The sequence below is a fragment of the Methylovorus menthalis genome, assembly GCF_020523625.1.
In the GTDB taxonomy this organism is placed as follows: Bacteria; Pseudomonadota; Gammaproteobacteria; order Burkholderiales; family Methylophilaceae; genus Methylovorus; species Methylovorus menthalis.
Map to the genome: position 1 here is coordinate 1410849 of NZ_JAJAQH010000006.1, position 57671 is coordinate 1468519.

Consider the following 57671-nt stretch of genomic DNA (forward strand, 5'->3'; position numbering starts at 1 on the left):
TCCAGCAGCAGGCGACTGCGATTTTCCAGGCTGCCACCGTATTGGTCTGTACGCTTGTTGCTGCCATCCCGCAGGAACTGATCCAGCAGATACCCATTGGCGGCATGCACCTCTACGCCGTCAAACCCTGCTTCCAGCGCATGCTTGGTGGCGGCGGCGTAATCCGCCACGATGCCTGGCAACTCAGCCAGCTCCAGCGCACGTGGCGTGACGAAATCCTGCAGCCCCTGATAGGTAAAAGCCTGCCCGGCAGGCTTGATCGCAGATGGCGCCACAGGCAACGCATTGTCAGGCAGCAGGGAAGGATGCGAAATACGGCCTACATGCCAGAGTTGCAAAACAATTTTGCCGCCCTGGGCATGCACCGCCTGCACTACCTTTTTCCAGCCCTCTACCTGTGCCGGGGTATGAATACCGGGTGTTGCCGGATAACCATGGGCCATGGCGGAAATAGGCGTGGCTTCGGTGATGATCAATCCAGCACTGGCACGCTGTTGGTAATAGAGCGCATTGAGATCGGTCGGCACATTGCCGGTGCCCGCGCGGTTACGGGTCAGTGGCGCCATGACCATGCGGTTTTTAAGTTGAATGGAACCCAGGCTTACCGGGCTGAATAGATCTGTCATCGAGAGATTCCTTTACGTTTTAAATACAAATGGCGTGCAAGCACGCCAAGGTTAGGAACAGGAATTAGCTTACTTTTGCTTCACGCCTTCAATCAGCAGATTGACTTCAATATCGTCACCTACCGGAGCGCCGACCTTCTGGCCCCAGGTGTAGCCGTAATCGGAAGCCTTGATTACCGCGTTAGCTTCGATCCCGGTGCGTTGGCCGCCCCATGGATCATTGCCATAGCCCAATACCACGAATGGGAAGGAAATCTCCTTGGTCACGCCATGCAGGGTGAATTTACCGGTGATCACGCCCTGGGTTTTGCTCTTGGCTTCGACCTTGGTGCTGACAAACTGAATCTCGCTAAAAGCGCCAGCATCCAGATACTCAGGCTTCTGGATGTGCTCATCGCGCTTGGCCAGGCCAGTGCTGATGCTTAATACATTGATGCGGGCATCGACGCTGGAGTTAGCCAGATTATCCGGGTCCAGCTTGATCACGCCCTTGATGTCATTGAAGCTGCCTGCAGTCTTGGAAACCACGTGGCGAATCTTGAAGTTGGCAAAGCTGTGGGCGGTATCGATGTTGTAAGTATCAACCGCGGCAGATGCAACACCAGCAAAGCTTACGAGCGCCAGAGAGGCGATGATGTGTTTCATTGAAATCCCCATTAAGAAAAATAACAGCTAAAAATTAAGAAGCCTGCAAACGCTTGGCTAGCTCGGCTACGCGTTCACCCAGATGTTCGGCAGTCAGCAGATCACTTGGCATTGGCGCCACATCGGCACCCTGGTCGCTATTGGCTTGTGCCATTGCGCCCAGAAAGCTGCCCAGTCGATTCAAATCGTTTACCGAGCCCTGACTATGATTATTGCCGGGCAACAGACCCAGACTGACCCAGAGCATGCCATGCTGAGCGGCAAAGACAGACAGCTGAATCAGACTATCCAGCTTGTCGCCGCTTTGGCTGGCGGAGGTCGTAAAGCCGGCCGCAAGCTTGTCTTGCCAGCCGCGCTCATACCAGATCTTGGAGCTCGCTTCCATGAACTCCTTGAACTTGGCCGACACCGAGCCCATGTAAGTCGGACTGCCGAAGATAATGGCATCGGCCCCTGCCAAAAGTTCCCATTGCTGCTGAGCCTCTTCGCTGGTCAGCAAGTGCACTTGCGTGCCGGCGGATTTGCCAGCACCGCGCGCGACTGCCTGCGCTTGGGCGGCGGTGTGGCCGTAGCCACTGTGATACACGATTGCGATGTTTGCCATAGTGTGTGCTCCTGATGCGTTAAGTGAGATACAACATGCGTATACAGATAAAAAACCTTAGATCGACTGCGTTGCGGGAATGTGATGGGGTGGCAGGTCAAACAGCAGCACTTCCGCCTCCGTGACCGCCAGTAACTCCAGCGTGGTTTCGCCATCCATCCTGATCGCGTCCCCCTGCAGCAGATCATGGGCATTCGCCTGAAGGCTGCCCTTGGCTACTTGCAGGTAATAGCTGCGTCCGGTATCCAGCGGCATGTGCAAGGGTACACCCTGCTCAAGCACACTGGCGTAGAGGTCAACACTCTGATTAATCGTTAAGGAGCTGTCGCGGCCATCGCGTGAAGCAATCAGGCACCAGCGATTATGCTTGGCAGCTAACGGAAAATGCTTCTCTTCATACCCGGGAGCCAAGCCATCGCGCTCCGGCATCAGCCAGATTTGCAGCAGGTGCGCCTGCGCGGAATCGGAGGCATTGAACTCACTATGGGAAATGCCGCTGCCTGCGGTCATCCGCTGCACGTCGCCAGGATGAATGGTTGATCCGCTACCCAGGCTGTCTTCATGCCGTAAGTCGCCCTGCAACATATAGGTGATGATTTCCATATCACGGTGGCTGTGCATGCCAAACCCGCGGCCAGGCTCAATCACGTCTTCATTGATGACGCGCAGTACCGAATAGCCCATATAGGCGGGATCGTAATAACTCGAAAACGAGAAGGAGTGGTAACTATCCAGCCAGCCCAGGTTGGCATGCCCACGTTCACGGGATTTTCTTAGCTTGATCATGAATGCTTTATTCAATTATATTGAATGACCTGGAGCATATTAAACCTAAGGCGAAGACGACATTAGCAAATAATTTTGCATATCTCATTCAAAAAATATGAACACCTCTCTCACCATGGATGCGCTGGAAGTGCTCGATGCCATTGCGCGCAAGGGCAGCTTTGCAGCAGCCGCAGAATCGCTGTTTCGCGTGCCATCCGCCATCACTTACACGGTACGCAAGCTGGAAAGCGATCTCGGCATTGCCATTTTTGACCGCAAAGGCCATCGAGCCGAGCTGACAGAAGCAGGCGCCGAGCTGCTGCGTGAAGGTCGACGTTTATTGCAAGCGGCGCAGGAGATCGAGTCACGCGTCAAGCGCGTGGCCACTGGCGTAGAAACCGAACTCGGCATTGCCTTGAGCGATCTATTTACTGTCGCACCGGTATACAAGGTGCTGGAAAGCTTTTATGCGCAAGGCTTCGGCACGCGCATCCGCCTGATGCGCGAGGTGTATGGCGGCAGCTGGGATGCGCTGGTCACCGGCCGGGCTGATATCTCCATAGGCGCCCCGGGAGATGGTCCGCCGGGAGGCGGTTACATCACACATACCATGGGTACGGTGGAGTTTGATTATGCAGTAGCTCCCCATCACCCACTGGCCGCGCTGCCCGAACCTCTGCAAAACCAGGATATTCAGCAGTACCGCTCCATCTCAGCCGCCGATAGCTCGCGTGACCTCGCGCCCAGAACTTCCGGCATTCTGCAGGGACAGGACGTGCTCACGGTGTCGGATATGGCCTCCAAACTCCTGGCGCAGCAACGCGGCCTGGGAGTGGGTTACCTGCCCCGCTCCATGGCAGCAAAACACGTCGCCAATGGCACACTGGTCATCAAGCAGGTGGCCGAGCCCAAGCCAGAAGTCCCGTGTTTTCTCGCTTGGCGCAGCAATGGCGGCAAAGCGCAAGCCTGGTTGATTCGCGAATTTTCCAAACTAGCACTGGATGAACTGCTGATCTAGTGCCAAAATCCATGGTGTATCCATAGTGCAAGGTGCACAACACCAAGGGCATGGCCGGGGGAAGGCCATTTCACTAACCTAACATTCATCAAGAGTTGCCATCATGATCAGAGAAAAACCAGAACAATTCGACAAAGTGCATATTCCACGCGAGCTCTATGCCGTTAACCGCTACGCCGTCAAAGCCATGGTCTGGCTCAACGGCTTTGCCCACATCATTATCGGGCTGGCACTGGCCGTGGCCGTGCTGATGTTTACCTGGCTGTTTTATGTGGATGTGCGCGATGCAGCAACTGCACACAATCTGGTACATGGCTTTTTGCATGCCCTCGGTACCCTCATGCTGCTGTGGTCCATCTCAGCACTGATTACAGCAGAGATTCGCTATCTGCGTGGCAGCCAACTCGAAGTGGAAGCTTTTATCGAAGTTGCCATGATCGTAGTGCTGCGCAAGCTGATCGTCATGCCGGTGGAAGATGGTTCGCTGATCCCTTCCGATGTCGCGCTGTGGGTAGGCGCAGGCCTGATGCTGGGCATCATGTATGTGCTGGTGCGCTGGTCCAACAAATTCGGCAAAAGCAACTAAACCTCATGTCCAGCATGCACCCTGTCGCCGCCCAGATCATCCATGCGACATCCAGCATCATTCTGGGCAAGGAACAGCAAATCAAGCTGGCGCTGGCCTGCATTCTGGCGCGGGGGCACCTGCTGATCGAAGATTTGCCCGGCATGGGCAAGACCACCCTTTCGCATACCCTGGCGCAGGTACTGGGGCTGCAATTCAACCGCGTGCAATTCACCAGCGACCTGTTGCCAGGCGATGTGCTGGGCATTTCGGTGTATGACCGCAATATCGGCGCCTTCACGTTTCATCCCGGCCCGGTCTTTACGCATGTGTTGCTGGCCGACGAGATCAACCGGGCCACGCCCAAGACCCAGAGCGCCCTGCTGGAAGTCATGGAAGAAGGCCAGGTCACCCTGGAAGGCGAAACGCGCCCGTTGCCAACCCCATTTTTCGTGATTGCCACGCAGAATCCCACCCATCATATCGGTACGTTTCCCCTGCCGGAATCGCAGCTGGACCGCTTCCTGATGCGCATCCGGCTGGGGTATCCCGACCCACAATCCGAGCGCTCGTTGCTGCAAAACAATGGTGGCCGCGCCCATGTCGGCGAAGTCGAAGCCTGCATCAGCGCGGTCGAGTTGATGGCCTTGCAGGCCGAAGTGGACCACGTACACCTTTCAGATGCCCTGCTGGATTACCTGCAAGCCCTGCTGCAATACAGCCGGCAAGCGGTGGATTACAGCGCCGGGTTATCGCCCCGCGCCGGGCTCGCCTTGCGTCAATGCGCACAAGCCTGGGCGCTCATGCACAACCGTGACTTTGTGATTCCCGAAGACATCCAGGCGGTACTGCCCGGTGTCGCGGGTCACCGTCTGCAATGGGCAGTCGGCATGGAATCGCATGCGGATAGCGGGCTGCATTTACTGAACGCGGTCGCCATCCCCTAGCGCGCGGCCAGCCCAACGCCTGTGAGCCGCCCTGCCGCCTTTATAAAATCCTCCCTGAACTGGAAACGCTGGCTACGCACTGCACGCGCCGATGCCCGCCGAGGTCCCGTTCTCACCACCCGCCACATTTACATCCTGCCCACTCGCGCTGGCACGCTTTACGGCACTATCATCATCGCCATGCTGCTGGGCAGCATCAATTACAGCCTGAGCCTGGGCTTTGTGCTGACCTTTCTGCTGGCTGCGCTGGGCATCGTCTGCATGCTGCATACCTGGCGCAATCTCGCCTGGCTGGAAATCAGCCACTGCCAGGCAAGCCCGGTCTTTGCCGGAGAAAATGCCGCGCTGGAAATCCGGCTTCAGGAGTCTTCCGGCCGCATGCGCCACGCCATTTATGCCTACTGCGAAGCTAGCTTGCAGCCGCAGAGCACCGATATCCCGCCTAGGCAATCCGGCACCATCACGCTTGCTTACCCCACCACGCGTCGCGGCTGGAGCGAACCCGGGCGCCTGACTCTATTCACCGTATTTCCGCTAGGCCTGTTGCAGGCATGGTCGTATGCCGATACGGATTGTCGGGTGCTGGTTTACCCACGCCCGGCAGCGTCTGGCAGCAGTAGCGCCTCCAGCACAGATCAGGCAGGCAAAGGCAGCCGGGATAGCCTGCTGGGCGATCAGGATTTTGCCGGGCTGCGTCACTATCGGCCGGGCGACTCACCACGCCGCATCGACTGGAAAGCCTCCTCGCGTGAGCAAGGCATGTATAGCAAGCATTTTCAGGGCGAGCCGGTTTCCAGCGTCTGGCTGGATTGGCATGAAACCAAAGGGGCCGATGGCGAAGAGCGCATCTGCCAGCTGGTGCGCTGGATACTGGAAGCCCATCAGGGCGGAGGCCGCTATGGCCTGCGCCTGCCGCACCTCACACTGGCGGCGGATCGCGGCGAAGCGCATTACCACCGTTGCCTGCAAGCCCTGGCGCTGATGGAGCTGCCCGCATGAGCGTGACACGCCACGCCCTGCGCAACTTCACGCCGCAGCGCCGTGATGTGATCTGGCTGCTCCTTTCCCTGCTGGCGGTATGGGGTTTGCATATCGCCCACTTGCCGCTGTGGATCAATGGCCTGATGGCCCTCATTTTCGGCTGGCGCTGGCTGATTGAGTCACGGGGCTGGTCGCTGCCGCGCATGCCCGTATTGCTGCCGCTGACACTGCTGGGCATTGCGGGCATCGTCGCCAGCTTCGATGGGCTGTTTGGACGGGATGCCAGCGTAGCCCTGCTCACGCTCATGCTGGGGTTGAAGCTGCTGGAATCCCGTACCAGCCGCGACTTCATGCTGGTGATCTTCATAGCCTATTTCCTCACCGTCAACGCCTTCCTGTTTGGTCAGTCCATGCTGGTCGCGGCCGGCATGCTTATTCCGGTAACCGGCCTGACGGCGGCCCTGATCGGCCTGCAAAAACCCCAGGCCGACGCGAATCATGGCATGCAGTTACGCCTGGCGCTCACCCTGCTGGGGCAAGCCATTCCACTGATGCTGGTGCTGTTTGTGCTGTTCCCCCGCCTGCCGGGGCCGTTATGGGGCGTCCCCAAAGATAGCTACAAGAGCATGACGGGGCTTTCTGACCGCATGCGCCTCGGCGATATCAGCGAGCTCAGCCTGTCTGGCGCCACGGCTTTTCGTGTCAGCTTTGCCGGAGCGCCGCCCAAGGCCAGCCAGCTATACTGGCGTGGGCCTGTATTTGGCTTTTTCGATGGGCGGGAGTGGCTTGCCGATGCACGCGCTGCTTACCTGCCAAGGGAATCGCTCTCGGTACGCGGCGAGGCTGTTCGCTACAATCTCACGCTGGAGCCGCATAACCAGCCATGGATGCTGGTGCTGGATATGCCATCGCAATTGCCGGAAGGCGCCTTGGCGAGCCCGGACCTGCAGATACTGGCGCGTGAACCGGTACGCACCCGCATACGCTATGAAGGCGTATCGCATACGGACTACACCCTGGCCAGCCAGTTATCCCCCGTGGCCGAACGTTATCTGCTGCAATTGCCCCAGCAGGGCAACCCCAAGGCGCGCGCCCTGGCCGAGCAATGGCGCGCGCAACTAACAGACCACCAGGCCATTGTAGATGCCGCGCTCCGCATGTTTCGCCAACAAAACTTCTATTACACCCTCACCCCGCCTCCACTGGGCACAAATAGCATTGATGACTTTTTGTTCAACTCGCGACGCGGATTCTGTGAGCACTATGCCGGGAGCTTTGCCTTTCTGATGCGGGCCGCAGGAATTCCAGCGCGGGTGGTCACGGGTTATCAGGGCGGTGAGTTGAACCCGGTGGGCCAGTACCTGATCGTGCGTCAATCCGATGCCCATGCCTGGACCGAAGTCTGGCTACCCAATCGTGGCTGGGTGCGTGTGGACCCCACAGCAGCCGTTTCGCCATCGCGCATCGAAGCTGGCATCGCCAGCGCCATTAGTGAAACCGCCAGCCTGCCGTTGCTGGCACGGCGCGATTACCCGTTGCTGCGCAAGCTTTACCTCAACTGGGACGCCGTCAACAACAGCTGGAACCAGTGGGTGCTGGGTTACAATCAGCAAAAGCAGGCCGAATTGCTGTCCCGATTTTTTGGCGCATCTTTTCCATTATCACTACTCACGGCACTGTTTATCGCGGTCACGGCACTGGTACTAGGTGTCATCAGTTGGATACTGCTGCGGGATAAAACAGCGCGTGACCCGCTGCAACGGATTTATGCCAGGTTTCTGCGGAAAATGGCACGTGCAGGTTTGCAGCAAGCGCCACAGGAAGGCGCGCAGGATTTCAGCCATCGCGCTCAAGACCAGTTGCCTATGCAGGCAGCGAAGATCGCGGCGATTACGTCGCTTTATCTGCAACTGCGTTATGGTCGACCATCTGCTGCCAGTTTGCATGCGCTCAAGCGCGAAATTAAAAAACTAGGCATTAAAAAACTATAAGCCACTCCATTACCAAGCCCACTTACTCATGACGCAGCCAACCCCCATCACACCCGACGCCGAACAGCTCGCCATTGACGAGGCCTTCATGCAACAGGCTCTGCTACTGGCGCAAGCCGCCGCTGATGCTGGCGAAGTCCCCGTCGGCGCGCTCGTCGTGCTGGATGACAAGATCATCGGCCGTGGCATGAATGCCCCCATAGGACGCCACGACCCTACCGCACACGCAGAAATCCAGGCCATGCGCGAGGCCGCCGCGGCGATTGGCAACTATCGGCTGGTAGGCTGCACCCTCTACGTCACGCTGGAACCCTGCGCCATGTGCAGCGGCGCCATACAGCATGCCCGCATCGCCCGGCTGGTGTATGGCGCCCGCGACCCCAAGACCGGCAGCTGCGGCAGCGTGATTGACCTGATGGCAGAAGCCAGGCTCAACCACCATACCGAGGTGGCAGGTGGCATTCTGGCCGAAGAGTGCGGCAGCATGCTGAGTCGCTTTTTCTCGGCCCGCCGTGCAAGCAAAAAAGCGCTATCGAAAAATTCCAATATCCCTGAATAGCCCTATCGGCGGATATCCGCCAATCCCACTTTTCACGCGCAACAGACATAAAAAAACCGGCCATTTCGGCCGGTTTGATCCGCTTGCCAGCGATCAAGGCAAATCGTTAGTCACGGTCACCCAGCACTGCCATCAGAATCTGCAGCAGGTTGACGAACAAGTTGTAGATATCCAGGTAGATAGCCAATGTCGCCATCACGTAGTTGGTTTCGCCACCATTCACAATGCGGCTCACGTCATACAGGATAAAGCCTGAGAACAGCAGCACAGCCACGCCAGACAAGGCCAGCGAGAAGGCTGGAATCTGGAAGAACATATTGGCCAAGGAAGCAATGATGAGTAGCACAATGCCGACCATCAGGAACTTGCCCATGAAGCTGAAATCCTTCTTGGTGGTGGTCGCAATACCAGCCAGTGTCAGGAAGATAATGCCAGTGCCGCCTGCAGCGAGGCCAATCAGCTGACCACCATTACGCAGTTGGAGCGCGACTTGCAGGATAGGGCCAAGCATCACGCCCATGAACAGGGTCAGGGCGAGCAGCAGAATCACACCCAGGCCGCTATTGCGGTTGGCCTGAATGCCATAAAACAGGCCGAACATGCCAGCTAGTGTAGCCAGGGCAAACATGATGGGGTGCTGGGCAGCCCAGCTGAAGTTCATGCTCATGCCGATGAATGCACCGATCACGGTGGGGATCATGCTGAGTCCGAGTAGCGCGTAAGTATTGCGCAGTACCTTGTTGCTATCGGCAACCAGCACTTCGGAATTACGTGCGATCTCATAATTGCTTTGCATCATTTGCGTTCCTCATCAAAAAAACCTGTAATTCAATCAATTGCATCAATCAATTGTTAAGACTAAACAAACATCGGTAAAGTTTCAACCTTGGCATGACATTTCGTATAGCCGATTACGAGGCCTCGGCGAACAAATCATCTTCATGGATGCCGATCTGGCTGATGGTATGTACCGCCTCAATATACTCATGGCTCTCGCGCAGGGCCGTCATGTCCGCCGGATGCAGTTTGCCATGCATGCGGGCGAGCCGCGCCAGGCTAGGGGCTGAAATATTCCACTCAAGATGTTCAAGCAGTTCATCGGCAAGGTCGGGACGATTACACAGCAAGGCCATATCGCAGCCGGCGTTCAGTGCTGCCAGCGCACGCTGGGTAACATTGCCCGCCACTACGGCGCCTTCCATCGAGAGATCATCACTGAAAATCACGCCATTGAACGCCAGGCGCTGACGCAGCACTTTCTGCAACCAGCGCTCCGAAAAGCCAGCCGGCTTGTCATCCACCTTGGGATAGATCACATGCGCAGGCATGATGGCGGGCAAGCCATCATCGATCATCTGGCGGAAAGGCTGCATGTCGGTAGAGGCAATCTCGTCAAAGCTGCGCTCATCCACGGGAATCGCGACGTGCGAATCCGCGGCAATAAAACCATGGCCGGGAAAATGCTTGCCCACTGCCGCCATGCCACCGCGCCTCAAGCCTTGTATAAGCGCATAGGCCAGCTCGGCAATGGCTTGGGGTTGCATGTGAAAGGCACGGTCACCGATCACCTGGCTGACGCCATAATCCATATCCAGCACCGGCGTAAAGCTGAAATCGATACCGTGTGCACGCAGCTCCACGGCGATCAGCCAGCCCGCTTCTTCGGCCAGCTGTTTGGCTTTTTTCGGTTGTTTATCCCAGATCTTTCCGAATTCGCGCATGGGCGGAATGCGGGTAAACCCATCGCGGAAACGCTGCACGCGGCCACCCTCATGGTCCACACCTATCAGCAAGGGCGGCTGGCGCACGGCATGAATACTGGCGGTCAGCGCTTTCAGTTGGGCGGGCGACTGGTAGTTGCGCGCAAACAGGATCACCCCGCCCACCAGCGGGTGTTGTAAACGGCGGATATCGTCGGCATCCAGTTCGGTGCCAACCACATCCAGCATAATCGGGCCTAAGGTCATGGTTTGGTTTTCAAGAGCTTGATGTTAAGTATCGGTTTTCAGGGCAAACGGATTGAAATCGGTATGGCGGTCGTAGTAATCCTCATTTTCGACACGCTTGAGCCAGGCAACCACTTTATACGTTACCGGGGTGAATACTACCTCCACGCCGACCTTGGCCACAAATTGCGCCAGCATCACCAGCGGCAGCTTGTCATCGGGGATCACCCCGCTACCGTAAAACGCCAGGGGATAAAACAGCGCCGAATCCACGCCTTCACCGAAGATGGTAGAACCGATGGTGCGCATCCACAGCCAGCGCCCGGCGGTCATGACTTTCATTTTCGCCATGATGTAGGAATTCACAAACTCGCCTGCAGCAAAGGCCACCAGCGAAGCCAGCGATACGCGCCAGGCCGAGCCAAATGCAACTTCATAGGCTTCCTGGTTATGCCAGAACGGCGCGGCCGGCAAGGCGACGATCATCCACGCCATGAACGAGGCAAAGGCCAGGCCACCAAACCCGGCCCAGATAACTTTGCGTGAACGGGAATAGCCGTACACCTCGGTCAGGATATCGCCAAAAATGAAGGAGATAGGGAAAAACAGCAGGCCCGCACCGAAGGTCAGCGTGCCCAGCACCGGCACGTCGATCTGCGAAATCTTGGCCGGACCTATCAGGTTGGAGCAGACCAGCACAGTGACAAAAGCAGCCATCATGAGGTCGTAATAGCGGTAACTACGCGGTGTCTGCACGGGGGAATATGTTTTGGAAAGCGATGCCAGAATAGTAGCAGCTTTTTCCGCTTATGCCCGCTTCACATCCCAATGGTCGCGCAGGCGATCGCCCAGCAGATTGATCGCCAGCACCAGCGACATCAGGCTGATACCGGTAGCCAGCACGTAATGCGGCGCCACCAGCAGATAGCGCACGCCATCGCGCAACATGCTGCCCCACGATGCCTGCGGTGCCTGCACGCCCAGCCCGAGGAAGGACAGGCTGGCCTCCGCAATCACCAGCCCCGCCATGCTGTAGGTCGCCTCCACCACCAGCGGTGCCGCCAGCAAGGGCAGCATGTGGTGCCGCATCAGCCGCCACGGGCTGGCGCCAAGGGCTTCGGACGCCTGCACATGCTGGCGTTGCCGCAGCGAGAGCGCCTGCGCTCGGGTCAGGCGCGCATAGCCCACCCACGAGGTCATGCACAAGGCCAGCAGCAGGTTATTCAGGCCCGGGCCCAGCACAGCGGCAAACGCAATCGCCAGCAGCATGCCCGGAAAGGCCAGGAAGATATCGGTGATGCGCATCAGCAGGCGGTCCAGCCAGCCGCCATAAAAGCCGGCCAGCAAGCCGAGCATGGTGCCTATCGACAAGGTGATTAGCGTAACCGCCCCTACCACCAGCAGTGACACCCCTGCCCCACTGAGCAAACGCGCCAGTATATTGCGGCCAAGATCATCGTAGCCCAGCCAGGCATGGCGATCCGCAGAAGCCAGGATGTGTTCGAGCTGGATATGGTCGGGGCTTAGATCGACCACCGCGGCCAGCACCACGGCGGCCAGCCAGAACAGTATCACCAGTGCAGGCAGTTGCTTCATGACAGGCGCACGCGCGGATCCAGCCGCTGATAGGCAATATCGGTGCAGAGGTTCACCAGCACATAAGTCAGCGCAATCACCAGCACACAGGCCTGGGTCACCGGGTAATCACGTTTTTCGATGGACTCCACCAGCAGACGGCCCAGACCATCCCAGCCAAACACGGTTTCCGTAATCACCGTGCCTGCCAGCAGGCTGCCCATCTGCAGACCAATAACTGTCACCACCGGCAGCAAGGCAGCACGCAGGGCATGGCGCAAGATCACATGCGACTCGCTCAAGCCCTTGGCCCGGGCCGTGCGGACAAAATCTTCGCTCAGCACTTCCAACAAGCTGGCGCGTGTCATGCGGGTCAGGATCGCACTCAGGCCAAAGCCCAGCGTCAGGGCGGGCAGGATAATGGCAGAAACTGGCGTCATGCCACTGATCGGCAGCCAGCCCAGCCAGAGGCCAAACAGCAGCATGAGCAAGGGCCCCAGCCAGAAATGTGGCATGGCCGATAATGACAGGCTGAACAGGGATGCCACGGTATCTGGCCAATGCCGGGCGCGGAGAGCGGCGATGATGCCGAGCGGCAGCCCCACCAGCAAGGCGATCAGCAAGGCCAGGGTGGCGAGCTTGAGCGTGGCTGGCAGGCGCTCTGCCAGCAAGCTGCTCACGGCCTGCCCGCTATGGATGGATCGCCCGAAATCGCCATGGGCAAGATGATTGAGGTATTGCACAAACTGCACAGGCAACGACTGATCCAGCCCCAGTTCAGCCCGCAGCTGGGCACGATCCGCCACGGCGGCAGATTCTCCCAGCATGACATCCACCGGATCGCCCGGCACCAGATGCAGGAGCAGGAAAGTCAGCAGCAGCACGCCGAAGACCACCGGCAGCACGCCCCACAATCGCTTAATCACGCGCCGTATCATCCTCAAGCAATACGGGTGTTCCCACCGGTACCAGATCAAACAGCGCGATGACATCCGTATTGCGCATGCGCACGCAGCCATGCGAAGCCGCCACGCCCATGAGTTCGGTATCGGGTGTGCCATGAATGTAGATGTAGCGCTGCATGCTATCCACCTGCCCCAGCCGGTTAACGCCAGGCTCGCAGCCGGAAAGCCAGAGAATACGGGTCAATATCCAGTCGCGTCCCGGATATTGGGCGGCCAGCTCAGGCGTCCAGATTTCACCTGTGGGGCGACGGCCACGAAACACCGTATAAGGCGCTGCGCCCGCGCCTATCTTGGCCCGTACGATATGCGCGCCACGCGGCGTGCATCCGCTATCCTTCTGCTCGCCGGGGCCATTCAGCGCAGTAGAAACGGCGTAGGTCGCCAGCAGATTGCCGTCATCATCCAGCACATCAAGCTGTTGCTTTTTAAAGGAAATATTAATCTTCATGGTCGTTTGTACTGTGTCGCGTTACCGTGATGAGGCCATCCCAATTACCGTCGGCTGCCAGCGTGTAATGGTACAGGCCACGTCGCATGGCGACAAACTGCCCTTCGTACCAGAGCGGCACATACGGCAGCAGTGCATGAATACGCTGCGTGGCCGCGAGCCAGTCGCGCTGGTCTATCAGGGCATCCAATTCTGCATCGTGCAACCGCCCCCGGTTGGCGCCGAGCGGCGGGATGCTTGCCGAATGAAACGCCAGCCGGTAGATATCCGGCGTGCGAATGCCCACCCAGTTGAGGCTGTACATCTGAAAATGGCCCTGGCGAATATCATCAAAAAACGTGCCCCAATCCAGGCTGCGTATCTGCAGCTCTATGCCCGCCTCGCGCATTTGCGCCTGCAACATGGTGGCAAGCCGCACCCGCTGCGCATCAGTGGAGGTTTTGTAAACCAGCGTCAGCGGCAGGCGCACCCCCGCCTCCTGCAATAGCTCGCGTGCCAGCTGCGGATCATGGGCATAGGCTGGCAGGCTGGCATTGCCCGCCCAGTGCTCGGGCGGCAAAATGGCAGCTGCCAGCCGGCTATCCGGCACCAAGGCCTGGCGCACGATGGCAGGCCGATCAATAGCATAGGCAATGGCCTGGCGCACCTTGGGATTGGAGAGCAGCGGGTCTTGCAGATTAAAGCCGATATACGAAAAATTGGCGCCCTGCGTATGTTCCACCTTGAGCGCCGCCTGTTGTTGCAGATATACCAGCAGCTCGGGCGGCAGATCGCCTGCCAGCAGGTCAATTTCCCCACGCACCAGCCTTAGCACGCGCACGGTTGGGTCTTTGACCTCTTCCAGCACATAGCGCTGACCGTCAGACCAGCGTTGCAATACCAGTGGCCCGCGCCAGCTGACAAAAGCCAATGGCCCGCTGCCCACCGGCTGGCGGCTGAAATCATGCCCGGCCGCAATGAGATGCGCCGGCAAAATGCCGATGATCAGGCGTGCTGGAAATTCCGGGTCTGCCGCATCCAGCGTGAAATCGATGGTGGCATCATCCACTGCCCACACCTTGCGGATATGGGAAAACTCGGCGGCCAGCGGACTGACGCCAGGCTTGAGCAATGACTGATAGGTCGCGACGACATCATAGGCGGTCAGGGCTGTACCATCATGAAAACGCGGCACGGGCTTAAGCAAATGAAAACGGTAATGCTCAGGGGCCAGTTGTTGCCAGTCGGCAAGCGCGGGTTGTGGTCGGGCATGGGCGTCAAAGCGCACCAGGGCCTGATACAGCAGACGATTGACGCGGGCAGAGGCGGCATCCGTCGCCATGCGAGGGTCCAGATTAACCGGCGCCTGCGCCAGCCCCATGTGCACCGCGGTGTCGGGGGCGGATGGCGTGCAGCTGCTGAGCACCAGCGCCAAGCCAAGCCACCAAGCGCTTAAATACTTACGCAAGCGTCACTCCTTTTCCCCTCATTGTCGATACCAGCTGCCTCGCATTCTATTACATTTAGGGAGTATTGCTTTTTTATGCGCCTGTAGCAGACTAGCGCGTTGATGCAGGCAATATATCCTGCCGCGCAGCAGTCTGATGGCATGTCGGGCTGCCATGGCGCCGCCCTTTCCCCAATATTCAGGAGATGAAATGAATCCCAAGCAAACGGCACTGGTACTGATTGAATTTCAAAATGACTTTACGTCCGAAGGCGGCAGCCTGCATGGCGCGGTAAGCGGCGTCATGGCGCAGAACAACATGCTGGCGAATACGGTGGATACCGTGAATCAGGCGCGTGCTCAGGGCGTCACCATCGTGCATGTGCCCATCAGTTTTACGCCAGACTACCGGGAGCTGCCCAGCGCGCCATACGGCATCCTCAAAGGTGTGGTGGATAGCCAGTCATTCCGTAAAGGCACCTGGGGCGCCGAGATCGTGGATGTGATGACGCCGACTGAGGGTGACATCGTAGTGGAAGGCAAGCGTGGCCTGTGCGGGTTTGCCAGCACCAATCTGGACTTTGTCTTGCGCAGTCGCGGTATCCAGCACGTGGCGCTGGCAGGCTTCCTCACCAACTGCTGTGTGGAGTCCACCATGCGTACCGCTTACGAGCTGGGCTACCAGGTGATTACCCTGGGCGATTGCACCGCCACCTTGAGCCCGGAAGAACAGGAGATGGCGATCGCCAAAAACTTCCCTATGTTTTCCGTTCCCATGGATCACAAGGGCTTCCTCGCCACATTACAGGCTTGATTACATTTGAGTACATTGCATTTCAGAGTTGCCGAAGCAGCCGACATTCCCGCACTGGCCGCCCTGGTGAATAGCGCGTATCGCGGCGAATCGAGCCGCCGTGGCTGGACCACCGAGGCTGACATACTGGGCGGGCAACGCACCGATGCCGAGGAATTGTCCGAGCTGATCGCAGCACCTGCCTCCTGGATTCTGCTTGGCCAGCAGGCCGGGCAGATCATCGCCTCCATCCACCTCAAGCAGACGGCCAGCCAGTCGGCCTATGTGGGCATGCTGGCCGTGGAGCCGGGGTTGCAGCAGTGCGGCACTGGCCGTGCCCTGCTGACGCACGCCGAGCAAACCGCCCGGCAGCGCTGGCAAGCCAGCGACATCTCCATGACGGTGATCACCCTGCGCACCAGCCTCATTGCCTATTACGAGCGTCTGGGCTATCAGCGCACAGGCAAGCTCCAACCCTTTCCCGATGACCCGCGCTACGGCCTGCAAAAAGTACCGGGGCTGATGCTGGAAACCCTAACCAAGCGCTTTTAGGCTAACAAAGCGCCTGGTCGAGATTGGATGTTATGGCCTGGATGTCATGGCCTGAATCTGGTGCCCCACGTCAGGCGCCTGTGGTCTGCATCTTTTCAAACAGGGCAATCGATTCCACATGCGAGGTGTGGGGGAACATATTGATGACGCCAGCAGCCAACAGACGATAGCCCTTGAAGTTGACCAGCACGCCTGCATCGCGCGCCAGCGTCGCAGGATTGCACGAGACATATACAATGCGCTCAGGCCCTGCCACCTTGGGAGCCAAGGGCAATGCGCCGTCCTCACCGGGAACAACATCAGCCAGCGACTTGATCAGCTCAAGTGCGCCATCACGCGGCGGATCAATCAGCCATTTATCAAAATACCCCAGTGATTGCAGCGATTCCGGTGTCATCTTGAACAGATCGGCCTCGCGATATTCAACCTGGTCGGCCAGGCCATTCAGGCTGGCGCTTTCCACCGCACGTGCCACCAGCGCGGCCGAGCCTTCCATCCCCAGCACGGTCGCCCCGCTACGTGCGATAGGCAGCGTGAAGTTACCCAGGCCGCAGAAGAAATCGGCGATACGCTCTTGCGGCTGGGCACCAAGCAATTGCATGGCGCGGCGCAACATAACGCGATTAATATGCGGGTTTACCTGGGTGAATTCAGTCGGCTTGAAAGGATAGGTCAGCTGGAACTCTGGCAGTGAATAGGTCAACGACGGGCCATTCAAAGGGTAAAACGGCATAACGGTATCTGGCCCCTTGGTCTGGGTCCATATCTGCACGGCATGCGTATCGGCAAACGCCTTGAGGATGGGACCGTCTTCTGGCCGTAATGCCTCGAGTATGCGCAACACCAGCACGGTGGCCTGCTCACCCACCGCCACCTCAATCTGCGGCAGACGCTCGCGCACGCTCAATTGCCCTATCATGTGCTGCAGAGGCACGATCAGCGCCGACACATGAGGCGGCAACACCTCGCAGCTATCCATATGGGCGACAAAGCTGCTGGCTTTTTCATTAAAGCCGACCAGCACACCACCTTTTTTCGCCACATGCCGCACACGCAAGCGTGCCTTGTGGCGATAGCCCCATGCCGGGCCGTAAATGGGGGGCAACATGGTTTCGGCCTTGACCTTGCCGATGTGGCGGAGATTGCCCTCCAGCAGGCGCTGCTTGGCCGCCACTTGTCCGGAGAAATCCAGATGCTGCAAGGCACAGCCACCGCAATAGCCAAAATGCGGGCATTTGGGCGTGGTTCTGAGATTGGATGGCTGCAATATCTCCACCACATCCGCCACTTCATAGCTGGATTTGCGGCGATGCGATTTGTAGGTCACCTGCTCGCTCGGCAGCGCGCCGTCAATAAAAATAGTTTTGCCGTCCACATGGGCGACACCGCGCCCTTCCTGATCCAGCGATTCAATAAATGCAATAGTAGAATTTTCCATGGCGGGCATTTTACCGCAGACTGCCTTGCACACGGCATACATCGATGCATGCACCTTTATTTGATGAACATGCACCCGGCAGGTGCAGAATCACTTGTGCAAGCTGACAAATACCATGCAAACCAAAGCATTAACGCCATAGTGCGCATGGGCATGTTTTTTGCTGAAGTGTTCTTGATAACATCCATTCAGAACAGAGGCCGTATGCAAACTGCATCTCATACCGCACTGAGCACCATGACATCCAGCCTGATACAGCATCAACAGACCGGGGATTTTGAACATCAGGCCAGCTTGCTCAAGGGCTGGAACCAGGATTACCTGCAACTCTCTGCCGGGGCGTTTGAAGGCTATGTCTCGGAGCTTTACCTGCGCGACATGCATCTGTTTCTCGAGTACACCAATCAGGTGCTCTACCAGAGTGGTCATCTTGGCGACGATGTCATCGCGATTGGCGTCCCCCTGCAAAGACCGCATGGCATGTTCTGTGGCAGCACCTGCCAGCCTGCGGCCGTCCATCTATATTCCGGCAATCAGGGGTTTGAATATATCTCCGCCCAGGAAACCCTGGTGGGCGTGCTGACCATCAAGCGCGAAGTCCTGCTGGCGGCCCTGTGCCCCGATGAGCAGGCGCAGCTGATGAATGTGATCAAGCAGGCGCGCTTGCTTCCTGTAAGTGAAACTGCCTGGATCAAGCTGTGCACCTATCTTTCCGGCACCTTTGAACGTCTCGCCACCACCCCTGAGCTGGCCTACAGCAACGCCTTTCTCGAAAGCGTGCGCATGGCCGGGCTGGAGGTCATTGCCGACTGTCTGTTGCCAGCCGTGGAAGCCATTCATGTGCCGGGCGCAAAATCATGGAAGATGATCGCCGAAGTGCGCGAGCTGGTTAGCCAGCCGGATACGCAGGCGCTAACCGTGGCGGATTTGTGCCAGAAACTGGGCACTAGCCGCCGTAGCCTGCAATACCATTTCGAGCAGGCACTGGACATCAGCCCGATTGCCTTTTTACGCGCGGAACGCCTGAATGGCGTGCGCCGCATGCTGAAAACCGCCAACTCGGTGACCGAAGCCGCGACGCATTGGGGCTTCTGGCACTTCGGGCATTTTTCGCAAGAATACAAAAAGATGTTCGGCGAACTGCCATCAACCACCTTCCGTCGCCTGCATCCGCTTAACTAGTATTTCTTCCTAAAAACAAAGGCTTGATGTAGGGCACCCGCAGGTTGTCCATCATCAAGCCTTTTTTCTATCGCCAACCTCCGCCCATCCGGGTGCTCTTCGGGCGCTTATGACTTACTCGATTTCTTCCTGAAATTTGCGGCGGGCACGCACACCAGCGGCCAGCGTATCCAGCAAGGAAACCGTGTCATCCCATCCCAGGCAGGCATCGGTAATCGATTTTCCATACTCCAGCGTGCAGCCTGGGCTATGCTCTTGCCGCCCTTCGTTCAGGTGCGACTCCACCATCACGCCGATAATACGATCATCGCCACCCGCCAGTTGGCCAGCGACATCCAGCGCCACATCCAGCTGACGCCGGTATTGCTTGAGGCTATTGGCATGTGAACAATCGATCATCACCTTGGCAGCCAATCCGGCAGTCGCCAGCTCATGCGCCGCTGCTTCCACATAAGTCGCTTCGTAGTTGGGCTCCTTGCCGCCGCGCAGAATCACATGGCAGTCTTCATTACCGCTGGTCGAAACAATCGCGGAATGGCCTTCTTTGGTAACAGACAGAAAATGATGCGGGCTGGCGGCTGCCTTGATCGCATCAACTGCAATGCGGATATTGCCATCCGTGCCGTTCTTGAAACCTACCGGGCACGACAGGCCAGAGGCCAGCTCGCGATGTACCTGCGACTCGGTAGTGCGCGCACCAATAGCGCCCCAGCTCACCAGGTCGGCGGTGTATTGCGGCGTAATGGTATCCAGGAATTCGGTACCGGCAGGCATGCCCAGTTCATTGACTTCCAGCAGGAAGCGACGGGCGAGCTGCAGGCCTTCGTTGATGCGGAAACTGCCATCCAGGTAAGGGTCGTTGATCAGCCCTTTCCAGCCCACGGTGGTGCGTGGTTTCTCAAAATACACCCGCATGACGATCAGAAGATCGGCCGACAAGCGACTACGCTCTTGCAGCAGGCGCTTGGCATATTCGACGCCTGCATCGTAATCGTGGATGGAACACGGCCCGATGATCACCAGCAGGCGATCATCTGAGCTGTGCAGGATACGGTGAATGGCAGCGCGGGTTTCGAGGATATTGTCAGTCGTGGCACTCGTCGCCTGCCATTCATCCAGCAGGTCTGACGGTGGGCGCAACTCCTTGATTTCCTTGATACGGACATCATCGGTGGCAAATTTTTGACTAGGACTCATGAATTCTGCAATGCAGCGCAAGGCGCAAACGATGTGCTTGAAGTAAAACGGCTATTATAAGAGCTGTGCAAAAAAAAGTAGATTGATTATTTACACCCTGACGATTTACGCCGCAAATCAGCCGCAGAGGCCGATTCCGGGGCAATACAAGGGGCGGCATGATTTAAGTCATTAGTCATAAAGGATTATTGCACCAGCATGACGCTTTGATTATCATGCAACACGGCTTGGGAAGAGCCATCAAAACGATAAATCGGCATAGACCATGATCAGCACTGCCAGCGCGCCGCAAGCAATTGTCGGCCACATCAATACACATCGGGACAATGCGTAAGAAACTGCATACGCATTACGACAACCTCAAGGTCGCGCGCAACGCGCCACCCGAAGTGATTCGTGCGGCCTATAAAACCCTGTCGCAAAAGTACCATCCAGACCGTAATCCGGATAACGCCGAGGCTTCGCGCATCATGGCGCTGATCAACACCTCCTATGAAGTGCTGTCCGATCAGGAAAAACGCAAATCGCATGATGTGTGGATTGCCGAGCAGGAATTAGTAGTTCGCCGGTCTCCACCGCCTCCGCCACCCGAGCAGCCGAGAGCCAGCCGGACGGAGACCCGCACCGAGACCCCGCCTCCGAAATCGTCGAACGTTTTTGCGAGCCGTCTGCGCCAGAACTGGGCCGTGAAGCATCTTTTGCGATATGGCCTGCTTTACATCAGCAGCGCCGTCTTTATCTGGACATTCAGCAGCGACAAGCAGGCACCGGCGGTCACCATGCCCAAGCAGTATGTGGCCACCCCGCCCATGGAGCCGGAAGCCACTCTTGCTGCCAGCAAGCGCGACCCGTTTGCGCCCAATGGCGCGCCGTGGCCGCATAGTGCAGGTTATGTGGATGGCTACCCAAAATTACGCATGAAGGGTCTATCGACCGTTACCGTGGATAATCGTCAGAACGATGGAGATGTATTCGTGAAACTGGTCTATCTGGGTGATGATCAGGCGTTTCCGGTACGGCAGTTTTTCATTCCGGCCCGCGGGAAATTCACCCTGACCAAGGTCAACCCCGGCAATTACGATATCCGCTACCGCAACCTGCACAATGGCGCATTGGCAAGATCAGAAGCCTTCAAGCTGGAAGAATCGAGCACGACCGAGGGCATACAGTTCAGCAAGATCACCATGACGCTGTACAAGGTGGAAAACGGCAATATGCAGACCTACAACCTGACCGACGAAGAATTCTAATCAGGCAGTTTCCCCGGGCAAACGCGGTGCGGCCTGCACTTCGATTTCCACCGCATCACTCTCATCCTTCAGTGCCACCCCCGATAGCTTGAGCCGCATGGATTCCCGTGCCAGCCACAGCAATTTTCGGGCGGCAGCCGCATATATCAAGCCTTCTGGCCGCACATTCGAAATGCAGTTGCGATCAGCATCATTGCGGCCGGTACGGGGATCATAGGTCAGGTATACACCCAGGCTATCAGGCGAGCTCAGGCCGGGACGCTCGCCGATCAGCATGGCGACCATGCGGGCATTGAGCAACTCGCCTATGGTATCGGCAATAGCCACACGCGCCTGGCGGACCAACACCACCGGGCCTGTGCTCCAGTCTGGCGGAAAAATCGCCTTGATCTCAGCCAGCAAGCCCTGCACATGCCGCTCCACCGCCAGCGATGACAAGCCGTCACCGACCACGATGAGCAGGTCTATCGGGCTGGCGCTGCGCATGGCGAGCAGTTTTTCGCTATCGGCATCGCTGAGGCGGCGCCCGAGGTCTGGCCGTAGCAGATAGGTCGCGCGATCCGGTGCGCAGCTATTCACCTGCACGGTGTCGTAACCAAGCTCGGCAATCCCGGCAGCCAGCTGATCCATATCCAGTGCCAGATGCACGGCATCGCGCGCCATGGCATGCGACATGCCAAAGTCCAGCACTTCACGCGTGGGCAGGCTGCTGCCGACGCGCCCGAGGGCGATACGCGCGCGGGTAAAGCCTTTCAGCTGTTGCCATGGGTCATCGGCCAAGGCTTCTGACTTGAGAGGTTGCTCGTTTTCGTTCATGAGGAATTACGCCGCACTCAACAGATTCTTGGGCATGTTTTGCAACATGTGATGACCAATACGCACCGGCTGCACCAGACCCTGGGCATCCATGATGTTCATTTTCATCAGCCATTGCTCAAATTCCGGCGCAGGCTTCAGGCCCAGTACCTTGCGCAGATAGAGCGCATCATGGAACGAGGTAGTCTGGTAATTCAGCATGATGTCGTCCGCACCAGGGATACCCATGATAAAGGTGATGCCCGCCGCGCCCAGTAGCGTCATCAGGGTATCCATGTCGTCCTGGTCGGCCTCGGCATGGTTGGTGTAGCAGACATCGCAGCCTAGCGGCAGACCCAGCAGCTTGCCGCAAAAGTGATCTTCCAGTCCTGCACGGATAATCTGCTTGCCATCGTAAAGATATTCCGGGCCAATAAAGCCCACTACGGTATTGCTGAGCAAGGGCGAGAAGCGGCGTGCTACGGCATAGGCGCGCGCCTCCACCGTTTGCTGGTCCACGCCGAAATTGGCGTTTGCAGACAAGGCCGAGCCCTGCCCAGTTTCAAAATACATGACGTTATTGCCGACCGTGCCGCGCTTGAGCGCCAGTGCCGCGTCGTAAGCTTCCTGCAAAATGCCCAGATTGATGCCAAAACTCTGGTTGGCTTTTTCGGTACCGGCAATCGACTGGAACACCAGATCGACTGGCGCGCCTTTCTCCATCACCTGAATCTGGTTGGTGACGTGGGTGAGTACGCAGGATTGGGTGGGAATGCCATATTGATTGATGACTTCATCCACCAGGTAATACAGGTCCATCAGCGCCGGAATGCTATCGGTCGCCGGATTAATACCGATTACGGCATCGCCGGAGCCATACAGCAGACCATCCAGCATGGAGGCAGCAATGCCACGCGCATCGTCAGTAGGGTGATTGGGTTGCAGGCGCACCGACAGGCGGCCAGGCAAACCGATGGTATTGCGAAACGCCGTGGTCACATGGCACTTGCGCGCCACCAGAATCAAATCCTGATTGCGCATCAGCTTGCTGACAGCCGCCGCCATTTCCGGGGTGATACCGGGAGCCACACGCTTCAGCGTGGCACTATCGGCGATATCGGAGAGCAACCAGTCACGAAAACCGCCCACGGTGAGATGACTGATCTCGGCAAATGCCGTGGCGTCGTGCGTATCCATGATGAGGCGCGTCACCTCATCTTCTTCATAAGGCACGACCGCTTCCTGCAGGAACTGGCGCAAGGGAATATCGGCCAGGCACATGCGGGCGGCCATCCGTTCGGCATAAGTCTCCGCGGCCACACCAGCCAGATAATCGCCGGAGCGCGCTGGCGTCGCTTTGGCCAGCACATCTTTCAAATCGGTAAAGGTATAGTGGACTTGGCCTACGCTATGACTGTATTTCATGGCATGCATCCATAGGGTTGAGAGTGGCCGTACTTACTGCGGCGTTTGCTTTACGTCCGGCTATTGCCTGGCGCAGCATCTGCGGCCGGTCAGCACCGGAGGCCTTGAAGGCTCCCGATTGCTGACTCAAGTACGGCCTTTGTTACACACAATTCAAAACATTGAAACTAGACAACTGACCCTGCAATCACGTTATCCGCAGAGGCATCGCGATGATGCTGGGTTACGCTGTAGTAAACATAGGCCAGCGCCATCAGCACGACAAAGATAAAGGCCAGCAGCTGGTTATAGTAGATCATGGTCACCAGGCTGACGACTGCCAGACCCAGCGCAATTGCAGGGAACAATGGATAGGCAATCGCGGTGAACGGACGTTCCAGGTTAGGCTCTTTTTTACGCAAGGCAAAGAGGCTGATCATGGACATGATGTACATGACAATCGCGCCGAACACCGCCATGGTGATCAGGTTGGCAGTCAGCGTCATGCCGCCGAACTGGATCAGGTCATCACTGAAAATCGCGGCCACGCCCACCACACCACCAGCAATGATCGCACGGTGCGGGGTCTTGAACTTGGGATGCACTTCGCCGAAATACTTGGGCATGTAACCAGCACGGGCCAGGGCAAAAATCTGGCGGGAATAGCCCAGGATAATGCCGTGGAAAGAAGCCACCAGGCCGAACAGGCCAATCCACACCAGCATATGCAACCAGCCGCTGTTTTCACCGACGATCATCTTCATCGCCTGTGGCAATGGATCATTGATGTTGGACAGGGTACGCCAGTCACCAGCACCACCGGCAAATATCATCACGCCAATCGCCAGCGCTACCAGGGTCAGAATACCGGCAATGTAAGCCTTGGGAATGGTGCGCTTCGGGTCTTTGGCTTCTTCTGCTGCCATGGCAACGCCTTCAATCGCCAGGAAGAACCAGATCGCAAACGGAATCGCCGCCACAATGCCGGGGATCGCTGCCATGCTGAAGGTGCTCTCGCCGGACCAGCCGTTGGCCACGAAGTTGCTGAAAGAGAATCCAGGCGAAACCACGCCCATGAACACCAGCAATTCGATAATCGCCAGAATGGTCACGAACAGCTCAAAGGTCGCTGCAATGCGCACGCCAATGATGTTGAGACCAATAAAAATCACGTAGGCACCCGCCGCCATAAGCTTGGGGTCAACGCCCGGGAACTGCACATTGAGATAAGCGCCGATCGCCATGGCAATCGCCGGTGGCGCAAATACAAACTCCACCAGCGTGGCAAAGCCCGCAATAAAGGCCGCCTTGGAACCCAAGGCACGTCGCGCGTAGGCAAAAGGCCCACCTGCGTGTGGAATGGAAGTTGTCAGCTCGGTAAAGCTGAAAATAAACGTGGTATACATGATCGCGATGAGGATCGCGGTGACCAGAAAGCCCAGCGTACCGGCTTGCGCCCAGCCGTAGCTCCAGCCGAAATATTCACCTGAAATCACCAGGCCAACGGCCAGGCCCCACAGGTGCCATCCGTTCAAAGAGGATTTTAAAGAGGTGCTCATGACAGAACTCCGTATCGAAAATGGACGTAAAAAACCAATACGGCGGCCTCAGCCGCCGTATTGACCAGAAATTAGAATGCTCTGGAGATCGAAACGAAGAACTTATCTTTGGCGATATCCGACTTGGATACCGTGTTTTCCAGACTCAGGAAGTTCTTGTAGGCATCAGGTTCGTTGGTACCGGAGTAGAAAGCACCGACAGACCAGCCCTTGTCAAAGGTTTTGGTGACACCCGCCTTGTAGTAAGTGATGTCCAGACCGGTCGAGTTGTTGATCACTTGATGACCGACTTGACCTGACAGGTTCCAGGTTGGCACCACTTCATAGACAGCATCCAGCTCGTAGAAATACGAACCCTTGGTGCTACCAGTTACGCCTGCGCTGAGGTCGCCAGCAAAACCACCATTCACAGGAGAGTTGTTGGTATTCCAGCCCCAGTATTCAGTAGTAGTGATACCGGTCTTGAACGTCAGCCACTGATAAGTCAGAGAGCCGTAGATTTCCAATGTATTCAGGCGATTGGCCTTGGTGGTACCAGCTGGATAGATTGGTGGGTTGAAAGCAGAATCTTGCCAATCTGCACCCGGATAGATGTAGTAGATTGCACCAACATCGTAACCAACAGCTGTGCTAGGAATGGTGTTACGGAAACCAGCATAGATATCGGTTTCCAGATTGGCGCCTGGCAACCATTTGTCAGAAACATTGGAAGCAAAGAAACCAGCATACAAACCAGACTTGTGGTCTGCCTCAACGCTCAGCTGAGCAGCAGGCTTGCCCCAAGTTTGTGACTGACCACGGAAGATGTAATCACTGACAAAGCCAATGCTGCTTGGAAAGGTCCAATCTGACTCAGCAGCAGGTGCGGCAGCTTCATCAGCAGCAAAAACAGGCGCAGCAAAGCTAGCAGCAAACATCAGGGCAACAAGACTCTTTACAGGTGTATTCAACATCACAATCCCCTTATTTAATGAATGAATCGAGATAAAAAAACAAACGTCACAATCGCGTGTTGGGTTTGATAATCCTCCTTTAAAAAACATCGCACTATCCCATTTTGGCAAAATAGCCACACCAGCCTCAGACTGTCTCTTTTTTGCACAACCATGCGCGCCAGCCACCGCATGCCGAGATATCAATCGCGTTTTCGGTGGCATAGGCTTCGCATAAAAAACCCTGCACCTGGCTACCGTCTTCCAGCACCAGCGTGCCAAAGCCCAAGGGCGCAGGCACGCTGGCGACAAAGGCGCCGTAATTGGTGAGCGGCAGTTGCCAGACTTCCAGCGCAATCGCCGAGCCGCCCTCCGTCACCCGCAAAAGCCCAGGCCGCTCGGGCGTAAAGCCATTCAGCTTGAACAGCTTGTAATAGGGCGAGGTGCGGGTTTTCTCGACGAATTCGCCGCCCAGCGCCATCAGTTGCGGGTTAAGCGGCAGGCCGCTCATGTGGGCGCCGCATACGGCTACTTTGATCATGGCGGTATTCATGTTTTTTTCACTCATGCAGATAGCTCCTTGCGGGTAAAAGGGGTGGCGCCCAGCGTGCGGGCTGCGTCTTCCATACGGGCGGCAAGCTCCAGCAGGGCTTCGTCGTGGAAGGCAGGCGCACAAAGCGTGACGCCAAATGGCAGGCGGTTGGCCTGGAATCCCGTGGGTACGGCGATGGCCGACAGGTCCAGGAGATTCATGAAATTGGTGTAATAACCCAGATTGGAATTGGTTTGCACCGGGTCAGCCTCAACTTCGGCAATCGTGTAAATGGTGCCTGCCGTCGGGGTGACGATGATGTCCAAGTCGCCCCAAACCACGGCGGCCTTGCGTTGCAGGGCTTTGAGCTGATAGCCGAAGCTGTAGGCATCGGCCGCGCTGAAGCGTGTCGCGCCGCTGATGATCTTGTGCGTTACCGGGTATAGCGCTTCGGGTTTTGCTTCAATGAATTCACGGATCGCGGCATAGCGCTCGGCCACCCATGGCCCTTCGTAGAGCAGGCGGGCTGTTTGCAAAAATACGGTGAAATCAATCTCCACCGCTTCCCCGCCCAGCGCCATCAGTTTGGCGACGGCAGCATCAAACAAGGCTGGCGTTTCGGCATTGCCAAAAAACTGCAGCTGATCGGCACGTGGCACACCAAAGCGGAAGCCACGCTCGGGCAAGGGCTTGCCTGCCGTGAGTACCTCGCGCGAATACGGGTCTTGCTCATCAAAGCCCTGGGCGACTTCCAGCACAGCGGCGGCATCCTGCGCGGTCAGCGCAAAGATGGACACGCAATCCAGCGTGCGGCAGGCAGGCACCACGCCACGGGTGCTTAGCAGCCCGCAGCTGGGCTTGTGCCCCACCAGATTATTGAATGAGGCCGGTACGCGGCCTGAGCCTGCGGTATCCGTGCCCAGGCTGAAGCTCGCCAGGCCCAGTGCCACCGACACGGCCGAGCCTGAGCTGGAGCCACCGGAAATATAATCCGGGTCTATGCTGTTATGGCAGGCGCCATAGGGCGAGCGTACGCCCACGAGGCCCGTGGCAAACTGGTCAAGATTGGTTTTGCCCAAAGGAATCGCCCCGGCATCTATCAGCCGCTGCACCACGGTGGCGTGCTGCGCAGGGGTGTAGGCATAGTCCGGGCAGGCGGCGGTAGTCGGCACGCCCGCGAGATCAATATTGTCCTTGATGGCAAACGGAATGCCATACAGCGGCAGGCTGGCAGGGTCGCGCCCTTCCAGCGCCTCGGCGTAAGACAACAGTTGCGCCAGTGGCAGGCGATGGATCCAGATGCGGTGCGGGTCTTCCGTGCCCATGCTGGCATCCAGCTGCCGCAGCAGTTGCGAGGGCGTGAGGCTGCCTGTGCGGTATTGCTCGCGCAGGCTGGTGATTTGCAGATCAAGTGTGGTCATGATTTATTCCGATGCAATGGCAATGAGGGTCTGGCCAGCGCTGACTGGCTTGCCCGGCTGGCACAACACATGGCTGATGGTTCCGGCTGAGGGGGCGACCACGGCGATTTCCATTTTCATGGATTCAATAATCACCAGCGTATCGCCCGCCGCGACCGTATCGCCCACAGTCACCGCCACTTGCCACAGATTGCCGGCCACATGGGCGGCCACAGCACGGCAGTCGGCGGGCAGCGCGTCTTCCGCCACCGTGCTCGCTGCCGACTCATCATTGCTGTAATTGGCCTGGCCGTTGGCAATCCAGCGCTCGCGCTCGGCATCAAACGCCGCTTGCTGGCGCTCCTTGAACGCGACCATGGTGGCGGCTTCAGCGGCAATCAGCGCGTTGTAATCCTTGAGGCGGAACACCTGCTCTTCCACCTTGAGCTTGAATTTGCCACGCGGGAAATCCTCGCGGATTTGCAGCAGCTCTTCCGCGCTGACCGGGTAAAAGCGGATCTGGTCAAAAAAGCGCAGCAGCCAGGGCTTGCCCTGCGGGAAATCGGCCGTGGCACGCCAGCGATTCCACATCTGCAAGGTGCGGCCGACAAACTGGTAACCGCCGGGGCCTTCCATGCCATACACGCACATATAGGCGCCGCCGATACCCACGGCATTTTCCGGCGTCCAGGTGCGGGCAGGGTTGTATTTGGTGGTCACCAGACGGTGGCGCGGGTCCACCGGCGTGGCGACGGGCGCGCCCAGATACACATCGCCCAGACCCAAGGTGAGATAGCTAGCCTCGAACACGATGCGCTTGACGTCCTCAATGCTATCGAGACCGTTGATGCGGCGGATGAACTCGATATTGCTGCCATGGCCAGAGGCCACATCGCACCACGGCGCATCCTTGCGCACCGATTGCATGTACTTTTCCACGGCGAGCTGGGTGGCGGCATCGTCCCAGGACAACGGCAGGTGCACGATGCGGGTCGGCACTTCCATTTCGTCGATGGCGGGCAGTTGCGTTTCCAGGGTTTGCAAGGTGATCAGCAACTGCTCCACCGGCAGGCGCAGGCTGTCGTAATGCACCTGCAGCGAACGTATGCCGGGCGTGAGATCAATGATGCCAGGCACCCTGGCCTGCTCCAGCGCCTGCATGAGGGCATGCACGCGGAAGCGCAGGTTGAGGTCCAGCACCAGCGGGCCATATTCCACCAGCAGGTATTTGTCACCGGCTTGGCGGTATACCACGGCGACACGTTCTGCCGTCTCAGGCAACGTCGCCAGAATGGGGGTTGTGGTGTGGGCGAGATCGGGGGCGGGCAAGGCCAGCGGCGCACTGGCGGTCGCCAGATCTGCCAGCATGGTGTTTTGGGCGATTTCCAGAGTGCGCGCCTGGGCCTGGCTCAGGCGCACAAAGCGCACCTTGTCGCCCGCTTTCAATTGGCCCATTTTCCATAGCTCGGCCTGCACAATAGTGGCCGGGCAGACAAAGCCGCCCAGGCTGGGGCCATCCGGCCCCAGGATCACCGGCATGTCGCCGGTAAAGTCCACACTGCCAATGGCATAAGCGTTGTCGTGAATGTTGGAGGGGTGCAGGCCCGCCTCGCCGCCATCCTGCCGGGCCCATTGCGGCTTGGGGCCAATCAGGCGGATGCCGGTGGTGTTGGAGTTGTAATGTACTTCCCAGTCGGTGGAGAAGAACATGGCAATATCGTCGTCGGTAAAGAAATCCGGCGCGCCATGCGGGCCATAGAGCACGCCTATCTGCCACTCATGCGTGTATTGCGGACGCAGGGCGGGCGGGATCACCGTCACCGCGGTTTCCGCCGCAGACAGCTTGCCCAGATGCAGCACATCGCCCACGCGCAAGGCGCGGCCGCCATGGCCACCAAACTGGCCCAGGGTAAAGGTGGATTTGCTGCCCAGATAATCCGGCACATCAAAGCCACCCTGCACTGCCAGATAAGCGCGGCAGCCCAGGTCGCCCAACTTGCCGATGACGAGCGTGCTGCCTGCCTTGACGGCATACGCCTGCCACATGGCGAGCGGCTCGCCATCCAGTGTCAATGCCAGCGCGGGGCCAGTCACGGCAATCACGGTATCTGTATTGAATTTCAGCGTGGGGCCAATCAGGGTGATTTCCAGGCCCGCCATGCCTTCGGCGTTGCCCACCAGACGATTAGCAAAGCGGAACGCCAGATGGTCCATGGGGCCGGAAGGCGGCACGCCGATATTCCAGTAGCCAGTGCGGCCGGGGTAATCCTGTATGGTGCTCATGACGCCGCCATCCAGCACATCCAGCGTGTGCGGACGATAAACAAAGCTGTTCAGGTAGCGCGTGGTCTGTTGCCCTGCCGGGAATACGCTATCGGCCAGCACCTGGCGCAGGTACGCGAGGTTGGTTTCAATCCCGGCGAGACGGGTATCGTGCAGCGCGCTCTTCATGGCACCTACTGCAGCCACGCGGTCGCTGGCATGCACCAGCACCTTGGCCAGCAAGGGGTCGTAATACGGCGAAACCTCGCTGCCCTGCTCCACCCAGGCATCCACCCGCACATCGGATGGGAACACGACCTCGGTCAGCACGCCCGAGCTGGGCTGGAACTGCTTGTTGGCATCTTCGGCATACACGCGCACCTGAATGGCATGGCCCTTTGGCTGATGTTGATATGCCGCGATAAAGTCGCGCTCGCCTGCGGCCAGGCGGATCATCCAGCCCACCAGGTCCACGCCGCTCACCAGTTCGGTCACCCCATGCTCCACTTGCAGCCGGGTGTTGACCTCCAGAAAGTAAAAATCGCCGCTGGCATTGTCGTAAACAAATTCCACCGTACCCGCCGAGCGATAGCCAATGGCACTGGCCAGGCGCACGGCAGTCTCGGCCAGCTGCTGACGTATTGCCTCGCTGATATTGGGCGCCGGGGTTTCTTCTATCACCTTCTGGTTGCGGCGCTGCACCGAGCAATCGCGCTCGCCCAGAGCCACAACATACCCTTCACCATCGCCAAAAATCTGCACTTCGATATGGCGGGCGGCTTCGACGTATTTTTCCAGATAAAGGCCGGATTCCTTGAAATTGGCGCGCGACAAGCGCTGCACCGAGGCAAAGGCTTCGGCCAGCTCCTCTTCGCCCCAGATCAGGCGCATGCCGATGCCACCGCCGCCCGCCGTGCTCTTCAGCATCACCGGGTAGCCAATACGCGCTGCGTGTGTGCGGGCTTCGGCGACATCCGCCAGCAAACCGGTGCCCGGCAACAGCGGCACGCCATTGGCCTCGGCCAGCGCGCGGGCGGTGTGCTTGAGACCAAAGTCACGCATCTGTTGGGGAGTGGGGCCGATAAAGGCAATGCCTGCGGCTTCGCAGGCTTCGGCAAAACCCGGGTTTTCAGACAGAAAGCCATAGCCCGGATGGATGGCTTGCGCACCAGTCTGGTGCGCGGCTTGCAGGATAGCGGGGATATTCAGGTAACTCTCGGCGGCGGGGGCCGGACCAACACATACCGCCTCATCCGCTTCCAGCACATGGCGGGCACCGGCATCAGCTTCAGAGTAGACGGCTACAGAGCGGACACCAAGTTGCTTGAGCGTGCGGATAATGCGGCAAGCGATCTCACCGCGGTTGGCAATAAGCACTTTATGAAACATGACTAACCTTGTGCGGGCCGTCCCGCTGGGTATAGATCTCACCGGGCCGTCCCGGTGAGCGGTTGATTCAGTCGGCTGTGACTAACTGACCATGGTTATCTATCTATTCCCTAGCATGTTGCATGCCAGATTTTATGCCGCGGCCTGGACGGCATCCCACACCAGCAGGCGAACCGGCGTCGGGTTATAGGCGTTGCAGGGGTTATTCAGTTGTGGGCAGTTGGAGATCAGCACCACGACGTCCATTTCGGCGCGCATTTCCACGTATTTGCCAGCCCCGGAAATACCGTCATCAAACTTGAGATGGCCATCGGCGGTGACCGGCACATTCATGAAAAAATTGATGTTGGCGGTGATGTCGCGCTTGCTCATGTGGCGATGCGTGGCACAGCCGCAATGGTTGAGCGCATGCATGAAACTGTCGCGGCAGCTATGCATGGGGCGCTTTTCCAGGGCATAGCGCACGGTGTTGCTCTCGGCGGCACAGGCCCCGCCCAAGGTATCGTGGCGGCCGCAGGTGTCAGCGGTGATGGTCAGCATGGGCCGACCTTCATTCGAATACAGCACGGAGCCGGTGGTGAGGTACAGCTGGCGCTGGCGGGCAATGGTATCGACCGCGCTGTAGCGCTCTTCGGCATCAGCGGCGCTGTAAAAAAGGGTATCCACGGCCTGATTGCCTTCCAGGTCCAGAATGCGGAATATCTGGCCTTTCTTCACTTCGGCCATCCAGGGGTCCCCGGCATCGCACACCTGGTCCAGCACGGCGTTGCGCGGATCCAATGGGCTTTCGGTCAGCATCTGGCTCATAGGTAGTACCTTTCCGTATTGATAAAGCCGCGGGCGTTTTGCTCGCATTGCGTACGGCACACATCATCGGGCGCGGCGGCCCCGGCATACCAGGCAGAGAGCTTCACGGCCGCCGGTTTGTAGTCGGTCGCGGTATCCAGCGGATGCGGCGCGGCAGATAGCACCAGCAGCACGTTCATGTCGAAGCGCACATCCACATAATCGCCCGCCTTGCTATGGTCGGCGACAAAGCTCAGCGCACCGTTGTCATCCGGCACCGCCTTGCTGAAAAAATTGACGTTGGCGACCAGATCACGCTTGCCCAGACCGTATTTCGCCAGCTCCACCAGCAGGCCATCCTTGCCGCTGCGGTGCATGGCATTGCGATGGGTCTGGAAGGTCGCCTTGCCATATTGGGCTTCGATCATGTCGGCATCGGTCACGCCGCAGAAGGTATCGTGCCAGCCCACACTATCGCCGATGATGGAGCACATGACGCGGCCCATGTCGGAATAGCAGACATTGCCGGTAGTCAGGTAAGCCGTATGCTGTGCCTTCAGCGAATCCGGCATGTTGTAGCGTTCCAGCTTGTCTTCCGGGTTGTAAAACAGCGCGGCCAGGTTGGCCTCGCCCTCGAGATCAGTGATACGCAGCGCAGTGCCACGGCGTATCAGGCCTGACCAGTGATTGCCGCCGGGGATGATTTCTTCCCACAGCACGGCCGCAGATTCAAATACAGCGCTCATGCTTTTGTCCTTGTCTCTTTTCCCGTTTATTGCCCTGCCCTGCGGGCCTTGGGCGTCATCGGGTGTAACGGCGGGATGACCGCCCCCATCAGTTGCAGCTTGCCGGTAATCACGCCACGCAGCGCGATGATTTCATTCGCCACGGCCTGCACGGTGAGTGCCGGGCCTTGTACCAGAATCACTTCCATAGTCTGGTTATCGGCCAGATGCACGTGCAGCGAGCTGATCACTTCATCCAGGTGCTGATACTGCAAATCCGCAATGGTTTTTTGCAGGCCACGGGTGCCATTGTTGTAAAGAATGGTGATAGTACCCACCATCACCTCATTGCCTTTTTCACGCTTATGCTCGGCCAGATGCTGGCGCAGCATGTCGTTGATGGCTTGCGAACGGCTTTCGAACCCACGCTCAATCACCATGGAATCAAGCTCCGCATGCAGCTCATCCGGCAAGGAGATACTGATGCGATTTACCGGTGTCTTTTTGTTTTTCTCGTTCATGTTTCCTCCTGTGTGACTTGCCGGTTTTGGCGCGACTAAAGGCGCCATCATGGCAGACCGGAGCAGGCCTTGCAGCCTGCCCCGTCAACACCTTGGCTTAGAACATGTAGCTGTAACGATCAATTTCCCACTGGCTGACGGTCAGGTGGTAGGTTTCCCATTCCTGGCTCTTGTAGGTGACAAACTCATCACGCAACTCCTTGCCCAGGGTTTTTTCTACCAGCGGATCGGCAGCGAATGCCTCAACCGCTTCCTGCAGGGTTTGCGGCAGGAATTGAATGCCACGGCCCATGCGCTCTTCTTCACTGATGGCGTACAGGTTGTCTTCGTTCGGTGCACCTGGGTCCAGCTGCTCGCGTATGCCTTCCAGGCCAGCGGCCAATGCCAGCGTCGCGGCCAGATACGGGTTCACGGCACCATCCGCATTGCGGGATTCACAACGGCCACCGCCCATGGGCACGCGTACCGAGTTGGTACGGTTATTGGAGCCGTAGGAGTTGAATACCGGCGCCCAGCTGAAGTAGCTCATGGCACCACGACGCACCAGGCGCTTGTAGCTGTTGACCGTAGGGGCAAAAGCCGCGCACAGGGCCGGGCCGTGCTTGAGGATACCGGCAATGAACTGGTAGCCCAGCGTGGTCAGGCCCAGGCCGCGTGGATCATCCTTGGGGTCGCAGGCAAACAGGTTCTTGCCGGTCTTGAGGTCGTACAGCGACATGTTGAAGTGCGCGCCGGTACCGGTCTTGTCGGCAAACGGCTTGGGCATCATGGTCGCCAGCAGGCCCTCTTCCTTGGCATAGTGCTTGGCCATGTAACGGAAGAAGGTGAAGCGGTCGCACATGGTCAGCGCATCGCTGTAGTTGAAGTCAAACTCGAACTGGCTGTTGCCATCTTCGTGGTCAAACGAATACAGGTCCCAGCCGAGGTCGTTGATGGCAGTCGCCATCTTGTCCAGCCAGCCGAAGTTATCCATAAAGCCACGCACGTCGTAGCAAGGCTTGGTCAGCTTGTCGTCGGGGTTAGGGATAGCCAGCTTGCCATCGGCTTCCTGCTTCAGCAGGTAAATTTCGCACTCAATCCCCAGGTTCATGCCAAAGCCCATTTCAGCGGCCTGTGCCAGCACGTTTTTCAGTGCCACGCGGGTGTTCAGTGCATAAGGCTGACCTTGAAAACCATTGTCCGCCGGCATCCAGGCGACTTTTGGTTCCCATGGCAAGGGAATGATATGGTCAAGATCAGGAATGGAGGTCAGTTCGTCATCGCTAGGTGCCTGACCCAGGCCATCCAGCGCATAGCCGGTATAACGCTCGGAGCCAGCGGCCATTTGTGGCAAGTGATCAATCGGCACTACCTTGGCTTTGGGCACACCGTGGATATCCACGTAAGCGCCTATGCAATACTTGACGCCTTTGGCTTTCAGGTCATTCTGGATACTTGCAATTTCTGCAGTCGACTTCGACATATACATACCTTTCAAATCAATTGGGTTAGGGTGCTGCGGTTTTGCTGTGCCGGGCCTGACGTCTCAGGCAGCGACATGGCTGAAATAGGAATGGGGAAGCGGTGGCTGTTCGGCCTGACCGCGGCGTATCAATTCGGATAAATCCTCGACCATCCAGGCAAACCATTCCGCGCCTTTTTCGGCGCTGGAAATACTGGGCTGGCCGGTCACGCCATTCAGGCTGGTGCGATTCACCGGGTGGGCAAATACCAGCTCATCGGTGCGATCCGGGTCATCGGCCAGCGTGAGCTTGTCGGTGCGCACGATGTGCGGGGCTTTTTCCAGCATGAGCGAGGTTTCGGCATCGTTGGCGTGCCAGTCATCGCCATCGGCATGGTGGAACTGCTTGACGCGCGGGCTCATGGTGGCGGTATTGATCACGGCCACCATCATGTCGTCGTGCTCGCTGCGCAGCATTTCCAGCGCGCAGCGCAGGGGCGCGGCATTGGTGACATGGCTGTTGATGATGAACAGGCGGCGCACGCCGCTGTGGTAAGCCCAGTCGCCGATCTCCTTCACCAGATTGATCAGGGTGATGGGGCTCAAGGCGATGGTGCCGGGCCAGCGGCGGCTATGTCCTACCGAGCAGCCGTAAGGCATGGTCGGCAGCATGGGCACGCCGGTGGTTTCCGCCACTTCGCGGCAAAGAATATCGGCCAGGATGTAATCCATGCCACAGCCCATGTGCGGGCCGTGCTGTTCGGTTGCACCTATCGGCAGCATGGCGGTGCCGCTGGCCGCAGCCAGCTTGGCGGGGAGTTCATCCCAAGTTGTTTCAGACCATTGCATCGTCATTTCTTACTCCACGTTATCGGCAACATTGACGAAGCGAATCATGCGGCTAGGCACGGAGACGGCGTCTTCATCCACGGGTTCAGTTGGCGGATGGATCAGCTCTTCCAGCCGCGCCTTGGTGGCAATGAATTCGGGGGTGAACAATTGATCGGGGCTACGCGGACGTGGCACCGATACCTCAATCAGCTCCTGCACTTCACCCGGATGCGCTTTCAGCACCAGAATGCGGTCTGCCAGCAGGATGGCTTCATCCAGATCGTGCGTGATGAACAGGATGGTGATGTCGATGTTGCGCCAGATCTCCAGCAGATGCGTTTGCATCTTGCAGCGGGTCTGCGCATCCAGCGCGCCAAACGGTTCATCCATCAGCAGAATGCGCGGCTGGTTGACCAGGGCACGGGCAATCGCCACACGTTGTTTCATGCCGCCGGAAAGCTCATGCGGATAGGCATTGGCAAATTTTTCCAGGCCCACCAGTTCCAGCCACAGCGCGACTTCACGCGAGGCTTCTTCGGAAGGCATGCCATTCATTTCCAGGCCGAACATCACGTTCTTCTTCACGCTGAGCCATGGGAACAAGGTATAGCCCTGAAACACCATGCCGCGATCACGGCCGGGGCCGGTGACCGGCTTGCCATCCAGCAGCACTTCGCCACTGGTGTAACTCTCCAGGCCAGCCAGGGTGCGAATCAGGGTGGACTTGCCACAACCGGAAGGCCCGATGACGCAGACAAACTCGCGGCGGTGCGTCTTGAAGCTGACATCCTTCAGCGCCGTGGTTTCGCCCTTGGCGCCGTGATACACCTTGGTGAGGTTTTTCACCTCCAGGATCACTTCGCGCTGCTTCAGCTTGTCGAAGCGCGCCTTGACGGCTTCTGACTGGGTCAGGTAACTGATTTGATCTGTATTTGCTTGCATGACGGCCTACTCCTTGTTCGCCGGTTTATCCCAAGGGAAAAGACGCTTGCCCAGGCGGGCCAGCACCATATCCGTCCCGAGACCGATAATGCCGATAATGAGAATCGCGGCGTACACGTTTTCAAAGTGCTCATAGCGTGCCTGCTGCGTAATGAACCAGGTGATGCCGGACGAGGTGCCGATCAGTTCGGCCACAATCAGGTAGGTCCAGGCCCAGCCCAGCAGAATGCGCTGATCGCGATACAACTCGGGCAGCACGCCCGGGATCACGACATGGCGCAGCAGTTTCCAGCGGCTGGTGCCCAGGGTCATGGCGGCCTCCAGCAGCGAATAATCCAGTTTGCGCGTGGTGTTGCTGATGATCAGCACCTGTTGAAAGAAGGTACCAATCACGATGATGGCAATCTTGGGGCCGTCGTATATCCCCAGGACCGCCACCGCCAGGGCACCGAACGCCGGCGCTGGCAGATAACGGAAAAACTCGATAAACGGTTCAAACAAACGCGATACCGCGCTATAGGTGCCCGACAGGATGCCGAGCGGCACCCCAACCAGCGATGAGATGACAAAGCCCCAGAAAATCACCTGTATGCTTTGCCACAGGCTTTGGTGCAACCACAGGCCGTCGCGTTGCACCGGTGGCGTGGTGAAAGCGGTATACAAGGCTTCCACCACTTTGTGCGGAGGCGGCAGGTATATGGGGTTGGAAGGCTCGCCGAGCGGCAGTTGCTTGCCCTCCTCCTGCATGGTGGCCGTTTCTTCCTCGAAGGTCACTTTGTTGACCAGCATGTCGACCTGGAAATACTCCACGTCGCCCGGCGAAGTCACCTTCACCATGGGATGCCAGATGAAGGGCACATAGCTGACCAGCGCCCATACCAGCAAAGGCAGTAGAAACGATGCAATTGCCAGGATTTTGCGACGCTCTGGCGTCAACTCCTGCCGCACTGCAAACCAATTGGAACCCATAACCTTCTCCCTGCGCCTGATAACGGATGACTTACTTGCTGACCAGCGTAGGATCAATCGCCTTGTTCAGGTCTTGCGGCTTCTTGTAGATGGCGTTTTTGACGTTGAAGTCATCCACGATCTTGGAAGAACCGTACAGCGACTTGAAGCCATCGGCTTTCACCATGATGGCCTTGCCTTCGTCCAGGGTGAGCAGACGGGTACCTTTCAGCAATGGCAGGTAGGCTTCTGGTTTGATGCCCACGCGAGCAGCCATGATCTTCACGGCATCGGGTTGGGTTTTAGGGTCATTGATGTAATCCACCACCTTGGCCCAGACCTTGACTACTTTTTCCCAATCGGCACGGCGGCTGGACAGGCTAGCAGGGCTAACGGTCAATACGTCGTAGATCAGGCCGGGTTCATCGGCAGAGGTGTAGATAGGCTTGGCACCAGGGACGCGCTTCATCGCTTCACCAGAGTTGGGCTGCCATGCACCAATCGCAGCCAGGTCACCGGAGGCCAGTGCTTGCGGGGTTTCGTTGGTCGGCGTATTGACCAGGGTCACGTCGCTTTCCTTGAGGCCCGCTTTTTGTAAGCCATTCAGCAACAGCAGGTGCTCGACTAGGCCGAGCTCCAGGCCGACTTTCTTGCCCTTCAGGTCTTTCAGGCTCTTGATGCCAGGTTTGCCGACAATCATGTCGTTGCCATTGGAATAGTCAGTGACGATGATCATGACATTTTTGGCACCACCCGCGGCGGTTACCAGAGCATCGCCATTGGTCACGGTCACGGCATCGATCTTGCCTGCGCTGAAGGCGTTCATGGAAGCGGAGTAATCGAACCAGTCGAACTTCACATCCACGCCAGCTTCCTTGAACCAGCCTTTTTCGATGGCGACTTGCCACGCCACCCAGCCCGGCCAGTCGCTATAACCAATCTTGAGCGGTGCAGCGGCTTCGGCCGCCATGGTAAAACAGAAACCGGCGGCTAATACCGCCATGCGTGCAATGTTTTTAATGCCTGAAGATGGTAAAAGTGATATCACAATGGCTCTCCTGGTTAGTATTACGAAAATGAATTTCAGTAATACCAAAGCAACCGTTATGCCACCCATCACGCAAACTTAAAAAATATTTACATGCTTATGTTTTTATTTGATTTTTACCAGAATTATGCTTAATCCCATACCAAATTCATCACGAGGCTAATAGCACCATGGACGTGCAAAAATAGCGCACATGCACCATGTTTGATGCATGCAAAAAAGAAAAAGCCCCGGAGTGATCCGGGGCTTTTTGCGATGACACGTCTCTGTAAAAAACTTACATGTGACTCAAGTCGTCAATGGCATCCACCACCATGCCAGTGCCAACCGCAATCAACAGGATATCTGCGGCAACACGCACGTATTTATACCCAGCAGGTGGCGCGCCGAGGTCAATAATGATGCGCGGCGGCAAGTCGTAATACACCACCTCCCGTGGCAATGGATAGCCTTTGCGCCATTTGCGGGCCTGGCCGGGTGGCATGCAGCCGTTATGTTTCTTCGCCAGTCCCGGTGGGCAATTGCCGCGGCGGAATTGTTCGCCATAGTAATCATGCACGATCGTACGTTGCTGATCGCCAAAATACATGCCCACACGGACATCGCCGCCGTGGTGATCTCGGTCGCCACCGCGGTCACCGCCTTTGTACGCGCTACGGTCACCACCTCGATCGCCGCCGTCGGGGCGACTGCCCGGGCCGTCATTATCACGTCCACCACGGTCCGGGCCGCCATGTTGCTGACCTTGCCCATTACCATTGCCGTGGCCTGCACCATCAGGCTTGCCAGCAAAGGCGGGGGCAGAGAGTGCCAGCCCGCCCATCAGACACAGGCATGCCGCCAGATTCGCTAATTTATTGTTTTGCATTGTGCTCTCCATGGATATCAAACCCCGATCTTCTTGGAATAATTTCTTGATCCGCTTGTTATATTCACCACGCCTTTGCGGTCAGGCGTTGCTTCCTGCATTCCTACATGAGAATCAGCTTATGTCGGATATGGACCAGACGCCAGCCGTTTTAATCTTCCATCAACGCATTTTTACTTTATTTAACTTGTTGAACCGGGAGAATTCATCATGGAAAAGTTTGTTCATCTACTTCTCGCTTTTTTACTTTTCGGCCCAGTGGTGAGCGGAATCGCGTCGGGGGAAATGAATATTCAGAATCTGGAGATGCCTCGTTATACGGCCACCCAGCAACAAGCAGACGGCAATAACTAAGTGGCATGTCAGCGGGTTTGCCTGGGGGCCTCCAAGTGGCATTAATCACCCATTAGCCCGCTGATCTGAATAGCTGATCAATATCCGCATTGCACCTTTCAAACATACGGCATCCCGCGGAACAACGTTACTCCTGTGCCCACGCCGCCAGAAACTCTTTCCAGTGCGGGCCTTCGCTAGCCTCAAGAGTTTGACGTACCAGCGCGATCTCGCTGGCATAAGACTCAGGATTAAGATGGCCGCGCATGAGCTGAAAGCGCAGATAAACCAGATAGGTATTGGCGACATCGGTCTCGCAATAATTGCGTATGGCCTCAATCTCGCCACGGCAATACGCATCCCACACTTTGGAGCCATCCATGCCCAGCTTGCCGGGAAAACCGCATAGCTGGGCGATTTGATCCAGCGGGGCATTGGCGCGGGCCTGATAAAGTGCCATCAAATCCATCAAATCCAGATGCCGCGTATGGTAGCGGCTGATGTAATTGTTCCACTTGAAGTCGCGATCATCCTCGCCCATATCCCAATAGCAGCTCGCCTGCACGCCATGCATCAAGCCGCGATAGTGCAATACCGGCAAGTCAAAACCGCCGCCATTCCAGGACACCACATTCGGTTTGTATTTCTCAATGCCGTCAAAAAACCGCTGGATGATTTCGCGCTCGGGCGCGTCCACAGAACCCAGGGTCCACACACGAAAGCTATCCCCTTCGCGCATGGCGCATGAAATCGCCACCACACGATGCTGTTGCAATGGCAAAAACTCGCTGCCGTTTTGCTGGCGGCGCTGATGAAAGGCAATGCGCGCTACATCTTCGGCGGAGGTTTCTGGCGGCAGATCATACAAACGGCGCAGGCCGTCTACATCGGGGATGGTTTCAATATCAAACACAAGGGTCGGGGTCATGGTGTCACTCGGTGAATATCTGGTGATAAAGCACGGTCAGGCGCGCTGGGTTATATAAAGCGTGTGCCAGGTGGGGCAATCAGGTCAGCGATCCGCGAGCTTACTTCTTGACCCAGCCACTGCCATCCTGCACCCACCAGCCGCCCTGCGCCTTATCGGCCCAGCGCTTGGCGAAGGTTGCGCGGATTTCCGGCTCCCATTCGGGATGCTGGTTGCCATTGGCAATCTCGGCGTAGAGCGCGTTGCGGTCCTTGTTTTCGGCCGCTACTAGGTTATTCAGGGCCTGACGCTGCGCCAGCGGTACTGCTGCGGCATCACGCACCGCCACCAGACCATCGCGCGAAAATCCGACCGCACCACTGCTGTAAAATGGCGCCAGCTGGGCATGGCGCGACTGCATGCTGCCCTTGATGGCGCTGATGGCTGGCGTATTGATTTCAATATCCGCCGCGGCATGTGCTGCGCTCAACGAGAGCAACATGCTCATCATGAGGCTGAAGACAATAATGATATTTTTCATATGGAATCCTTTATGGCGCGGGTTGAACCGCAGGGGTTTCGCCAGCCGGGGCAGCAGGCGCCGCTTTTTTATCCTGCAATTGCCAGACATCATCAATGATGCGATCGGCGGCTTTTTCAGCCGCGGCAGCCGGGAAATAAATATTGATGGTAACGCAGGCCGGTAGCAGCAATGCGGCGGGCAATGCCCAGTAAAAATGTTTCATGTGTTGATTTCTCCTATTGGATCACCGGTTTGACATTGCTCTCGGTGACGCGCCGGATGCGGCTCACGAGCTCGCTCCAGCCGACCTGGCGATTGTACCCCATGACCGTAATGGCCGGGATGCCACTGCCTTTGACGATGACATAGCCTTGCGGCGCCTCCGCCACGCCATCCATGGTGCAAACATCGGCGTGCAGGCGGCAGCTCAAGCCCAGTTTTTCATAATTGAATTGATCAAAAAACCGCAGCACACTGCGCTGTATAGCCGCTGCTGCCCCCGCACCGCCCAAGGCCGAGATATTTTCCACGGCGCGTTGTGAAATCTTGCGCGGATACCTCCCGGGGCTGCTCTTGAGTACGGCATCGAATGCCACGGGTTGCCAGTTCTGCAGCTCCAGGTGCTGGATATCGCCATCCAGCTTGCCTTCAATGGCGCCAAAGGAAAAGGTGCGGGTGAGATGTCCCAAGTCCAGATTGCGCATTTCGATATCGGCATGCAGGCGCGGACTGCTGCCCAGCGGCGTTTGCATGCCCAGATTGTTCACGCTGATGCTGCCATCAAACAGATTGAAGCCGAGCACCCCGTCCGTGGTCAGCGTGCCTGCGTTGTAAGTCACCATGGGAATAGAGGCTGCCACCTTGCCTGCCATGCGCGGCCAGCCCAGTGCTGTGCTCAGCGCGGGCATATCCAGAGGCGTGAGGTTGGCACGCAGATGCCAATACCATTGCCCGCCCAACATGGCAGCAGAGACATCCGATAACACCAGCGCACCATCGAGTATATTCAATCGCAACTCAGGCGCCGTCAGCGCATAGCGATTAACCTCAGCCTGCAAATGGCTCGCCGCCAGCGGCACCTTGAGCAGATGCCCCCCGGCAAAATCCAGCTGTACCGGCTGTGGCTGCTCGTAATCCCAAGGGATATCCGCATTCAGCTTGTAAAAGGCAAAGCGATGCTGCTCGTCCTCCATATCCACATCGCGCAAGCGCAGCTTGAATGCCTGCAGTTGCCCCGCCTGCCAGTCTGCCTTTAGCGCGATATTGCCTGCCATCTCGACATGCCCAAGGGCGCTCTGTTCCACCATGGGTTTCAGCAACGCTGGATAAGCCTTGGCGAGATCAAACTCGGGAACATTGACATGCAGGCTTTGCCATTGGCGCTCAGGCACTGACCACTTGCCGCTCGCATGCACTGTCGCCACGCCGGGCAACAGCAGCTCAGCCCGATCCAGCTGCAAGGCCTGCGCATCCCATGTACCGGCTGCTTTCAGCGCTTGCCCCTGACCTTGCAGATAGAGCGGCTGCCAGAACAATTCGCCGCCTGACCATGCCAGTCCAGCATTCCACAGCCAACGCCCGCCTTGTTGTCGTGCCTGCACTTCCGCACGCGCATGGAGCTTTTCAGCCGCATGCAAACCCGCCGCATCGCTGAATTGGGCATCCTGCACATGAAGATCCAGACGCAAGGAGGGCTGCCCGGCAACGGGGGCGGTATCCAGAGTGAAATTAAACGGGAGTCGAATACGATCGGCGGTGACAAGACCCTGCTGGCATGACCATTTACCGCGCCCGGCAGGCAGCTTGACCTGTCCACACTCGGCATGCAGGCTGCCCCATGCGGGAGCCTTGGCGACCTTGATCTGGCTGTTGAGTGCAAGCGCAGGGCGTTGCGCTGGTGCCAGCACCACTTTGACAGCTTTGGCCTGCCAGCCTTCCGCCTCTACCGAGTCGGCTTCAATCGTCAAGGTACTGGCGGCCATGGCCAGACTCGGCGACCAGACCATGCCAATAAACCAGGTCATACCAATAAAAAAGATGAGCTGAGTCAGGCGTCTTGAGGCTCGCCAGTAGCCAACCGTGATACGCAAGTCAGGCACATCGCGTCGCGTGATCACTCGTGGCCTGACTTAACCCGGGAATACCCCGGTGGAGAGATAGCGATCACCCCGATCGCACAGGATGGACACGATCACGGCGTTTTCCACCTTTTTTGACAGCTGTAAGGCTGCGTGCAAGGCACCGCCGGAGGAGATGCCGGCAAAAATGCCCTCGATGCTGGCGAGCTTGCGCGTGGTTTTTTCCGCATCAGCCTGGCTCACATACACCAGTTCATCGACGCGGCCAGCATCGTAAATGCTGGGCAGATAGGCTTCTGGCCACTTGCGTATGCCAGGAATCTGCGCGCCTTCTTCTGGCTGCACGCCAATAATCTGCACGGCCGGGTTTTGCTCTTTCAGGTAACGCGAAGTGCCCATAATGGTGCCCGTCGTCCCCATGCTGGAGACAAAATGGGTGACCTTGCCACCAGTATCGCGCCAGATTTCAGGGCCGGTACCTTCGTAATGGGCGAGCGGATTATCCATATTGGCAAACTGGTCCAGCACAATGCCCTCGCCTTCGGCCTGCAGCTTCATCGCCACATCGCGCGCCAGCTCCATGCTGCCATCCCGCGGCGTTAATACCAGCTCGGCGCCAAACGCCTTCATGGTCTGACGCCGTTCCAGACTCTGGTTTTCTGGCATGACCAGCACCATTTTGTAGCCGCGCATCGCCGCTGCCATGGCCAGTGCAATGCCCGTGTTGCCAGAAGTCGCCTCGATCAGCGTATCGCCGGGCTTGATATCACCACGCGCCTCGGCCCGCTTGATCATGGAGAGGGCTGGCCGGTCTTTTACCGACCCGGCAGGGTTGTTGCCTTCGAGCTTCACCAGTATGGTATTGCTGGTATTGCCAGGCAAACGCTTGAGTTGAACCAGCGGCGTATTGCCGACAAAATCTTCCAGGGTTTTATACATAAAAATTGAATTCAGTTCTTTTTCAGGAATGCGAGATACACCGCGTACAGGCCCAGCGCCGAGAATGCGATCAGCGACAGCTGCGGAATGGTGAGGCCAAACAGCGTCCAGTCTATCGCCGAGCACTCACCCGTGCCCTTGAACACCAGCTCCATGGCCTTTTTCATGGGGAAGCTCTCAAACAGGTAGTCAAAGCCCGCGCCACACTCGGCCATCACCTTGTCCGGGTTAGCCTGTATCCACATATGCCGCGCGGCAATCACCACGCCGGTCACCGCTGCCGCCACGTGCAGCAATCCATACACTTTGCGACCTGCCGCCTTGGGGTTATGCAAGGCCGCCAGCAAAAACAGCACGCCCAGCACCATATACACAATGCGCTGCGAGATGCAGAGCGGACAAGGCTCCAAATTGTGTTTTTGCTGAATATACAAGGCAAAGGCCACCAGACCAAAGCTGGCAATAAAGCCCAGCACATAACCGGTTCTGCCCTGCAGGCATTTTATTGTCATGAAGCAATCCTCAACACTTTATAATCGAGCCATTGTAACGGATTACAGGTAAGCACCGAAATGGCTGAATCAGCGCCCCGCATATTGACCGTGACCGAGCTGAATCGTTTGGCTCGCGACACATTGGAACGTGCATTTCCCTTGTTCTGGGTCTCGGGCGAAATCTCCAACCTCACCCGTGCCGCCTCCGGTCATTGGTATTTTTCACTCAAGGATGCAGGCGCGCAGGTGCGCTGCGTGATGTTTCGCGGCCGCAACAGCTATCTGGACTGGCAGCCGCGTGAAGGCGACAAGGTAGAAGCGCGCGCGCTGGTCACCCTGTATGAAGCACGCGGCGACTTTCAGCTTACTATTGAATTTTTGCAACGTGCAGGCCTGGGCACGCTGTTTGAGGCCTTCGAAAAACTCAAGACCAAGCTGCAAGCCGAAGGGCTGTTTGATGCGGCCCTGAAACGTCCGATTCCTGCGCATCCGCAACGCATAGGCATCGTAACCTCGCCTGATGCCGCGGCCCTGCGCGATGTGCTTAGTACCCTGCGCCGCCGCATGCCCTCGCTGGAAGTCATCATTTATCCCACCCCCGTGCAAGGCAAAGGCGCTGCCACACAGATTGCAGCCGCCATCGAAACCGCCAGCGCACGGGCGGAAGTTGATGTACTGATCGTCTGCCGCGGTGGTGGAAGCATGGAAGATCTGTGGCAGTTCAATGAAGAAATCGTGGCCCGCGCCATCCACGGCTGCAGCATGCCCGTGATCAGCGGCGTCGGCCACGAAACCGACTTCACCATTGCTGACTTTGCCGCCGATGTTCGCGCCGCGACCCCGACAGCCGCCGCTGAACTGGTCAGCGCAGATCGCCAGGCCCTGCTGCAAGCGCAAGCGCAACTCAGCCGACGCCTGAGTCGCGCCATGCAACAGCTACTCAGCCAACGCATGCAGCATATGGACTACCTCACCCGCCGCCTGCTTTCGCCCAGCCAGCAAATTGCCCACCGCGGCCATCAGCTGCAGCAATGGCAATGGCGCCTGCAACAAGCCATGCGTCAGAAGCTAGGTCGACAAGCCCAGCAATTGCAAAGCCTGCAGCAGAATCTGATGCACCTCAACCCGCAGGCCATTCTCAGTCGGGGCTATACGCTGGCCTATGCGGAAGATGGCAGTCTGCTGAAATCTGTCCAGCATCTTCAATCAGGAGATGGGATAAGGTTGCAGCTCGCCGATGGACAAGCCTCTGCCAGCATCACCGACATCATGTCCGGAGAAAATTCAAATTAAGAAAAAAATTGAAGGTGTGGGCTTTTTTGCTCACCCAGGGCAGCGCACGCTACAGGACACCATGTTCAAGATGCATCATTTTTAAATGTACATGTATTAAAGGCTGAGTGATGTAGTCATCAGTCTCAGCCTTTGGCTAGCACAACCCGTAAAATGTTATTGATTAGAAGCTGTAACCCGCGCCAAACGAAGCAGTAGTAGTGCCCGTATCGGTGCTTGTGCCACTGAACGATTCCTTGTTGTAAAACGTTCTGCTGGCTTCCACATTTACGAAAATTTGATCAGTAATATAGCTACGCAAACCAACCCCGAATGCAAATCCATTGTAACGGCGTGATTGATCATCATCGGTACCAGAGAGCGTGCCTTTTGCACTTTCAAAAGAAGCCTTTACGTAAGCCAGTGTGTCTTGGTTGATTTTATAGCCAGGTGCAACAAACAAGGAGTAATGGTTTTTAGACTTTACTTTTGCAGACTCATCATCCGATTTGTACTTTGCAATTTCATTATCAAAAAGTGCATAACGACCACCTGCCAACAGTACAAACTTATCATTCAAGGCGAATGCATAATCAGCAGCGATATCCAGATTTGCACTCTGGCGACCTACTCCTTCAATGGTATCTCCATCAGACTTCACTTTCGCTGTGGTTGAGCTGAACTCACCATTAACAGAAACAGAAGCACCATTAAATTTATCAGCAAATGCATAAGGGCTGATACCAATCGCCAACAAGGCAATAATAACTTTCTTCATTGATTAACTCCAAGTGTGAATAAATGCTAACAACTTTCTTAATTAGCAATTCATTCTAAAAAGAATCAATCAGTTACATAACGACCCCAAAGGGCAAGTCATTATTTTAAAAACATAAAATCTTTTCCACAATCAATTTATCCTGCTTCATGCCACCATATAAATAGTGTATTCAAATATGCAACAGAAGCCTTGGCCGCGTGCATAGATGCCCACTTGCTCGTTGGCGCTGATGTAGTCGCTATTAATCTCGGTGCCGCCGAAGGTGGCTGTTCTGCGCGCCTTGGAAGGTGAGTTGATCATCGGCTTTGAGGCTGACATTGTTGCCTGCGAGGGTCTTTGCCAGTGGCAATCTGGTTGGCGATACCGTTGATGGCCTGGCCCTGACTGCACTAACGGCATCAAAGGCATTTTTGGCGCTAAGACCGGTGTTGGCTGCGGCGAGAAGCTGCATGCGGCCCTCGCTGGTATTATTGCTGACGGCTTCTTTTATCGGCTTTGTCTCACCCCCAGGCTGCCATTACGCCCCACTTTGCTCCGACTGGATACCGTCTCTGCCACCGCCAGCAGCAGTCCCCGTGCCCCATTGAAGTTCATGCGGCAGCAGTGTTTTTACTTATGGCGCGCACGACAAGCATTTATATTTGGAAAAGCGGGTAAAAGTAGTATCGGAAATGCCGTTGCGCTTGGTAAAACCCAGGGAGGATATGGAAGGCGGCTGATGAATGCGGGGATGTCAGTATCCAAGGGAAGATGAGAGACATAAAAAAGCCCGGTATACACCGGGCTTTTTTAAGATCAACGCAAGTGATTAAGCTTGTGTTTTCTTGGCCTTGCGACGAGCACTGAAGCCTACTGCTGCAATACCTGCCATCATCATGGCGTAGGTTTCTGGCTCTGGTACTGCCGAGATGCAATGCAGAACGTAGTCAGACTGGTTGTTGCATTTGCCGCTACCACACAGACCCGTCACTGCAGTGAAAGACAGGCCGCTCACTTGCTTGTTGCCGAATGGATTGGCAATCGCCCACAGTGCGCCTTCGCCGTAGCTGGCTTCGCTGATGTTGCTGACGGTGCCATTGACGCCAGACCAAGTTGCGGTTTTAAGGCCGGTGGCGGTCAGGAAGTAATCAGCTTTAGTACCGTCCATGAAGGTGGCGGTGATCTTGGCGGTTTCATTCACATCGCCGTACTCAGGACCATCAAACAGCAGACCCAGAGTAATGTTGGTGATGATGATGTTCTTGGTGAACGATACATCGATACGCTCGCCGATATCGATTTCACCAGCTGTCTTGCCAGAGATACCTACACCGGTGTAACCATCTTGGGTTTTCTTCTCAAACTTGCCGCCAACCGCTGTGAATGTCGCATCGGTCTCAGGAATGAAGTCCTTGAAGGTTTGCGTGGTTTTGCCATCCTTGAAATCAGAACCAAAAATGCTGTTGTCAGGATCACAAACAGCGCAACCATCGTGCGAAGTGCTGTACTTGCCGTCGCGGTCGTGCTTATCGCCCTTACCATAGCTGAAGCTGGTAGCAGATGCGTTCAGGCTGAATACAGCCAGACCGATCAGCAAACCGATTTTAATTTTATTCATGATCGAATTTCCCCGTGTTTTTTTATGTAAGCCATTAAAAATAATTACAAAAAACCTAAAGCCCCCGAGCTCTGCAATGGCATCAGAGCAAGCTTGTGGAACGAATAGTAGAAAAGCGGACTATGTCCAGCAATAGTCCGTTTGATTAAAAATAACTAAGCATCTGTTTATAAAAACAAAAACATCGTTATTTGCCTGTATTTTTCGCGTGAAACATTGGTCATCCACCGCTCGCTCAACAAAAATAAACTTAAAAAGCTGGACAGGCATTTTTTGAACCCTGTTAAAATTTGCAAACTATCATCCGAAGCCTGTCTGAATGGAATCCGCAAAAACCGGCAAGACCCCGCTCCCTGCATTGGCACTGGCTGCACTTGGCGTTGTATATGGGGACATCGGTACCAGCCCGCTTTACACCATGAAGGAAGTGTTTGCTGTCAGCCCCCACCCGGTTCCGCTGACGCATGACAATATTTTCGGCATCCTGTCATTGATCCTGTGGTCACTGATCATGATCGTGTCGGTAAAGTACGTAGCCTTCATCATGAAGGCCGACAATCGGGGCGAAGGTGGCATCATGGCCCTGCTGGCATTGGCCAGTCGCAACGTGGCAGGCAATGTGCGCAAAGAGCGCATGATCATGCTGATAGGTATCCTGGGGGCCTGCATGTTTTACGCGGATGGCATGATTACCCCCGCTATTTCTGTGCTTTCCGCCGTGGAAGGTCTGGAAGTAGCAGCTCCACATATGCATGGCGCCATCATCCCGATCACCATGGTCGTCATCTTCATTCTCTTCTGGGTACAGAGCAAAGGCACCGCGCTAGTTGGTGCTTTTTTTGGGCCCATCATGGTGCTGTGGTTCGGCACGCTGGCGGTGCTGGGTGCAGTCAACATCATGCACGAGCCGCTTGTGCTGCAGGCCTTGAGCCCGATTTATGCCGTACGTTTTTTTGCTGCAGCCCCCTGGGTGGCTTTTGTGGCGCTGGGCTCGGTCGTGCTTGCCGTTACCGGCACTGAAGCGCTGTATGCCGACATGGGGCATTTTGGCAAAAAACCCATACGACTCGCGTGGTTTGGTTTTGTACTACCCGCACTAGTGCTTAATTACTTCGGCCAAGGCGCGCTTATCCTGCATGACAATGCCGCCGTTAAAAACCCGTTTTACCTGATGGCGCCGGAATGGCTGCTGTTCCCCCTGATCATATTGGCAACGGTAGCAACCGTGATTGCCGCACAGGCCGTTATTTCCGGCGCATTTTCTGTTTCGCGCCAGGCCTTGCAACTCGGCTATCTGCCCCGCATGCCGGTCATGCATACCTCAGATAAGCAACAAGGCCAGATTTATATTCCCCGCGTCAATTGGGGCCTGATGCTGGCCGTGATGGCGCTGGTGCTTGGGTTTGGCTCCTCAGGTGATCTTGCTGCCGCCTACGGCATTGCCGTTACTGGCGACATGGTGATCACGACCTTGCTCGCGGGTGTGGTTTTCCATGGCATATGGGGCTGGAGCTGGTTGCGCACGGGGGCGCTGATCTCGGTATTCCTGACGGTCGACCTCGCCTTCTTCGGCGCCAATGTGCTTAAAATCCCCGATGGCGGCTGGTTCCCACTGTTGATCGGCATCGTGATTTTCACGCTGATGACCACCTGGAAAACCGGGCGTGACCTTTTGTTCCGCCGCCTGAAAAGCGAAGCCATGGAGCTGGCACCCTTTGTGGATGCGATTGGCAGCTTCCCCCCCACCCGCGTTCAGGGCAATGCCATTTACATGACGCCAAATCCTTACGGTGTGCCCCATTCTCTGCTGCATAACCTCAAGCACAACAAGGTACTGCACGAAAAGGTGGTGTTGCTGACCGTAAAAATCGAGGATGAACCCTTTATCTCGCGTCGCGAACGCATCATCGTCGAAGCCTTGCCACATGACTTTTACCGCGTCAGCGTGCGCTACGGCTTCAAGGACGAGTCCGATCTGCCACGCGACCTGGAGCTATGTGCTGAACAAGGTCTGGAGCTAGAAACCATGGACACATCCTTCTTTATCGGCAAGGAAACCTTGTTCCCCGCTCGCCACTCTGAGATGGCGTTCTGGCGCGAAAAACTGTTTATCACCATGTTCCGTAACGCCGATAGCGTGACCAACCATTTCAAGCTGCCGCCTAACCGTGTCGTTGAGTTAGGGGCACAGGTCACCTTGTAATGGATAACAAAACGATGCCATTGCAATGGCACACATTAATTTAGAGTCATTGATATTCAGCAGGAGACAATAATGAGGAAGACCCTGATTCTGGCGTTTCTCATCGCCACGACCCAGCTTAGCGGATGTGCCACCACCAGCACGACCAAATCAGGTGCCGTGGGCGTTGACCGCAAACAATATGTAGGCCTGGTCTCGGAACAGGAAGCCGAACAGCAATCGGCGCTCGCCTACCAGCAGACCCTCAAAGAAGCCGAATCGAAAAAAGTGCTGAATACCGATAGCAAGGAAACACAGCGGGTGCGCGCCATAGCCGAGCGCCTGATTGCGCAGGTCGGCGTATTCCGGCCGGATGCCCTGAAGTGGAAATGGGAAATCAACGTGCAGGACAGCAAGGAGATCAATGCCTATTGCATGGCAGGCGGCAAGATCATGGTGTATACCGGCCTGCTAGACCAGATCAAGCCGACCGATGACGAGCTGGCGGCCGTCATGGGCCATGAAATCTCACACGCACTGCGCGAGCATGTACGGGAGCAGATGTCGCGTGCCAAGGTACAGCAATATGGCTTGCTGGGTGCGGCTGCCTTGATTGGCCTTTCCACCAAGAGCGCAAACAATGCCACCAAGACGCTGGCATTGGGCGGCGCGGTAGCCGCGGTTGCCCTCACCTTGCCCAACAGTCGCACGGCCGAACACGAAGCCGATGAAATGGGCCTGGAGCTGGCTGCCCGCGCAGGCTACAACCCCAATGCCGCCGTCACGCTGTGGGAAAAGATGGGCAAGCAAGGTGGCTCCAAGCCGCCTGAAATCCTCAGCACCCACCCATCCGACGAAAGCCGGATTGCCGACATCAAGTCGCTTATCCCGACGGTTATGCCGCTTTATGAGCAGGCCATCAGTAACAAAAAATAACCTCCCTTGCGGGGCTGCTTTTCTGGCAGCCCCATCCGGCGCACAGCCATCCAAAAGTGCATTTTAGGCAGATAAGCCTGCCTCTTTGAGTTAAAATAGCGGCTTTTACGCATTTATCCGGGAACATTCATGAGTCAATTGCAAGCCATCATCGAAGACGCATTTGAGCGTCGCGCCGACATTACCCCTGCCACCGCCACGGCCGAAGTCAAGGATGCTGTCTTCAGCGTGCTGGCTGATCTGGACGCCGGCAAGCTGCGTGTTGCCGAACGCGTGGGCGATACCCAGGAATGGACGACCCACCAGTGGATCAAGAAAGCCGTGCTGCTGTCTTTCCGTCTGGAAGACAACGTCCTGCTGGATGATGGCGTGACCAAATACTTCGACAAAGTGCCTCCCAAGTTTGCCAATTACACCGAAGCTGATTTCAAGGCCGGTGGCTTCCGCGTCGTGCCTAACGCCATCGTGCGTCGTGGCTCCTATATCGCCAAAAACGCTGTGCTGATGCCGTCTTATGTCAACATCGGCGCTTATGTCGGCGAAGGCACCATGGTCGACACCTGGGCGACCGTGGGTTCATGTGCGCAAATCGGCAAGAACGTTCACTTGTCCGGCGGCGTGGGTATTGGCGGCGTGCTGGAGCCCGTGCAAGCAGGCCCTACCATCATCGGTGACAATTGCTTTATCGGTGCCCGCTCGGAAGTCGTGGAAGGCGTGGTAGTGGAAGACAACTGCGTGATCTCTATGGGCGTTTACATCGGCCAGAGCACCAAGATTTATGACCGCGAAACCGGCAGCATCACCTATGGCCGCGTACCTGCGGGCTCCGTCGTGGTATCCGGCAACCTGCCCTCCAAAGACGGCAGCTACAGCCTGTACTGCGCCGTGATCGTCAAGAAGGTCGATGCCAAAACGCTGGGCAAGGTAGGTATTAACGAATTGCTGCGTGGCATCTGAGCGTAGCTGATTCCCCGGCCACATGACGGGGTTTCCGATGCAGGCTAACCAAGGCGCAAGCCCGGTTAGCCTTTTCTATTCTTGGCATAAGGGCATCATCCTTTCATCACATCCCGCGTTGACAATGCATGCCTAAAGCCTGGCTTGGGCTGTTAAAATCGGGATTCGATGATTTACGCAGGCAGACAGATGAAACTCTACGGCATACCCAATTGCAGCACGGTGAAAAAAGCACGCAGCTGGCTGGACGATCACCAGGTAGCTTATGAATTCCACGACTTCAAGAAGCTGGGAATAGACGCCGCCACGCTGGAACAATGGTTACAGAAAACCACCTGGGAAAAACTGGTGAACCGCAGTGGCATGACCTGGCGCAATCTGCCTGAAGCAGAAAAATCCGCTATCACTGATAACACCTCTGCCATACGCCTCATGCAGGATAAAACCTCCGTCATCAAACGCCCCGTCTTGGTCGCCGACGGCAAACTGCTGGCACTGGGTTTCGATGAATCCACCTATGGAAAGCTGCTGAACCATGAGTAACACCCTTGCCCTGGCCCAGGACCTGATTGCCCGGCGCTCGGTCACACCAGAAGACCTGGGCTGCCAGGAGCTGCTGATTTCACGCCTGGAACCTCTGGGTTTCAAGATTGAGCGCATGCGCTTTGGCGATGTCGACAATTTCTTTGCCCGGCGCGGCACCGCAAGCCCGCTGTTGGTATTCGCAGGCCATACCGATGTGGTGCCCACCGGCCCGGTCGACCAATGGCATACCCCGCCCTTCGAGCCCACCATCAAGGATGGCATGCTGTATGGGCGCGGTGCGGCAGACATGAAAACCTCGCTGGCGGCCTTCATCACCTCCATTGAGGAGTTTGTCGCCCAGCATCCGGATCATCAAGGCTCGATTGGCCTCCTGATCACCTCGGATGAAGAAGGCATTGCCACCCATGGCACGGTCAAGGTCGTTGAGGCCCTGAAAGCCCGTGGCGAGCTGATTGATTACTGCATCGTCGGCGAACCCACCTCCAGCAAGGTCGTCGGCGACATGATCAAGAATGGCCGCCGCGGTTCGCTCTCCGGCAAGCTGATCGTCAAGGGCGTGCAAGGCCACATCGCTTATCCACATCTGGTAAAAAACCCCATCCACCTGGTTGCCCCGGCGATCAAGGAGTTGGCCGACACGGTGTGGGATAGCGGCAATGAGTACTTCCCGCCGACCTCCTGGCAGATATCCAATATGAACGGTGGCACTGGCGCCACCAACGTGGTGCCGGGGGAAGTCACCATTCTGTTCAACTTCCGCTTTTCGACGGCCAGCACGGCTGAAGGATTGCGCGAGCGCGTGCATGCCATTCTGGACAAGCACGAACTGGAATATGACCTGCAATGGGAGCTTTCCGGCAAGCCTTTCCTCACGCCCAAGGGCACTTTGGTCGAAGCCATCAGCGCCGCCATTGAGACTGCCTTTGGCGTCACGCCGGAACTCTCGACCACTGGCGGCACCTCCGATGGTCGCTTCATTGCTGACATTGCCAGCCAGGTCGTTGAATTCGGCCCGCTGAATGCCACCATCCACAAACTGAATGAATGCGTAGGCGTGGCCGATATCGAGCCACTGAAAGACACCTACCGCCTGACTATGCAAACACTGCTAAGGAAAACCTACTGACATGAGCCACTACCCCCGCCTGAGCGAAGAGCTGATCACCATACGCGACTGGCTGCGCTTCGCCGTCAGCCGGTTTGAAGAGGCCGGCATCTTCTTTGGCCATGGCACCGACAATGCCTATGATGAAGCCGTCTGGCTGATCATGAGTGCGCTGCGTCTGCCGCATGACACGCTGAATAATTTCCTGGATAGCCGCTTGCTCGAGTCCGAGCGCAAGCATCTGGCGCATCTGCTGGAGCGTCGCGTGGAACAACGGGTGCCCACTGCCTACCTCGTTCGCGAGGCCTGGCTCAAGGGCTTCAAGTTTTATGTGGATGAGCGCGTCATCGTGCCGCGCTCGTTTATCGCCGAACTGCTGGAAGATGGCCTGTCACCATGGATTGATTACCCCGAAATGGTGGAAAGCGCGGCCGACATCTGCACCGGCAGTGGCTGCCTGGGCGTGTTGCTGGCGCATGCCTTCCCCGATGCCGAAGTCGATGTGGTGGATATTTCGACAGATGCCCTGGCGGTCGCCAATATCAATATCGCCAATTACGGCCTGCAAGACCAGGTAAAGGCGATTCAATCCGACATGTTCAGCGCGCTGCAAGGCAAGACTTACGACCTCATCATCAGCAACCCGCCTTATGTCGACGCCCCCTCCATGGCACAACTGCCGGAAGAGTACCGCAATGAGCCGCAGATCGCGCTGGGCAGCGGTACCGATGGACTGGAACATACGCACACCCTGCTGCGCGAAGCCGCCAGCCATCTCAATGAGGGCGGCCTGCTGATTGTGGAAATCGGCCACAACCGCGATGCACTGCATGCAGCCTACCCTGACCTGCCGTTTACCTGGCTGGAAGTGGAGTCTGGCAACGAGTTTGTCTTCCTGCTCGGCAAAGAGCAGCTTCCCTCACCTTCCAAAGCTTAGTTGAATTCAAACTAAAGGATCAGGCCATTCACGACAAAAGGGCTACTGCACACCATGCGCGGTAGCTCATCATTTTGTACCCACTGATTTATCTGGCATGCATATTCTGATCGCACCCCGTTATTTAATGGCATTTCTGCTTGGCAGTCTGGCCACTCTGCCAAGTCACGCGCAGGCAGCACGCGATATCACCGACATTCCGCTTGAGCAACTGGTGGAAACCGATGTGCAGACGGCTGCCAGCATCTCGCAGCAGATCAGCCAGTCGTCTTCGGCTGTCAGCATCGTGACGGCAGAAGACATCAAGCTCTTCGGCTACCGTACCCTGGCGGACATTCTCAGCAGCATGCGTGGCTTGCATGTATCTAATGACCGCCAGTATGACTACATGGGTGGCCGGGGATTCGGCCGCACTGGCGACTATCCCGGGCGCGTCATGCTGCTGATTGATGGTTTTCAGGCCAATGATAATCTCTACAACTCGGCGTACCTGGGACAAGATGGCCTGCTTGATACCGAGCTGATCGAGCGTGTGGAATACATATCAGGCCCGGGCTCGGTGACCTATGGCAACGGCGCCTTCTACGGCATCATTAATATCATCACCAAAACCGGTCAGCAGTTTGACGGCACCCAGGTCAGCACCGAGTTTTCAAGCCATCAGGGCCGCAAACAACGCATTACCTATGGCAAGGTATTTGATAACGGGGCTGATGTGCTGATGTCCGCCTCCACCTTTTACAGCGCCGGGCAAAACCTGTATTTCAAGGAGTATGCCACCGGTGGTAGTGATGGCGTGTCGCGCGATCTGGATGGCGAGCGCAATCGCCGCTACTTCCTCAAGGGAAGTTACGAGCAATGGTCGATTGAGGGCGGGTACGTCTCCCGCTACAAGGATGACCCCACTGCTGCCTACAGCGCCGATTTCAATGCCAGTCCCAGTAGCCTGGGGGATGCTAGTGGCTTCCTCAATCTCAAATACGATGACACGCTAAGCCCGGTGCTCAAGATGTCATTGCGCACGTATTACGGCCAATACCGCAATGCAGGCCGCTATATGTATGACGGAGAGCTCTTCAGCGAGCGCGGAATCGGCCGCTGGTGGGGTACGGATATCAAGTTCGTGGATACGCGCTTTGCCCGGCACCGCCTGCTCATAGGCGGCGAGTACCGTCAGGATTACCAGCAGGATTTTGAACTGCCCGTCGGTACCCAGCACCGTCAAACGCAGACCATCAGCAGCTATATCCAGGACGAGTACAGTGTCTCGCCCCGGCTGACATTGAATTATGGCGCCCGGCTGGACATGGGCAATGATCATCTGCACCAGCTTTCGCCGCGTGTGGGCCTGGCCTATGAGATCAGTGACATGAGTACGCTGAAAGCCTCGTACTCCACCGCTTTCAGGCGGCCCAACGTCTACGAAAAGTATTACAGCGACCGCACCATCCAGCGAGAGAATCCAGACCTGAAAAACGAGCTGGTTAAAGCCTATGAGCTGGTGCTGGAACATCGTCCGTTGCCCAATATCCGCATTCTTGGGTCTTTGTACCACTATCAAACCGAGCGTCGTATCGGGGAAACCTACGTCGACACCAACACCCTCCAGTATTTCAACTGGCCCGACAGTCACGCGCATGGCGCCGATATCGAGCTGGAACAGCACTGGGACAATGGTGCGTATGCACGCGCAAGCTATGCCTGGCAGGATAACCGCGACGATAGTGGAAAGCAGATGATCAATTCGCCACGGCATATGGCCAAAAGCAGTATTTCTTATCCTCTGCTCGGCCCACGCCTCAATTCCGGGCTGGAAGTGCTGTATATGGGCAAACGGCCTGATGATGGCCGTGCCACCCTGCCCTCTTATACCCTGGTCAATCTCACGCTGGTGTCGCGCCAGGTGATCTCCAACCTGGAAGTATCGGCCAGCCTGAAAAACCTGCTGAATCATGACTATGCCGTAGCGGCCCCCAGCTACATGCTGCCTGAGCGCATCGCTCAGAATGGCCGCACCTTCTGGCTGCAATGCATTTACGACTTCAAGTGATGCTGATCCGCGCGCTCCTGTTGATTGCTGCCTTCCTGCTGCCCATCCTGCGCAGCCACGGGGAGGATGTCATCCCGATCAGCGATATGCGCGCCGCCTATCTGTACAACTTCGTGGTATTCACCGAGTGGCCGGATAACGGCAAGGATGTGATCAATATTTGCCTGCTACCTGG

General features: G+C 57.0%; 58 protein-coding genes (1 of these 58 only partly in view). 20 read left to right on the top strand and 38 right to left on the bottom strand.

Annotated elements, in window-relative coordinates; all coding sequences use genetic code 11:
* From LG204_RS12485 to LG204_RS12500, 4 genes are all read right to left on the bottom strand, one after another.
* Positions 1-626 (bottom strand): alkene reductase (locus LG204_RS12485; RefSeq protein ID WP_230337580.1); only part of this gene is annotated, 626 nt, incomplete at its 3' end.
* A gap of 69 nt (positions 627-695) precedes the next feature.
* Positions 696-1271, bottom strand: coding sequence for a YceI family protein (locus LG204_RS12490; protein WP_230337581.1), 576 nt, complete (start codon positions 1269-1271; stop codon positions 696-698).
* Between the two features lie 34 nt (positions 1272-1305).
* The gene (locus tag LG204_RS12495; protein ID WP_230337582.1) at positions 1306-1875 is read right to left on the bottom strand and encodes a flavodoxin family protein; all 570 of its coding nucleotides are present in this window, start codon (positions 1873-1875) and stop codon (positions 1306-1308) included.
* Between the two features lie 57 nt (positions 1876-1932).
* The gene (locus tag LG204_RS12500) at positions 1933-2661 is read right to left on the bottom strand and encodes a pirin family protein (RefSeq protein WP_230337583.1); all 729 of its coding nucleotides are present in this window, start codon (positions 2659-2661) and stop codon (positions 1933-1935) included.
* 97 nt (positions 2662-2758) lie between these two features.
* Between LG204_RS12500 and LG204_RS12505 the strand changes: the two genes are divergently transcribed.
* The 6 genes from LG204_RS12505 (at position 2759) to tadA (ending at position 8704) form a co-directional block, all read left to right on the top strand.
* A complete protein-coding gene (locus LG204_RS12505; RefSeq protein ID WP_230337584.1) occupies positions 2759-3661 on the top strand; it encodes a LysR family transcriptional regulator in 903 nt (300 codons plus the stop codon).
* Between the two features lie 103 nt (positions 3662-3764).
* Positions 3765-4247: a phosphate-starvation-inducible PsiE family protein gene (locus LG204_RS12510; protein WP_230337585.1), complete on the top strand. Its 483-nt coding sequence runs from the start codon at positions 3765-3767 to the stop codon at positions 4245-4247.
* A gap of 5 nt (positions 4248-4252) precedes the next feature.
* Positions 4253-5173: an AAA family ATPase gene (locus tag LG204_RS12515; RefSeq protein ID WP_230337586.1), complete on the top strand. Its 921-nt coding sequence runs from the start codon at positions 4253-4255 to the stop codon at positions 5171-5173.
* A 21-nt stretch (positions 5174-5194) separates the two neighbouring features.
* Complete coding sequence (locus LG204_RS12520; protein WP_230337587.1) at positions 5195-6172, top strand: DUF58 domain-containing protein; 978 nt, start codon at positions 5195-5197, stop codon at positions 6170-6172.
* The gene (locus LG204_RS12525; RefSeq protein ID WP_230337588.1) at positions 6169-8145 is read left to right on the top strand and encodes a transglutaminase TgpA family protein; all 1977 of its coding nucleotides are present in this window, start codon (positions 6169-6171) and stop codon (positions 8143-8145) included. The genes LG204_RS12520 and LG204_RS12525 overlap by 4 nt, the downstream gene beginning before the upstream one ends.
* Positions 8146-8173: 28 nt before the next feature.
* On the top strand, positions 8174-8704 hold the full coding sequence (gene tadA / locus LG204_RS12530) for a tRNA adenosine(34) deaminase TadA (RefSeq protein WP_230337589.1): 531 nt from the start codon (positions 8174-8176) through the stop codon (positions 8702-8704).
* 106 nt (positions 8705-8810) lie between these two features.
* Here the strand turns inward: tadA and LG204_RS12535 are convergent, their stop codons facing one another.
* The 7 genes from LG204_RS12535 to LG204_RS12565 form a co-directional block, all read right to left on the bottom strand.
* On the bottom strand, positions 8811-9503 hold the full coding sequence (locus LG204_RS12535) for a Bax inhibitor-1/YccA family protein (RefSeq protein WP_013441802.1): 693 nt from the start codon (positions 9501-9503) through the stop codon (positions 8811-8813).
* A gap of 112 nt (positions 9504-9615) precedes the next feature.
* Complete coding sequence (nagZ, locus tag LG204_RS12540; protein ID WP_230337590.1) at positions 9616-10671, bottom strand: beta-N-acetylhexosaminidase; 1056 nt, start codon at positions 10669-10671, stop codon at positions 9616-9618.
* Between the two features lie 24 nt (positions 10672-10695).
* Complete coding sequence (locus LG204_RS12545) at positions 10696-11406, bottom strand: queuosine precursor transporter (RefSeq protein ID WP_230337591.1); 711 nt, start codon at positions 11404-11406, stop codon at positions 10696-10698.
* Between the two features lie 51 nt (positions 11407-11457).
* A complete protein-coding gene (locus LG204_RS12550) occupies positions 11458-12246 on the bottom strand; it encodes an ABC transporter permease (RefSeq protein WP_230337592.1) in 789 nt (262 codons plus the stop codon).
* On the bottom strand, positions 12243-13163 hold the full coding sequence (nikB, locus tag LG204_RS12555) for a nickel ABC transporter permease (RefSeq protein WP_230337897.1): 921 nt from the start codon (positions 13161-13163) through the stop codon (positions 12243-12245). Before nikB ends, LG204_RS12550 begins: the two co-directional genes overlap by 4 nt.
* Positions 13144-13638: a L,D-transpeptidase gene (locus tag LG204_RS12560; protein ID WP_230337593.1), complete on the bottom strand. Its 495-nt coding sequence runs from the start codon at positions 13636-13638 to the stop codon at positions 13144-13146. Before LG204_RS12560 ends, nikB begins: the two co-directional genes overlap by 20 nt.
* Entirely contained in the window at positions 13628-15085 is a 1458-nt protein-coding gene (locus LG204_RS12565; RefSeq protein ID WP_230337594.1) for an ABC transporter substrate-binding protein, read from the bottom strand. Before LG204_RS12565 ends, LG204_RS12560 begins: the two co-directional genes overlap by 11 nt.
* 190 nt (positions 15086-15275) lie before the next feature.
* Between LG204_RS12565 and LG204_RS12570 the strand changes: the two genes are divergently transcribed.
* Both LG204_RS12570 and LG204_RS12575 read left to right on the top strand, forming a co-directional pair.
* Positions 15276-15878 (top strand): cysteine hydrolase, encoded by a 603-nt coding sequence (locus tag LG204_RS12570; protein ID WP_230337595.1) that lies wholly within the window; start codon positions 15276-15278, stop codon positions 15876-15878.
* A 6-nt stretch (positions 15879-15884) separates the two neighbouring features.
* Positions 15885-16409 carry a GNAT family N-acetyltransferase gene (locus tag LG204_RS12575; RefSeq protein ID WP_230337596.1) on the top strand — a complete coding sequence of 175 codons (525 nt, stop codon included), beginning with the start codon at positions 15885-15887 and terminating at the stop codon, positions 16407-16409.
* A gap of 70 nt (positions 16410-16479) precedes the next feature.
* Here the strand turns inward: LG204_RS12575 and rlmD are convergent, their stop codons facing one another.
* Positions 16480-17856, bottom strand: coding sequence for a 23S rRNA (uracil(1939)-C(5))-methyltransferase RlmD (gene rlmD, locus LG204_RS12580; RefSeq protein WP_407664207.1), 1377 nt, complete (start codon positions 17854-17856; stop codon positions 16480-16482).
* A 195-nt stretch (positions 17857-18051) separates the two neighbouring features.
* Here rlmD and LG204_RS12585 point away from each other — a divergent pair, with 195 nt between their 5' ends.
* The gene (locus LG204_RS12585) at positions 18052-19029 is read left to right on the top strand and encodes a helix-turn-helix domain-containing protein (RefSeq protein ID WP_230337598.1); all 978 of its coding nucleotides are present in this window, start codon (positions 18052-18054) and stop codon (positions 19027-19029) included.
* 114 nt (positions 19030-19143) lie between these two features.
* Here LG204_RS12585 and aroG read toward each other — a convergent pair whose 3' ends face one another.
* Entirely contained in the window at positions 19144-20226 is a 1083-nt protein-coding gene (aroG, locus tag LG204_RS12590; RefSeq protein WP_230337599.1) for a 3-deoxy-7-phosphoheptulonate synthase AroG, read from the bottom strand.
* A gap of 326 nt (positions 20227-20552) precedes the next feature.
* Between aroG and LG204_RS12595 the strand changes: the two genes are divergently transcribed.
* Positions 20553-21476, top strand: a complete 924-nt coding sequence (locus LG204_RS12595; protein WP_230337600.1) for a J domain-containing protein — start codon at positions 20553-20555, stop codon at positions 21474-21476.
* Here the strand turns inward: LG204_RS12595 and eutC are convergent, their stop codons facing one another.
* The 16 genes from eutC to LG204_RS12675 form a co-directional block, all read right to left on the bottom strand.
* The gene (gene eutC, locus LG204_RS12600; RefSeq protein WP_230337601.1) at positions 21477-22292 is read right to left on the bottom strand and encodes an ethanolamine ammonia-lyase subunit EutC; all 816 of its coding nucleotides are present in this window, start codon (positions 22290-22292) and stop codon (positions 21477-21479) included.
* A 6-nt stretch (positions 22293-22298) separates the two neighbouring features.
* Entirely contained in the window at positions 22299-23696 is a 1398-nt protein-coding gene (locus LG204_RS12605) for an ethanolamine ammonia-lyase subunit EutB (protein WP_230337602.1), read from the bottom strand.
* A gap of 167 nt (positions 23697-23863) precedes the next feature.
* Positions 23864-25234 (bottom strand): ethanolamine permease, encoded by a 1371-nt coding sequence (gene eat / locus LG204_RS12610; protein WP_230337603.1) that lies wholly within the window; start codon positions 25232-25234, stop codon positions 23864-23866.
* A 71-nt stretch (positions 25235-25305) separates the two neighbouring features.
* The gene (locus LG204_RS12615; protein ID WP_230337604.1) at positions 25306-26187 is read right to left on the bottom strand and encodes a TorF family putative porin; all 882 of its coding nucleotides are present in this window, start codon (positions 26185-26187) and stop codon (positions 25306-25308) included.
* Between the two features lie 127 nt (positions 26188-26314).
* On the bottom strand, positions 26315-26734 hold the full coding sequence (locus tag LG204_RS12620; protein WP_230337605.1) for an allophanate hydrolase-related protein: 420 nt from the start codon (positions 26732-26734) through the stop codon (positions 26315-26317).
* Complete coding sequence (gene atzF, locus LG204_RS12625) at positions 26731-28119, bottom strand: allophanate hydrolase (RefSeq protein ID WP_230337606.1); 1389 nt, start codon at positions 28117-28119, stop codon at positions 26731-26733. The genes LG204_RS12620 and atzF overlap by 4 nt, the downstream gene beginning before the upstream one ends.
* Positions 28120-28122: 3 nt before the next feature.
* On the bottom strand, positions 28123-31749 hold the full coding sequence (uca, locus tag LG204_RS12630) for an urea carboxylase (protein WP_230337607.1): 3627 nt from the start codon (positions 31747-31749) through the stop codon (positions 28123-28125).
* Positions 31750-31881: 132 nt separating this feature from the next.
* Positions 31882-32556 (bottom strand): urea amidolyase associated protein UAAP2, encoded by a 675-nt coding sequence (locus LG204_RS12635; protein WP_230337608.1) that lies wholly within the window; start codon positions 32554-32556, stop codon positions 31882-31884.
* The gene (locus LG204_RS12640) at positions 32553-33281 is read right to left on the bottom strand and encodes an urea amidolyase associated protein UAAP1 (RefSeq protein WP_230337609.1); all 729 of its coding nucleotides are present in this window, start codon (positions 33279-33281) and stop codon (positions 32553-32555) included. The genes LG204_RS12635 and LG204_RS12640 overlap by 4 nt, the downstream gene beginning before the upstream one ends.
* 26 nt (positions 33282-33307) lie before the next feature.
* Complete coding sequence (gene nikR / locus LG204_RS12645) at positions 33308-33781, bottom strand: nickel-responsive transcriptional regulator NikR (protein WP_230337610.1); 474 nt, start codon at positions 33779-33781, stop codon at positions 33308-33310.
* Between the two features lie 97 nt (positions 33782-33878).
* Positions 33879-35243, bottom strand: coding sequence for a type III glutamate--ammonia ligase (gene glnT, locus LG204_RS12650; protein ID WP_230337611.1), 1365 nt, complete (start codon positions 35241-35243; stop codon positions 33879-33881).
* Positions 35244-35306: 63 nt separating this feature from the next.
* Complete coding sequence (locus LG204_RS12655; RefSeq protein ID WP_230337612.1) at positions 35307-36077, bottom strand: creatininase family protein; 771 nt, start codon at positions 36075-36077, stop codon at positions 35307-35309.
* A gap of 3 nt (positions 36078-36080) precedes the next feature.
* Positions 36081-36995 carry an ABC transporter ATP-binding protein gene (locus LG204_RS12660; protein ID WP_230337613.1) on the bottom strand — a complete coding sequence of 305 codons (915 nt, stop codon included), beginning with the start codon at positions 36993-36995 and terminating at the stop codon, positions 36081-36083.
* A gap of 6 nt (positions 36996-37001) precedes the next feature.
* Positions 37002-37964, bottom strand: a complete 963-nt coding sequence (locus LG204_RS12665; RefSeq protein ID WP_230337614.1) for an ABC transporter permease — start codon at positions 37962-37964, stop codon at positions 37002-37004.
* Between the two features lie 31 nt (positions 37965-37995).
* Entirely contained in the window at positions 37996-38946 is a 951-nt protein-coding gene (locus tag LG204_RS12670; protein ID WP_230337615.1) for an ABC transporter substrate-binding protein, read from the bottom strand.
* A gap of 322 nt (positions 38947-39268) precedes the next feature.
* Positions 39269-39859: an RcnB family protein gene (locus tag LG204_RS12675; RefSeq protein ID WP_230337616.1), complete on the bottom strand. Its 591-nt coding sequence runs from the start codon at positions 39857-39859 to the stop codon at positions 39269-39271.
* A 210-nt stretch (positions 39860-40069) separates the two neighbouring features.
* Here LG204_RS12675 and LG204_RS12680 point away from each other — a divergent pair, with 210 nt between their 5' ends.
* On the top strand, positions 40070-40213 hold the full coding sequence (locus tag LG204_RS12680) for a hypothetical protein (RefSeq protein WP_230337617.1): 144 nt from the start codon (positions 40070-40072) through the stop codon (positions 40211-40213).
* A 127-nt stretch (positions 40214-40340) separates the two neighbouring features.
* Here the strand turns inward: LG204_RS12680 and LG204_RS12685 are convergent, their stop codons facing one another.
* The 6 genes from LG204_RS12685 to LG204_RS12710 all read right to left on the bottom strand — a co-directional run bounded on the left by LG204_RS12685 (position 40341) and on the right by LG204_RS12710 (position 45151).
* On the bottom strand, positions 40341-41120 hold the full coding sequence (locus LG204_RS12685) for a 3'-5' exonuclease (RefSeq protein WP_230337618.1): 780 nt from the start codon (positions 41118-41120) through the stop codon (positions 40341-40343).
* 100 nt (positions 41121-41220) lie between these two features.
* Positions 41221-41640, bottom strand: coding sequence for a YdbL family protein (locus LG204_RS12690; RefSeq protein WP_230337619.1), 420 nt, complete (start codon positions 41638-41640; stop codon positions 41221-41223).
* Positions 41641-41650: 10 nt separating this feature from the next.
* Positions 41651-41845: a hypothetical protein gene (locus tag LG204_RS12695; protein WP_230337620.1), complete on the bottom strand. Its 195-nt coding sequence runs from the start codon at positions 41843-41845 to the stop codon at positions 41651-41653.
* Between the two features lie 13 nt (positions 41846-41858).
* Entirely contained in the window at positions 41859-43739 is a 1881-nt protein-coding gene (locus LG204_RS12700) for a hypothetical protein (protein ID WP_230337621.1), read from the bottom strand.
* 12 nt (positions 43740-43751) lie between these two features.
* Complete coding sequence (gene cysM / locus LG204_RS12705; protein ID WP_230337622.1) at positions 43752-44639, bottom strand: cysteine synthase CysM; 888 nt, start codon at positions 44637-44639, stop codon at positions 43752-43754.
* A gap of 11 nt (positions 44640-44650) precedes the next feature.
* Positions 44651-45151, bottom strand: a complete 501-nt coding sequence (locus LG204_RS12710; protein WP_230337623.1) for a disulfide bond formation protein B — start codon at positions 45149-45151, stop codon at positions 44651-44653.
* A gap of 60 nt (positions 45152-45211) precedes the next feature.
* On the opposite strand from LG204_RS12710, the gene xseA reads away from it, so the two are divergent.
* Positions 45212-46426: an exodeoxyribonuclease VII large subunit gene (gene xseA, locus LG204_RS12715; RefSeq protein ID WP_230337624.1), complete on the top strand. Its 1215-nt coding sequence runs from the start codon at positions 45212-45214 to the stop codon at positions 46424-46426.
* A 163-nt stretch (positions 46427-46589) separates the two neighbouring features.
* On the opposite strand, the gene LG204_RS12720 is transcribed toward xseA, so the two are convergent.
* The 3 genes from LG204_RS12720 to LG204_RS12730 form a co-directional block, all read right to left on the bottom strand.
* Positions 46590-47183 (bottom strand): outer membrane protein, encoded by a 594-nt coding sequence (locus tag LG204_RS12720; protein ID WP_230337625.1) that lies wholly within the window; start codon positions 47181-47183, stop codon positions 46590-46592.
* A 147-nt stretch (positions 47184-47330) separates the two neighbouring features.
* Positions 47331-47504, bottom strand: coding sequence for a hypothetical protein (locus LG204_RS12725; RefSeq protein WP_230337626.1), 174 nt, complete (start codon positions 47502-47504; stop codon positions 47331-47333).
* A 490-nt stretch (positions 47505-47994) separates the two neighbouring features.
* The gene (locus LG204_RS12730) at positions 47995-48783 is read right to left on the bottom strand and encodes a PEP-CTERM sorting domain-containing protein (protein ID WP_230337627.1); all 789 of its coding nucleotides are present in this window, start codon (positions 48781-48783) and stop codon (positions 47995-47997) included.
* 319 nt (positions 48784-49102) lie between these two features.
* Here LG204_RS12730 and LG204_RS12735 point away from each other — a divergent pair, with 319 nt between their 5' ends.
* From LG204_RS12735 to LG204_RS12770, 8 genes are all read left to right on the top strand, one after another.
* Entirely contained in the window at positions 49103-50986 is a 1884-nt protein-coding gene (locus LG204_RS12735; protein WP_230337628.1) for a potassium transporter Kup, read from the top strand.
* 72 nt (positions 50987-51058) lie between these two features.
* Positions 51059-51901, top strand: a complete 843-nt coding sequence (locus LG204_RS12740; RefSeq protein WP_230337629.1) for a M48 family metallopeptidase — start codon at positions 51059-51061, stop codon at positions 51899-51901.
* 129 nt (positions 51902-52030) lie between these two features.
* Positions 52031-52858 carry a 2,3,4,5-tetrahydropyridine-2,6-dicarboxylate N-succinyltransferase gene (gene dapD / locus LG204_RS12745; protein WP_230337630.1) on the top strand — a complete coding sequence of 276 codons (828 nt, stop codon included), beginning with the start codon at positions 52031-52033 and terminating at the stop codon, positions 52856-52858.
* A gap of 189 nt (positions 52859-53047) precedes the next feature.
* On the top strand, positions 53048-53401 hold the full coding sequence (locus tag LG204_RS12750; protein ID WP_230337631.1) for an ArsC family reductase: 354 nt from the start codon (positions 53048-53050) through the stop codon (positions 53399-53401).
* Positions 53394-54530 (top strand): succinyl-diaminopimelate desuccinylase, encoded by a 1137-nt coding sequence (gene dapE / locus LG204_RS12755; protein ID WP_230337632.1) that lies wholly within the window; start codon positions 53394-53396, stop codon positions 54528-54530. The genes LG204_RS12750 and dapE overlap by 8 nt, the downstream gene beginning before the upstream one ends.
* Position 54531: 1 nt before the next feature.
* Complete coding sequence (gene prmB, locus LG204_RS12760) at positions 54532-55446, top strand: 50S ribosomal protein L3 N(5)-glutamine methyltransferase (RefSeq protein WP_230337633.1); 915 nt, start codon at positions 54532-54534, stop codon at positions 55444-55446.
* A gap of 97 nt (positions 55447-55543) precedes the next feature.
* Positions 55544-57496: a TonB-dependent receptor plug domain-containing protein gene (locus tag LG204_RS12765; RefSeq protein WP_230337634.1), complete on the top strand. Its 1953-nt coding sequence runs from the start codon at positions 55544-55546 to the stop codon at positions 57494-57496.
* Positions 57475-57671: the 5' portion of a YfiR family protein gene (locus tag LG204_RS12770; RefSeq protein ID WP_230337635.1), read on the top strand. 346 nt of this gene lie beyond the right edge of the window; only the first 197 of its 543 coding nucleotides appear in the window; the start codon lies at positions 57475-57477; the stop codon falls past the right edge of the window. The genes LG204_RS12765 and LG204_RS12770 overlap by 22 nt, the downstream gene beginning before the upstream one ends.

Coding starts and splice junctions, on each gene's coding strand:
- LG204_RS12490 (WP_230337581.1), bottom strand. CDS start 1,271: ATGAAACACATCATCGCCTCTCTGGCGCTCGTAAGCTTTGCTGGTGTT.
- LG204_RS12495 (WP_230337582.1), bottom strand. CDS start 1,875: ATGGCAAACATCGCAATCGTGTATCACAGTGGCTACGGCCACACCGCC.
- LG204_RS12500 (WP_230337583.1), bottom strand. CDS start 2,661: ATGATCAAGCTAAGAAAATCCCGTGAACGTGGGCATGCCAACCTGGGC.
- LG204_RS12505 (WP_230337584.1), top strand. CDS start 2,759: ATGAACACCTCTCTCACCATGGATGCGCTGGAAGTGCTCGATGCCATT.
- LG204_RS12510 (WP_230337585.1), top strand. CDS start 3,765: ATGATCAGAGAAAAACCAGAACAATTCGACAAAGTGCATATTCCACGC.
- LG204_RS12515 (WP_230337586.1), top strand. CDS start 4,253: ATGTCCAGCATGCACCCTGTCGCCGCCCAGATCATCCATGCGACATCC.
- LG204_RS12525 (WP_230337588.1), top strand. CDS start 6,169: ATGAGCGTGACACGCCACGCCCTGCGCAACTTCACGCCGCAGCGCCGT.
- tadA (WP_230337589.1), top strand. CDS start 8,174: ATGACGCAGCCAACCCCCATCACACCCGACGCCGAACAGCTCGCCATT.
- LG204_RS12535 (WP_013441802.1), bottom strand. CDS start 9,503: ATGATGCAAAGCAATTATGAGATCGCACGTAATTCCGAAGTGCTGGTT.
- nagZ (WP_230337590.1), bottom strand. CDS start 10,671: ATGACCTTAGGCCCGATTATGCTGGATGTGGTTGGCACCGAACTGGAT.
- LG204_RS12550 (WP_230337592.1), bottom strand. CDS start 12,246: ATGAAGCAACTGCCTGCACTGGTGATACTGTTCTGGCTGGCCGCCGTG.
- nikB (WP_230337897.1), bottom strand. CDS start 13,163: ATGATACGGCGCGTGATTAAGCGATTGTGGGGCGTGCTGCCGGTGGTC.
- LG204_RS12560 (WP_230337593.1), bottom strand. CDS start 13,638: ATGAAGATTAATATTTCCTTTAAAAAGCAACAGCTTGATGTGCTGGAT.
- LG204_RS12570 (WP_230337595.1), top strand. CDS start 15,276: ATGAATCCCAAGCAAACGGCACTGGTACTGATTGAATTTCAAAATGAC.
- rlmD (WP_407664207.1), bottom strand. CDS start 17,856: ATGCCCGCCATGGAAAATTCTACTATTGCATTTATTGAATCGCTGGAT.
- LG204_RS12585 (WP_230337598.1), top strand. CDS start 18,052: ATGCAAACTGCATCTCATACCGCACTGAGCACCATGACATCCAGCCTG.
- aroG (WP_230337599.1), bottom strand. CDS start 20,226: ATGAGTCCTAGTCAAAAATTTGCCACCGATGATGTCCGTATCAAGGAA.
- LG204_RS12595 (WP_230337600.1), top strand. CDS start 20,553: ATGCGTAAGAAACTGCATACGCATTACGACAACCTCAAGGTCGCGCGC.
- eutC (WP_230337601.1), bottom strand. CDS start 22,292: ATGAACGAAAACGAGCAACCTCTCAAGTCAGAAGCCTTGGCCGATGAC.
- LG204_RS12605 (WP_230337602.1), bottom strand. CDS start 23,696: ATGAAATACAGTCATAGCGTAGGCCAAGTCCACTATACCTTTACCGAT.
- eat (WP_230337603.1), bottom strand. CDS start 25,234: ATGAGCACCTCTTTAAAATCCTCTTTGAACGGATGGCACCTGTGGGGC.
- LG204_RS12615 (WP_230337604.1), bottom strand. CDS start 26,187: ATGTTGAATACACCTGTAAAGAGTCTTGTTGCCCTGATGTTTGCTGCT.
- LG204_RS12620 (WP_230337605.1), bottom strand. CDS start 26,734: ATGAGTGAAAAAAACATGAATACCGCCATGATCAAAGTAGCCGTATGC.
- atzF (WP_230337606.1), bottom strand. CDS start 28,119: ATGACCACACTTGATCTGCAAATCACCAGCCTGCGCGAGCAATACCGC.
- uca (WP_230337607.1), bottom strand. CDS start 31,749: ATGTTTCATAAAGTGCTTATTGCCAACCGCGGTGAGATCGCTTGCCGC.
- LG204_RS12635 (WP_230337608.1), bottom strand. CDS start 32,556: ATGAGCCAGATGCTGACCGAAAGCCCATTGGATCCGCGCAACGCCGTG.
- LG204_RS12640 (WP_230337609.1), bottom strand. CDS start 33,281: ATGAGCGCTGTATTTGAATCTGCGGCCGTGCTGTGGGAAGAAATCATC.
- nikR (WP_230337610.1), bottom strand. CDS start 33,781: ATGAACGAGAAAAACAAAAAGACACCGGTAAATCGCATCAGTATCTCC.
- glnT (WP_230337611.1), bottom strand. CDS start 35,243: ATGTCGAAGTCGACTGCAGAAATTGCAAGTATCCAGAATGACCTGAAA.
- LG204_RS12655 (WP_230337612.1), bottom strand. CDS start 36,077: ATGACGATGCAATGGTCTGAAACAACTTGGGATGAACTCCCCGCCAAG.
- LG204_RS12660 (WP_230337613.1), bottom strand. CDS start 36,995: ATGCAAGCAAATACAGATCAAATCAGTTACCTGACCCAGTCAGAAGCC.
- LG204_RS12665 (WP_230337614.1), bottom strand. CDS start 37,964: ATGGGTTCCAATTGGTTTGCAGTGCGGCAGGAGTTGACGCCAGAGCGT.
- LG204_RS12670 (WP_230337615.1), bottom strand. CDS start 38,946: ATGGCGGTATTAGCCGCCGGTTTCTGTTTTACCATGGCGGCCGAAGCC.
- LG204_RS12675 (WP_230337616.1), bottom strand. CDS start 39,859: ATGCAAAACAATAAATTAGCGAATCTGGCGGCATGCCTGTGTCTGATG.
- LG204_RS12680 (WP_230337617.1), top strand. CDS start 40,070: ATGGAAAAGTTTGTTCATCTACTTCTCGCTTTTTTACTTTTCGGCCCA.
- LG204_RS12685 (WP_230337618.1), bottom strand. CDS start 41,120: ATGACCCCGACCCTTGTGTTTGATATTGAAACCATCCCCGATGTAGAC.
- LG204_RS12690 (WP_230337619.1), bottom strand. CDS start 41,640: ATGAAAAATATCATTATTGTCTTCAGCCTCATGATGAGCATGTTGCTC.
- LG204_RS12695 (WP_230337620.1), bottom strand. CDS start 41,845: ATGAAACATTTTTACTGGGCATTGCCCGCCGCATTGCTGCTACCGGCC.
- cysM (WP_230337622.1), bottom strand. CDS start 44,639: ATGTATAAAACCCTGGAAGATTTTGTCGGCAATACGCCGCTGGTTCAA.
- LG204_RS12710 (WP_230337623.1), bottom strand. CDS start 45,151: ATGACAATAAAATGCCTGCAGGGCAGAACCGGTTATGTGCTGGGCTTT.
- xseA (WP_230337624.1), top strand. CDS start 45,212: ATGGCTGAATCAGCGCCCCGCATATTGACCGTGACCGAGCTGAATCGT.
- LG204_RS12720 (WP_230337625.1), bottom strand. CDS start 47,183: ATGAAGAAAGTTATTATTGCCTTGTTGGCGATTGGTATCAGCCCTTAT.
- LG204_RS12725 (WP_230337626.1), bottom strand. CDS start 47,504: ATGTCAGCCTCAAAGCCGATGATCAACTCACCTTCCAAGGCGCGCAGA.
- LG204_RS12730 (WP_230337627.1), bottom strand. CDS start 48,783: ATGAATAAAATTAAAATCGGTTTGCTGATCGGTCTGGCTGTATTCAGC.
- LG204_RS12735 (WP_230337628.1), top strand. CDS start 49,103: ATGGAATCCGCAAAAACCGGCAAGACCCCGCTCCCTGCATTGGCACTG.
- LG204_RS12740 (WP_230337629.1), top strand. CDS start 51,059: ATGAGGAAGACCCTGATTCTGGCGTTTCTCATCGCCACGACCCAGCTT.
- dapD (WP_230337630.1), top strand. CDS start 52,031: ATGAGTCAATTGCAAGCCATCATCGAAGACGCATTTGAGCGTCGCGCC.
- LG204_RS12750 (WP_230337631.1), top strand. CDS start 53,048: ATGAAACTCTACGGCATACCCAATTGCAGCACGGTGAAAAAAGCACGC.
- dapE (WP_230337632.1), top strand. CDS start 53,394: ATGAGTAACACCCTTGCCCTGGCCCAGGACCTGATTGCCCGGCGCTCG.
- prmB (WP_230337633.1), top strand. CDS start 54,532: ATGAGCCACTACCCCCGCCTGAGCGAAGAGCTGATCACCATACGCGAC.
- LG204_RS12765 (WP_230337634.1), top strand. CDS start 55,544: ATGCATATTCTGATCGCACCCCGTTATTTAATGGCATTTCTGCTTGGC.